Below are 57,671 nucleotides of genomic sequence, written 5' to 3' on the forward strand. Positions count from 1 at the left end.
TTCGGCGGGCATGGTGTGCCAGCCGAGGGTGGCCTGGATCTCGGTGCGCAGGGCGTGGTCGAGTTCGCGCAGGGGTCCTTCCTCGGCGGTGCCGACGGGGAGGACGGTGATGTCGTCGGGGGTGGGGGTGTCGGGGTGGAGTCCGGTGGTTGCCGGGTTGGTGGGCAGGTGGTATTGCCGTTCGCGGCGGCGGGTGGTGAAGCCGGCGCGCTGCCAGTGGGCGGTGAGGTCGGTGTCGGTCTCGTCGACCATGGTGTGCAGGGGGCGGGGCAGTTCGGCCAGCATGGCGGTAGCGAGCTGGTCGAAGGCCTCGGGGTGCCAGGTGTCGATGCTGATGAAGAGGCGTCCGTCGAGCCTGCGCCAGGTTTCGCCGCGACCGACCGGTCGGTCGTCCTGGAGGGCCTGCCAGTGTCCCGGCGCGGCCCGCTCGAGCACCGTCGCGTGATCGCTCGTACCGGGCGTGGACTGCAGTGAATTCATAGGGCTTACCTTTCGGGAATTCCTTGTCGAGGCGCTCCCGGCGAACTGTCGGCAGGGCCGGCTGCCCGGTTCGCTGCCATGGCCGAGAAGACGGGCAGCAGAGCCAGACCCACCACGTCGTGCAGGACGCCGGCCGTGGTGATCAGTTGCCTTATTTCTCGGTGCAGGAGCTGTGAGTCCAGCAACATGAGTTGTGCGCCGCGGGTGGCATCGCTGAGGTCTTCCGAAGTCATGGAGATCCTGCCCGTCGGGTCGCCTCACCGGTGACGGCGAGGGTTCTCGAACGGTAATACGGCACACTTCCCCGGACATCCCCTGAGTTGGTAGTTCACGGCTTCGCCCGATCACGCTGTCAGGCCGGGGGATAGTGGCGCCCCGCCCCGGATTCTTACGGTGAGCCGATAGCGAATTGGCGTGCGGTGCGAGGGAGAGGGCATGCGCTCGAGAATGTTCAAGGCCGTGCGGGACCGTAACGCGCGTCTGTATCTGGGCGGGGTGATCGTCTCGGGCTTCGGCGACGCGGCCATGCTGCTGGCCGCCGGAATCTGGGTGAAGACGCTCACCGGGTCGAACAGCCTCGCCGCACTCGTCGCCTTCTGCATGTGGCTGCCCACGCTGGCAGGACCCGCGATCGGCACACTGGCGGACCGGGTGCGCCGCCGCCCGCTGCTGATCGCCACCAACCTGGCCCTGTCCGCCGTGATGACCGTACTGCTCACTGTGCGCTCGCAGGGCGAAGTGTGGCTGCTCTTCCCTGTGCTGGCCCTGATCGGGGTGGGCATGGTCCTCACGAACGCGGCCGAGACCGCCCTGATGGCCGCCGCTGTGCCGGCTGAGCTGCGCGGTGAGTTCAACGGCCTGGTGCGCACCGCCATCGAATCCATGAAGCTCGTCGCACCGCTCGCAGGTGCAGGCCTGTTCACGCTGTTCGGCGGGCCGACGGTGGCATTGGTGGACGCGGTCACCTTCATCCTGGCCGCTGTCGCCTTCAAGCTGATCCGGGTACGGGAGGCCGCGCCCAGGGCCCGGGCGCGGGGGCCATGGACCGCCGAGACCGCCGAGGGCATCCGCTATCTGTGGCGTCACCCCGTGCTGCGCCCGCTGGTCGTCGCCGCCGGAACGGTCATGGTGCTGGCGGGCCTGAGTACCACGGCCACCTTCGCGATGCTCGACAGCGGTCTGCACCGCTCCGCGGCCTTCGCCGGTGTGCTGACCACGGTCCAGGGGCTCGGATCGATGGTCGGTGGCGTGGGGACGGGTGTGCTGATGCGGCGGATGCCGGCGCGCGCCGTCTCGGCGGCCGGACTCGCCCTGTTCGCCGTCGGCGTGCTGGCGCGGGCGACCCCCTGGCTCCCCGTCGTGCTGGGCGGCACCTTCGCACTGGGCGTGGGCGTGCCCTGGCCGGTCGTCATGGCGATGACGGCCGTCCAGAAGGAGACTCCGACGGAGCTGCTCGGCCGGGTCGCGGCGACGGCGAGCACCTTGATGTACGCGCCCACCGGGCTCGCCCTGCTGCTGGGCACCGGAATGGTGGCCGGCTTCGACTACCGCGTACAGACCGTCGTGGCCGGTATCTGTGGCCTGGCCGTGGCGGCGGCACTCGCCCTGACCGGCCGCAGCACGCCGAGGGCCGTGGCACCGACCGGCGCGCAGCCCGTACCCGCGACGGCCGCGGAGTGAGGCGACCGCTGCGGCCGGAAGTCAACGGCTTTGGTGCGACGGCCAGTTCAGCAAGATTCCTACTGACGAGACAAACGAACTCTGGTAACGTCAGCAGCGCCGTGACAACGACCGAGGAGGTGGGACCCGTGAACGCGACATCAGTGTGGGTGCTCCCCCTTCCCGTTACGGTCGGGCGATTGACGTAGGTATCGCCGGGAGCGCTTCGACACCAGGCACTCCCGAAGGGCAATACCTATGAACACTCTGCATTTCACTTCCCAGTCTGCGTCGAACGGCGTGGTCGAGCGTGACTTCTCAGTGGGCGACATCCCCGGTGTCCTCTGGTCACCGGCTTCCGGCGCCGATCGAGCCCCCCTGGTCCTGCTGGGCCACGGTGGCGGCAACCACAAGAAGCACCCGGCGATGTCCGGCCGGGCCGGCCTCCTCGTGAACGGCTGCGGCTTCCATGTCGCCGTCATCGACGCGCCCGGCCACGGCGACCGGCCGCTCACGGCGTACGACGAGCAGGAGATCGACGCCATGCAGCGGGCGATGGCGACGGGCGAGCCCGTCGGCCCGATCGTCGTCCGTTACAACGACCACCTGGCACAGCTCGCCGTGCCCGAGTGGCAAGCGACCCTGGATGCCCTCCAGAACCTCCCGGAGATCGGCGCGGAAGGGCCGGTCGGCTACTTCGGCCTCAATATGGGCACCGCGATCGGGGTGCCGCTGGTGGCGGTCGAACCCAGGATCACCGCCGCGGTCTTCGGCCAGCACTGGCCCGATTCCCTCGCCGAGAAGGCGAAGCGGATCACCATCCCGATCGAGTACGACATGCAATGGGACGACGAGCACATCCCGCGCCAATCCGCGCTCGCGCTGTTCGACGCCTTCGCCTCGAAGGAGAAGACGCTGCACGCGAACGCGGGTGCACACAAGGAGGTGCCCAGGTTCGAGGCCTACAGCGCGGTCCGGTTCTTCGCCCGGCATCTCGTCGGACCGCGCACCACATCGGCCTGACACGGTGAAACCGGTGCCCGGCCTGCGGGCAGGGCACCGGCATCGCGGCCCCGGCGGTCAGAGCGGGATGTTCCCGTGTCGTCGGGGCAGCGCGTCCACGCGCTTGTCGGCGAGGATCCGCAGGGCGTGCCCGACGCGTCGGCGGGTGTGCGAAGGCGGGATCACCGCGTCGATGTACCCGCGCTCGGCGTCGGCGTAAGGCGTCGCCTCGTACTTCTGCTCCAACTGGGCGCGCCGGGCCAGCAGCTCGGCGCCGTCCAGGCCCGCCAGTTCCTTGCGGTGGAGCACGCTGACCGCACCCGGCGCGCCCATCACCTCGATCTCCGCCGTGGGCCAGGCCAGGTTGATGTCGGCGCCGAGGTGCTTGGAGCCCATGGCGGCATACGCACCGCCGTAGGCCTTGCGCACGATGACCGTGATCTTCGGGACCATCGCTTCCGCGTACGCGTAGACCAGCTTGGCGCCGTGCCGGATGATGCCCTCCCACTCCTGGTCCGTGCCGGGCAGGAAGCCGGGCACGTCCACCAGGGACAGCACCGGCACATTGAAGGAGTCGCAGATACGGATGAACCGTGCGGCCTTCGTGGAGGCGTCGATGTCCAGGCAGCCGGCGAGGTGCAGGGGCTGATTGGCGACGACTCCGACGCTGCGGCCGTCCACGTGGCCGAACCCGACGATGATGTTCGGTGCGAACAGGGCGTGGACCTCGAGGAATTCGCCGTCGTCGAGTACGCGGCTGATCACCTCGTACATGTCGTACGCCTGGTTGGTCGAGTCGGGGATGATCCGCTCGAGCTCCCGGTCGGTCGGCGTGAGCCCATCGGGCCCCACCCCCGCCGGCGGGCTCGGCGGGGGATACGACTTCGGCTCGGACAGGTTGTTGCTCGGCAGATGGTCCAGCAGGCCCCTGACGTAGTCGAACGCGTCCTCCTCGTCCGAAGCCAGATAGTGCGCCACACCCGAGCGCGAGTTGTGCAGGTTCCCGCCGCCGAGTTCCTCCAGGCTGACCTGTTCGCCGGTGACGGTCTTGATGACGTCCGGCCCGGTGATGAACATGTTGCTGGTCTTGTCGACCATGACGATGAAGTCGGTCAGCGCGGGCGAGTACACGCCGCCGCCGGCACACGGGCCCATGATCAGCGAGATTTGCGGCACCACGCCGGAGCAGCGGACATTGCGGAAGAAGATTCCCCCGTACAGCGCCAGGGTGTCGACGCTCTCCTGGATGCGGGCACCGCCACCGTCGTTGATGCCCACGATCGGGCAGCCGATCTTGGCGGCGAGCTCCATCAGCTTGGTGATCTTGGCGCCGTGCGCCTCGCCGAGCGCTCCGCCGAACACGGTGGCGTCCTGGCTGAAGACGGCGACCGTACGCTCGTTGATCGTGCCGGTGCCCACGACGACCCCGTCGCCGTAGGGCCGGCGGGCCGCCATCACGGGGTCGGCGCACCGGTGCCGCACCAGCGCGTCGAGTTCCTCGAAAGAGCCGGGGTCGAGCAGCGCGTCGATGCGTTCACGCGCGGTCATCCGGCCGTTCGCGTGCTGCCGAGCGACCGCGGCCGCGCTTCCCGGCTGCACGGCGCTCTCCATGCGGTGGTGGAGGTCCGCCAGTTTCTCTGCCGCCGTGGGCGGGCCCGTCAACTCCTCGGCGACGTCGACGAGGAGCGCCTCGGTTTCGCTGGCAATGGTCATAGGTGGCGGGGCACGGCGCGAGCGGTCGCCCCTTCTCCCCTTTCAAGTCCGTGGCGGATGGCTCGGCTTCGGGCGGTCACGCACGCACGTCCTGCAGCGGTCGCCGGGTGCCGTCGGCGACGCATGCGGCCGCCTGTACGCGCAGAGCCCGCCGGTCCACCTTCCCGGCGGGGCCGAGGGGAAGGACCGGCAGCACCAGCAGCCGCTCCGGGAACTTGCGCGGCTCCATCCCGGCAGCGGCGAGATGGCCGGTCAGATCGGTCAGCGTCAGCCGCGCCGAGGTGGCCACACAGGCACACATACGCTCGCCGTACTGCGGGTCGGGTACCGGCACACAGGCCACATCGCGTATGGCGGGGTGGGTGATCAGCACCGATTCCACCTCTGCCGGGCTGATGTTGAGGCCTCCCCGGATGACCACGTCCTTGCACCGGCCGACGAGCGCGAGACGGCCCTGCTCGTCGAACACGCCCAGGTCTCCGGTGCGGGTCCAGCCGTCGGTGGTGCGCAACGTGCGATCCAGTTCAGGGGAGTTGAAGTAGCACATCGGCGACATCGGGCCCCGGGAGACCAGCTCGCCGGTCGTGCCGGGCGGCACGGGGACTCCGTCCTGGTCCACCGCCCGGATGTCCACCACCGCGGGGTTGGGGCGGCCGATGGTGCCGTCGAAGCCCGCGAGGCCGTTGTGGCAGCCGACGCCGTCGGCCGAGCCGTAGATCGGCACCACCGCGCAGTCCATGGTCGCGGCGGCGCGACGTGCGGTGTCCGGGTCCAGCGCGGCGCCCCCGATCACGACGGCGCGCAGGCTGCCGAGGTCGGTGTCATGGATGGCCGGCTCGTCCAGCAGCATGCGCAGCATCGTGGGTACGCCGAACAGATGGGTGACCCGGGCCGCCTCGACCATGGCGAGCGTGCCGGCGGCGTCGAAGGCGGGCCGCACGACGAGGGTCGCGCCGAAGGCCGCGAGGGTGACCGGGGTGCCGCTGGAGCCGAAGGCCGAACCCAGCGGCATGAGGAAGAAGTTGCGCATGGTGCCGGGATCGTCGTGCAGGGATCCCATCAGGGCGCCGCGGCCACCGGACAGGGCGTTGTGCGAGTACAGCACCATCTTCGGTTCAGCCTCGGACCCGGAGGTGACCAGCACGCGTACCGGTAGGTCGGGATCGACCGCGCGGTATACGAATGCGCCGGCATCGCAGGCGAGCAGCGTCTCGATCGGGACGCACCCCGCCACCTCGCCGCCGGCGGCGATGACGGCACGCAGGCCCGGCAGGGTGGCCATGTGCTCGCTGATGCGGGCCGCGCAGGGATGCCCGTGGTGTTCGGCGACCGTGATGACGGCGATGGCCCCGGACCGGCGCAGCAGATTCTCCGCCTCGCGTTCGCCGCGTCCCACCGGGAAGGGCAGCACGATGGCACCGAGGGCGGTCACGGCGAGTTCGGCCGCGCAGGCCAGCCGGCCGTTGGGCAGTTGCACCGCCACCACTTCGCCCTCGCCGATCCCCAGGCGGGTGAGGCCGGAGGCCAGCCGCCGGGTCATGTCGTCGAGTTCGTCGTAGCCGACGACGCCGTCGGCGTCGATCACGGCGGGTGCGGTGGGATCGCGCTCGACGTGGCTGAGGAACTGGGAGTACAGGTCTCGGTCCGGGTAGAGGCCCGCGGCGGCCCAGGCGCGGCGCTGCCGTGCGGGGATGTGGTCGATGTGCCGGACGGGGGTTCGGTTCACGGGATCTCCAAAGGTGTCGCTCGACGCGTCCGGGCGGTCGTCGCCGCGTGCGGACGGCGTCCTCGTCCTCAACTTCCGGCGAGGACCGAGGGCGCTTCCGCCGGCGTACGGGAGTTCTCCAGGCCCAGCGCCGCGTGGGCACGGGCTCGCAGCCAGGCACGGTCGGGTTTGCCGGTGCCGGTCACCGGTATGTACGAGCACGGGTCGATCACGGACGGCACATGGTTGTCCGAGAGCGCCTCGGACACGTGGGTGCGCAATGCCTCCGGGTCGACGGCGGTGCCGGGCAGGGCGACGACGGCGGCGTAGATCTGCTCCACCCGGTCGGCAGTCTCCACGCCGCAGACCGCGGCCTGGGCCACGCCGGGACCCTCGTTGAGGACGCGCTCGACGTCCTCCGGGTGGATTCTGATGCCCTTGACCTTCATCACGTCGGACAGCCGTCCGCTCAGGCGGAGGTAGCCGTCCTCGTCGAGGCGGCCCAGGTCGCCGGTGCGGACCCAGCCGTCCTGAATGGTCCGCGCGGTCAGTTCCGGCGCGTGCCAGTAGCCGGAAGTCAGCCACGGAGGGGCGCTCCACACCTCACCGATCCCGCCGTCGGCCACCTCGCCTCCGGTTTCGGGGTCACGGATGGCGAACCGGGCGGGAGCCAGGGGCCGGCCGACCGAGCCGCACCGGCCGATGTCCCGGTGGTCGTCCGGAAACAGCATGCTGATCACGCCGGTCTCGGTCGAGCCGTACACCTGGATGAGAATCGGGCCGAAGACGTCGAAGGCCTCGCGCAGCCGGCGGGGCGCCGCGGGGCTCCCGCCGTAGATGAGCTCGCGCAGGGTGGACAGGTCGGTGGCCGGCCGGTCGGGGTGCGCGGCCAACGCGTACACCTGTGGGGCGCCGAGCATGACCCGGGTGACGCGGTGTTCGGCGACGTCCCGGAGCACACCCTCGGCGTCGAACCCGTCACGGAGCACCACCCGGCCGCCAGTCATGAGCGTGTCGTCCGCACCGAATCCGCTGGAGTGGGTCAACGGTGCGGTGATCAGGAAGGTCGCCTCGGCACTGCGGCTCGCGGCGGACGTGATCATCTCGTTCTTGACCCCGAAACTCCAGCAGACGCCCTTGGGTTCGGCGCTCGACCCGCTGGTCAGAGTGATCACCGCGAGGTCGTCGTCGGTGAGGTCCGCGCACGCTGTGACATCGGTGCCCGAGCCGGTGGTGAGGTCGATGAGGTCCGGGTCGGCGGCGCCGAACACGGCCGCTGTCGGCGGTGCGACCAGACCGGCCAACAGGTCGCGGGCCCGCGGCACATGGGCCGGGTCGACCGCGAGCAGGTCGGCTCCCAGGCCGGAGAGGACAGCACGCTGCGACTCCAGCCCGAGCTCGTCGTCCGGGAGGGCCGCGTTGATGCCGCGGACATGCGCGGCGGTGGCGCCCACCAGGTTGGCGGCCCAGCGCAGGATCAGCGTGGCCGCGGTGTTCGGCTCGGTCAGGATGGCGACCACGGAGCCACGCGTGATGCCCCGCGCGCTCATCGCCGCGCCCGCACGGCGGGTGGCGTCGGCTGCCTCGCCGGCGGTGATGGTGACGCCCTTGCTGACCACCGCGGGAAAGTCTCGGTCGGCGTCGAACCGGGTCAGTAGCTGCTGGACATAGTGCTCATGCGTCGTGCTCATAGGCTGGTGTCTTCTTCGCTCGGGTTCGGTCAGATGCGGCGGGACAAAGGGGAGTTCAGGCGCCGGCTGCCCGGGGTCGCCGGCCGTCGATCGCCACGGGCAGCCGCTCCGGTCCGAAGAACAGCATGTCCGGCCGCCACTCGGTGTCCCCGGCCGAGCGCAGCCCCGGTACCCTGTGCAGCTCCCGGCACAGACCTTCGGCGACCAGCTTCGACAGCGCGGCTCCGAGGCAGTGGTGGATGCCCGCGCCGAAGGCGAGCGAGCCGGCTTCGGGCCGGTCGATGTCGAAGGTCTCCGGCGCGTGGAACGTGTGTGGATCGCGGTTCGCCGCGCCCAGCAGCAGTACCAGCACCGACCCCGCGGGCACCGTGCTCCCGTCCAACTCGACGTCCCGGGTCGTGTACCGACGGGTCACGTGGTATCCGCCGCAGTAGCGGAAGATCTCCGCCACGGTCCGCTCCACGGAGAAGTCACCGCTCTGTACGCGCTTCAGGGCGTCCTGGTCGGACAGGAGGGTGTGCATGGCATTGCCGAGCGTGGCGCTCAGCGCTGCGACACCCGCGCCGAGGATGGGCAGCAGCGCCATCGCCAGTTCGCTGTCGGTCAGCCGGTCCGGGGCGTCGCTCTGCTCGGTCACGTACGCGCTGATCAAATCGTCGCCGGGGTGGGCGCGCTTGGCGGCCACGAGCTGCTCGAGGTACTCGGACAGCGTCAGCGCGGCCTGGTCGGCCTGCCGTTGAACGGCCTGCCGTGTCGCCTCGTCCGCCCTCGGGTCGGGCTGCGGCATCGCTTCGAGCAGCAGCTTCCAGCAGCGCTCCTGCTCGGCCGCCGGCACGCCGAGCAGCCCGCCGAGGGCGGCCAGGCTCAGCGGCACGGAGACCAGTTCCTGGAAGTCGACGGTCTGTGACGTCGTACGGAGCAGACGGTCGAAGGCGGCCTTGGCCTGCTGCTCGACCATCGGGCCCAACTGCCGCAACTGACGGCTCGCGAAGCCGCGGGAGAGCTGGGCGCGCAGCCGGGTGTGCTCGGGCGGGTTGCGGAAGAACAAGGAGGAGAAGAACTGCTCCTGGCTGGCGGACGGTGTCCAGCCGGGCATCTTCTCCTTCATCCAGGCGGCGTCGATGACCTGGAACGTCTGCTTGTCGGTCAGCACTTGGTGGCATTCGGGCTGTCCCGTGACCAGCGTCATCCCCAGGCGCTCGCTGCGGTACACCGGGGTCAGCCGCCTCAACTGCTGGTAGTGGGCGAATGGTTCACCGTGTGTGCCGGGCGCCGTCACCAGGCGCACCAGGTCCTCGGCGTCCACCGGCACCGTCATGGTCTGTCTCCTCGTCAGTTCGGATCCTGTGCCCGGCACGCTAGGTCGGCGCCGACCGGCGGCACATCCCTCACCCGCACAGTCGGCGGGTTCAGCCGATATCGACCAGCACCTTGCCCACGGCCCCGGACTTGACCGCGTCCTGCGCCTCGCCGGTCTGCCGCAGGGGGAACCGTCGCAGCGGCAGCCCGGCCTCCTCGCCGACGCCGAGAGCTCCCGCGGCCACGGCAGCGGCGACATCGGCGACGGCGAGCTCCTTGTCGGCCGCCGGCATGGTCAGCGCCAGGACGAACCGGTAGCTCAGATTGCGCCCGATCAGCTGCGGGACCGGCAGCGTCAACTGGGCGTCCATTTCGGTCCCGTAGGCGGCGACTGTGCCGTTCGGGGCGAGGACGGCGAGGTCGGTGGCTGCGTTGGCCGCCGCCGCCACTTCGACGATCAGGTCCACCCCGCCGGGCGCGGCGGCGCGGATCTGATCGGCCGCTGTGTCCGAGCGGCGGTCGACCGTGTGCAACGCGCCCGCCGCGCGGGCCAGTCGGGCCTTCTCCACGCTGCCGACCGTCGCGATCACGGTGGCCCCGGACCAGTTCCCCAGCTGGATCGCGGCCTGCCCGACCCCACCCGCGCCACCGGCGACGAGTACGGTGCACCCGTCGAGGGCGCCGGGACCGAGCCGGTCGGGGCCGCGCCGGACGGACATCAGGCAGCGGTGCGCGGCCATCGTGCGCAGCCCGAGGCTCGCGCCGACCTCGAACGAGGCGTCCTCGGCCAGCGGGACGGCCTGGTGCGCCGGCAGCACCACATACTCCGCGGCCGTGCCGTGGGCACGCCGCCACCCCGCCTCCCAGATCCACACCCGCTCTCCGGTCCGCGACCGGTCGACGCCGGGGCCGACGGAGTCGATCACCCCGCTGCCGTCGTGGTGTGGGATGACTTCCGGGAACATCAATGCGCCGTTGACATGGCCGAACTGCCGGGATTTCCAGTCCGTCGGATTCACCCCGGATATGAGAACCCTGACCCTGACCTCTCCCGGTCCCGGCTCAGGTACCTCTCGCTCCACGAATTGAAGGACGTCGCAGCCGCCCACCGATGAATAAACAATTGCCTTCATCTCGACGACACTAACCACCGGTGGCCAGGCTGCCAACGGGGTACGGCCCCAGGCTGTCAGAGTGGGGGATGGGGGGCGGTGGACGGCTGCGCAACCATGCCGTCATGAACCCACAGGACTCTTCGAGCCATGCCCACGTACCGGTTCTCGTCGTGGGCGGCGGCATGCCCGGTCTTTCGGCCGCGCTGATGCTTCAGTTTCACGGCGTCGATTTCGTTCTCGTCGACAAGGGGGACGGCCTTTCTCCGCGGCCCAAGGCGCGCGGCGTGCACAAACGCACTACGGAGATATTCCGCCAGTTGGGCATTGAAGACAGCATGGCAGAGACGGCGGACGCCTTCATTTCGAGGAAGCAGGGCGCACTGGGTGTGCGCATCGGCGCCACCGTGATGACGTCTGAGCCGATGGAGGTCGCGCCGCGCGGCTACAAGGGTGACGAGCTCAGCCCGTCGAGGTTCCTGTTCGCTCCGCAGTCCGAAGCCGAGCAGGTACTCCTGAAGATCGCTCGTGAGCAGGGCTGCGATGTGCGCCTCGGTACCGAGCTCACCGCCTTCGCGGCGGACGCCGAAGGCGTGACCGCGACCCTCCAGGGCCCCGACGGCAGCAGCACGCTGCGGGCGGACTACCTGCTCGTCGTCGAGGCCGGCAACGGTCCGGTGCGCGACGCCTTCGGCACCGGCGGGTGGGAACTGCCCGCGTCCGAGCACTACATCAGTACGTACTTCCGTGCCGACCTCGGCGAGAAGGTCGCCGAGCTCTCCTTCAGCCAGTGCCGGCTCCTGGGCGACACCGTCCGCGGAATGATCGCGTCGACGAACTTCGACGACGAGTGGTCGCTGTACATCGAGTACGACCCCACGCGGGAAACCCTGGCGGACTATCCCGTGGAGCGGTGCGCCGACCTCATCCGCACCGCCGTCGGCGCGGGCGACTTCGACGTGGAGGTGCTGAAGCGTGAGGTCTGGGACACGGGCTCGTTCGTCGCCGACCAGTACCGGCAGGGGCGGGTCTTCATCGCGGGCGACGCGGCGCACCGCCAGCCGCCGTGGGGTGGTTACGCCCCGAACGTGGGCGTCGGCGATGTCCACAACCTCGTCTGGAAGCTGGCCGCCGTGCTGGCCGACCAGGCCGGTGACGGACTGCTGGACACTTACCGGGCGGAGCGCCGCCAGCGGGCGATCATCGCGGCGCAGCAGTCCGCGGTGATGAACGACTTCCAGGCTCGCTTCGGCGTCGAAACCCCCGAGAACGCGGCCTCGTTGGCGACTCTGATCGGCATGGAGCCGACGATGACCCGGTTCCGCTACGGCTCGTCCGAGCTCCACGTCGAGACGCTGGCCGGCCAGACCGGAACGCGTGTCCCGCACGTCTGGATCACCACCGTCGGCCGCAAGTACTCCACGCTGGACGTCTGCGGTCCCGGTTTCACCGTGCTGGCCGACGACGACATCGACGCGTGGCAGACCGCCGTGGCCGATGTCCGCACCGCGACCGGCCTGGACATCTCCTTCCTCCACGTCGATCCCACGACGACAGAGACCCCCGACGCCTGGCGCGACGAGGTCGGCCTCCCCGCCGGCGGCGCCCTGCTCGTCCGCCCCGACCAGCACGTCCTGGCCCGCTCCGACGAGGACCTGTCCCCGTCGACGCTCCTGGACATCGTCAAGCGCACGGTTGCGTAAGGAAGGAGGGCCACGCCAATGCACTTCACCGCAGAGACCTCGTCCGACGGTGTCGTTGAACGCGACTTCACCGTGGACGGGGTTCCCGGGGTGCTCTGGTCACCCGCGTCCGGCTCGGGCCCCGCGCCGCTGGTCCTGCTGGGTCACGGTGGCGGCCAGCACAAGCGATCACCGGGAGTCCTGGTCCGGGCCCGCCAGTTGGCGACCGGCCTCGGATACAGCGTCGCCGCCATCGACCTGCCCGGGCACGGTGACCGTCCGCCCACGGCGCGGGACGAACAGCAGTGGGCCGCGCTGGAGCGCGCGAAGGCCGAGGGCGAGTCGATCGCCGGGGTCGTTGTCGAGTACGGCGCCGAACTGGCGGAGCGTGCCGTGCCGGAGTGGCAGGCGACCCTGGACGCCCTCCAGGAACTGCCGGAGATCGGACGGCACCCGGTCGGCTACTCCGGCGCGATGCTGAGCACCGTGACCGGGGTGCATCTGATGGCGGTCGAGCCCCGGATCACCGCCGCCGTGTTCCGCTGCTTCTTCTGCAGCGACTCCATGCTCCAGGCGGCGGGGCGGGTCATCGCCCCGATCCAGTTGCTGCTCCAGTGGCACGACACGGACATTCCGCGCGAGGACGGCCTCGCCCTGTTCGACGCCTTCGGTTCGAAGGAGAAGACCTTGCACGCCAATGCGGGCACACATCACCAGGTGCCCCGGTTCGAGGCCGACAGCGACCTGCAGTTCTTCGCTCGGCATCTCGTTCAGGCGGTTCCTTCGCCGGCCTGACGCATCATGCGAAATCGGCCGCCCGGGCCAGCAGACCCGGGCGGCCGATTTCGCGTGGTCCGTCAGAGAAAGGGGGGTGGTGTCGGTGGCGAATCATCAATTCGGCACCGACACCACCCCCTTCACCGGGGCAGGCTCAGGCTTCGGCTCAGACCGGGGCCTTCGCCCTGTTCTGCCGTGCGACCGTGGCCAGCGCCTCGACGGTCGGCTGCTCGATGACGGACCGCGGCGAGATCGACAGACCGGCCCGCCGCGCCTTCCTGATCACCGACACGGCGAGCATGCTGTCCCCGCCGAGCTCGAAGAAGTTGCTCTCCGCAGTCACCTCGGCGCCGTCGAACAGTTCCGAGAAGAGCGCGCAGAAGAACTCCTCCTCGGCGTTGGCGGGTGCGCGGCCGGCCGGTGCGGCCTCCGTGACGGGGGCCGGCAGCGCCGCACGGTCGAGCTTTCCGCTCGGGGTCAGCGGAAAGGCACTCAGCAGCACGAACGCGGCGGGCACCATGTGCGTCGGCAGGAAGCCCGCCGCGTGCTGCCTGAGATCCCCGGCCGTGGGTGCGGTGCCCGCGGCCGGGATGACGTAGGCGACGATCCGCCGGGCGTCGGGGGTGTCCTCGCGGACCACGGCGACCACCTGGCCGACCGACGGGTGGCCGGCCAGGGCCGACTCCACCTCGCCCAGTTCGATACGGAACCCGCGGAGCTTGATCTGGTCGTCGGCGCGGCCGTGGAAGTCCAGAGCGCCGTCCGTCCGTACGGAGACCAGGTCGCCCGTGCGGTACATCCGGGACCCGTCCGCCGCGAACGGATCCGCGACGAAACGCGAAGCCGTCAGCGCCCTTTGGCCGAGGTAGCCGCGGGCCAGTCCACCGCCCGCCAGATAGAGCTCGCCTCGCACGCCGGGCGCCGTCGCCCGTAGGCGTTCGTCGAGTACGTAGCAGGTCACGCCCTTGATCGGCACGCCGATCGGCACGGTCGTGCCGCCTGTCAGCGGCTGCGTCATGGTGGCGCACACCGTCGCCTCGGTCGGGCCGTAGGCGTTGATGACGCGCGTCGCGTCGGCCCACCGCTCGACCAGCTCGCCGGTACTGGCCTCGCCCGCCAGGACAAGGCAGCGCAGGCCCGGCACCGCGGCGGGCGAAATGCTGGCCGCGGCCACCGGCGGGACGACGACATGGGTGACGCCCCGCTCGGCGATGACCTCTTCGAGCGCCGCGCCCACCAGCGTGACCGGCGGGGGAATCACCAGCGTGGCGCCGCTGCGGAAGGTCGCGGTCAGCTCGGTGATGTACGCGTCGAAGCTCGGAGAGGCGAACTGCAGTACCCGGCTCCGCCCGTCCAACGCCATCCGCTCGACCTTGGCCCCGGCCAGGTCGGCGAGCCCGCGGTGGGTGACGGCGACGCCCTTGGGGCGCCCGGTCGATCCCGATGTGTAGATGACGTACGCGAGGGCGTCGGGCCTCACCGGGACCCCGGTGAGGTCGTCATCGGCGTACATCGCCGTCTTCGCCACCACCGCGGGATCGTCCACGACGATCAGATCGGGTACGCCGGGCAGCCGCCGCCTGGTCGCTTGATCGGTGAGGACCAGCACGGGCGATGCGTCGCCGAGCATGAACTCGACCCGCTCGGGCGGGTATTCCGGGTCGACAGGAAGGAATGCCGCGCCGGTCTTGGCCGTGGCGAGGACGGCGACCACCATCTCGGCCGAGCGCGGGAAGGCCAGGGCGACGATCTTCTCCGGACCTGCCCCACGCTGTGCCAGCAGCCTCGCCAGCCGGTTCGCCCGCCGGTTGACTTCGTCGTAGGAGAGTGCGGCGCCGGCCACGTTCAGTGCTTCGCCCTCGGCGCCGGCTGCGAGCCGCTGCTCAAACAGCCGCGCCAGGGTGGCAACCGGCTGATCGGACACATCCAGCTTCATTGCTTCGTTGACCTCCGGTCATCGCTCGCTTCTTCAGGCCGTCGCGTCGGTGCCGACGTACACGACCTGTCCAGTGACCGCTTCCGCACCCAGCAGCGCGGCTGCCGCATCGGCGACAGCCTGCGCGTAATGGGTGTCTGCATCCTGGAGTTCGTCATCCCGAAGGTCGCCCGACGCATGACCCGAACCGATGCCGGCCTGCGGCCTTCTCGGCGCGATCAGGTTGGCGGTGACGCCGAATGCTTCCAACTCCAGTGCGATCGTCTTCGTGAAACCTTCCAGTCCGGCCCGCAGTGTCGCGGGTTCCGATCCACCGGCGGGCGGGGGCGCAAGGGTGATGATGCGGCCCCAGCCGGACTCCGCCATCGCGTCGGCCAGCAGCCGTGCGGCGGCGAAGACCCCGCGCAGCGGGCGTACGGTCGCCGCCTCCCACTGCTCGTCGGACATGTCGCACAGCGGCTCGTCGGCGGTGGCGCGGACGGCGTTGACCAGCACACTCGGCTCGCCCCAGGCGGCGGTCACATCGGCGACCGCCGACTCGACCGCCCCACGATCCGCGGCGTCGGCTGCGATGGCCATCGCCCGTCCGCCCCGGTCCCTGATCCGGGCGAGGAGCCCCGCACAGGAGCCGGCGGCCGGATCGAGGAGGGCCACATCCATCCGCAGTTCCGCGAGCCGCAGGGCGACCGCGGCTCCTGCCGCCGAGGCGCCGCCGTTCACCAGCGCGATGCGCCCCGCACGCGGGGGCGCCGGGTCAGCGCCCGGCGACATGGTGACCGGCACCATCGGGTGCCGGCATCAGGGAACCCGCGCCACGACGATGGTGCGATTGCGCAGCCCGCTGAGGGGACGGACGTACGGGAAGTAGTAGGACTCCAGCATCTCGAAGCCGGCACCGTACAGCTGGGCCGCCAGATAGTCCTTCGAGAGGTACCAGAAGTCCTCGACCCGCTCGTGCGCCACGAACGGGGTGTTCCGGTCCGGCGGTGCGTCGTTCGAGAACAGCAGGAGAGTTCCCGGCTTCAGGTCCAGTTCCTTGAGCTTCTGCAGGGCGGGCTCGATCCCCGTCACGCTGTCGAAGAGGTGGCCGAGGAATCCGTCGGCGTATATCGCGTGGCAGTCCGCGACTTCTTCGGAGGGGAGCTCGAAGTAGTCGGTGGTGAACGCGTCGACGCCCTTCAGGGTGGCGAGCGCGACGGCTTCCGGACAGACGTCGATGGCGCTGACCTGCCGTCCGTGCTCCACCAGCGCGCCTTCGACGGCAGCGTTGCCGCAGCCGAAGGAGAAGACCTTGCTCCCTTCTCGGGTCAGCGAAAGAAATTTCAGGACGAGGTGCGAGCGGTATTCGGGGACGTAGGTCGAGGGAGTCACCGAATCGTTGAACGCCTCACCGCGCTCCCATATGGAATAGATCGTCTCGTTGGCGGACCGTGGGGTCTCGTAGTAGTCCAGCAGGGGTTTCAGGTTCTGCGTCATGACCATCGCCATTCCGGGTAGGAGGGTGTGCGACAACAGCCGACGGGGTGGTCAGGACCTGGTCGCGGCGATCAGGCCGCGGGGGCGCAGGTCCTTCCAGTTCCTCTCGACGAACTCCAGCGCGGCCGTACGGTCGGTCTCGCCCAGCGCCACCGTCCAGCCGGCCGGCGTCCCGGCGAAGGACGGCCACAGCGAGTGCTGTCCTTCTCCGTTGACCAGCACCAGGTACGCGCCTTCCGCGTCGTCGAACGGATCGGTGCTCACTTCGGCCCGTTCCGGAAGCCCTCGAACGGGTTCCAGCTCTCGGTCCCCTTGGTGGTCTTGAGGTAGTCCGCGTAGTTGGCGCACCACATCACGACGAAGCTCGTCCAGGTGCCGACCCAGTGGTACGTCTTCGGGACACCGGCCGAGACCTCGGCCGAGAAGTAGGCCATGAGCCCCAGCAGAACGACAGTCCCCTTGCGCCACATACCGCGCGAGAAGAAATAGATCGGCCCGAAGAAGAAGGCCCACCAGTTGGTGTTGAAGAAAAGCCTCTGGGCGAACGGCTTTGCCCGGAGGGCCTCCTTGTAGGCGGGGGAAAGCGGTCCGCCGTACGTCTCGAAGAAGGCGAACCGCGCCTGCTTCTTGGCCGAGAGCTTGGGCGAAACAGCTGCTTGCGTGACCATGTGTTGTGGACCTCGGATAGGTAGGGGTGAGATTTCTCTCCGGAATTTGCTCGGAACGTTAGGGCGGGGCGGCCGGACGGCACATCCCCTGTCCAGGTAGGCGCTCGTTGGTCTTCAGTCGAAAAGGGGCCCGGCGGTGCGAGTTCGCTTGATCTCGTAGAAGCCGGGGACCGAGGCCACCAGCACGGTGCCGTCCCACAGCCGGGCCGCCTCCTCGCCCTTGGGGGCGGGCGAGACGACCGGGCCGAAGAAGGCGATCTGCTCGCCGTCCGGGCCCGGGAGCGCGATGACCGGGATGCCGACATCACGGCCGGCCTTCTCGATGCCCTCCCGGTGGGAGGCGCGCAGTACGGCCTCGAACTCGAAGTCCTGCCGGCCGGCGTGGGCGAGCAGCTCGGCGGGGAGGCCGGCGTCCGCGAGGGCGCACGCAAGGGTCTGCGGGGTCGGGCGCTCGCCGTTGTCGTGGACCCGGGTGCCGAGCGCGGCGTAGAGCGGACCGAGCACGCCGGCGCCGTACAGCTGCCAGGCGGCGGTGACCACCCGGATCGGAGGCCAGGTCTTGGCGGCGATCATCTCCCGGTGGGCGTCGGGCTGCCCGTCCGTCTCGTCCTCGTTGAGGATCGCGAGGCTCATGACGTGCCAGCGGATCTCGATGTTCCGGACCTTCGCCACCTCCACCAGCCAGCGGGAGGTGATCCAGGCCCACGGGCACAGCGGATCGAACCAGAAGTCGACGGGCGTGCTGCCGGATTCGGCTACGGACGAGGTCATGGTTTCGGGCATGGATCTCCTCGGCGAAGACTCCGGAGCACGCTCGCCCTCGGAGCGTTGAGGGGCCGGCGCCTCCCCGCACCGCCGACAGGGGGTGCGGAGTGCGGGGAGGCGCTCTCGTCACCGCCGGCCGGGCAGGGCTGTGCGCGGGCCGTGGTGAGCGTCTGAGGGCGGACTTCCGCAGGGCGCGACAATGCGCGACAAAGGCTGCGAAGTCCTTTTCGGTGCGGCGGTATTGACGGGCTCAGCGTAGGGATACGGCCGAGTGCGGCGCATCCCTCGGGCTGGTAGATCCGGGCGGAATCCGGATAGGGGAAATAAGCACTACTTGGCTGGGGGATCGTGTTCCGTACGGGGTCTTCATACGATGGCCGGGGTCGGTGCTGCCTTGGATATGGGGTGCGGCCCGGTCTTTCGGTCGTTGCCGGGCATTTCTTGTGGAGGCTTCTCGTCATGACGCGCACGCTGGTCAGCCCTGAGGATCTGGACACGCTCGATCTCGCCGATCCGGTGCTGCACGCCGAATACGAACTGGGAGACGTCTGGCGGCGGTTGCGGGCCGAGCGCCCCTATTACTGGCATCCGCCCCGCGGCGACCAGCCGGGTTTCTGGGTGTTTTCCCGCCATGCGGACGCGATGGCGGTGTACCGGAAGAAGGAAAGCTTCACCACGGAAGGCGGAAACGCCCTGCCGACGTTGCTGACCGGCGGCGACTCGGCATCCGGTTCGATGCTCGCGGTCACCGACGGGGACAAGCACACCCAGCTGCGCAATATCCTCAACGCGGCTTTCTCACAACGCCGGCTGGCCCTCATCCGGCAGGCGATCCGCAAGACCATCGACGAGCTGATCGTCGCGGCGATGGAGAAGCCGGAGTGCGACTTCGTCCACGACGTGTCGGCGAACGTCCCCCTGGGGGCCATCTGCGGCCTGATGGACGTCCCCGACGAAGACCGGCGCTATCTGCTCGGACTCACCTCGCACGCGTGGAGCTCGGACTACGCCGACGCGCCCGCCGAGGAGAACTGGCGGGCCAAGAGCGAGATCCTGCTGTACTTCGCGGACCTGGCCGAGACCCGCCGCGGCAACGAGGACTCCGACGACGTCGTCACCCTGCTGGCCAACTGCCGTATCAACGGCGAGCGGCTCAAGGACGCCGACCTCATGTCCAACTGCTACGGGCTCATCATCGGCGGCGACGAAACCGGACGGCACGCGATATCCGGCGGTCTCAAGGCGCTCATCGAACACCCCGACCAGTGGCGGGCCCTCAAGGACGGCACCGTCGGACTCGACACCGCCGCCAACGAAGTCCTGAGGTGGACCGTGCCCTCACTGCACGGCGGCCGCACCGCCCTCGCCGACACCGAGATAGGCGACCAGAAGATCGCCAAGGGCGACCTGGTCAGCGTATGGATCTCCTCCGCCAACCGTGACGAGACCGTCTTCGCCGAGCCCGACCGGTTCCGCCTCGACCGCACCCCCAACAAGCACCTGACGTTCGCCTTCGGCTCGCATCTGTGCCTCGGCCATGTGCTGGCCCGGATCGAGATCGAGGAGATCCTCGACTCGCTGCGCACCCTCGTGGCCGACGCCGAGCAGACCGCCCCCGAGAGCTGGATCTACTCCAGCATCCTCAACGGCATGAGCGCACTTCCCGCCCGCCTCATCCCCGAGTCCCGCCCCCGCACGGCCAGTTGACCGAGAGAAGCGACAGAGAGGGCGCCGTAGTGTCCGCCACACCACAGGAGCCGGCGGACGTTCTCGTCGTCGGCTGCGGCCCGACCGGGGCCGTGCTCGCGAACCTGCTGGCCCGCACGGGCCGGCAGGTCGTCGTCATCGAGCGGCACCGCGAAGTGTTCCCGCTGCCGCGCGCCACCAGCTTCGACGGCGAGACGGCCCGGCTGCTCGCGGCCGCCGGAGTCGGCCCGGGACTGCCGGGGATCTCGGATCCGGCGACCGGCTACCAGTGGCGCGGCGGCAGCGGGCAGGTCCTGCTGGACATCGCCTTCGAGCGGCGCGGTCGATACGGCTGGCCGGACGCGAACACCATGCACCAGCCGGCCCTGGAGGAGCTGCTGGCCGCCCGGCTGGCCGACCGGCCGGGTGTGACCGTGCACCGCGGCCTGCGCGTCGTCGACGTCGCACAGACCGACTCCGGCGTCACCGCCACCGCCCGGAGCGCCGACGGCACCACCACCACGTACCACGGCCGCTGGCTGGTCGGCTGCGACGGCGCCAACAGCGAGGTCCGCGGGCATGCCGGGGTGTCGGTCACCGATCTCGGGTTCTCGTACGAGTGGCTGCTGTGCGACGTGTCGCTGCACGAGCCGCGGGAGTTCGTGCCGACCAATGTGCAGCTGTGCGATCCGGACCGGCCCACGACCCTCGTCGGCAGCGGTCCTGGCCGTCGCCGCTGGGAGTTCATGCGGCTGCCGCACGAGGCCTCCGCCGAGCTGTCCGATCCCGCCACGGCGTGGCGGCTGCTGAAGCCGCACGGTGTCACGCCGGACACCGCGACGCTGCTGCGCGCGGGCACCTATCAGTCCCGTGCGATGTGGGCCGACCAGTGGCGGGCGGGCCGCATCCTGCTCGCCGGGGACGCGGCCCACCTCATGCCGCCGTTCGCCGGGCAGGGCATGTGCTCGGGCATACGGGATGTCAGCAATCTGGCGTGGAAGCTGGATCTGGTGCTTGACGGCCGGGCGTCCGAGCGGCTGCTGGACAGCTACACGGTCGAACGGCGCGGCCACACCAAGGCCGCCGTCACAGCCTCGGTCAAGCTGGGCCGGGTCATCTGTGTGACCGACCCGTCCGCAGCGGCCGACCGTGACGGGGCGATGGCCAGGAGCGGAGCCGGCCGCACCGGCGGGGCGCCCGAGGCGGTGCCGCTGACCGCGGGCGTGCTCCAGAGCACCGCCGACGGACGGGGCGGCGGCGAGGTGATGGTCGCGGGACGAGTCGAAGTGAACGGCGTGTCAGGCGAGTTGGACGACCTCGTAGGACGCGGTTTCGTGCTCCTGACGACCGAGGCGCCGCAAGCTCTGGACGTGCCGCTGCGCGCCCTGCTGGCCGGGATCGGCGCGAAGGTCGCGCACCTGGTGCGCGCGGACCAGGGGCCGCTGCCCGGTCGGGTGCGCGACCTGGACGGCGTATACCACGCCTACCTCGCCGCCCGTGCCGCGTCGTCGGTCCTCGTCCGGCCGGACTTCCACGTCTACGGAACGGCGGGCCCCGGCGGCGTCGCCGGGCTGGTCGACGGTCTGCTGGGGCGGCTTCACGCCGGCTGACGGCCCAAGTCCCGTCAGGCTGAGGGATCTCAGCCACCAGGCCCGCGTCCTAGCGTCGAGAGGTCTACGCCGACACCGGACGAACCGTACTCAGATCCCGGGGCGCGGCTCGTTCGTACTGACCTGGAGGACCGACTTGAGCACCACGCCGGAACCGGAGCTCGTCAAGGCCCTGCGCGAATCGGTCAAGGAGACCGCGCGATTCAGACAGAAGGCCGAAGATCTCATCGCGGCGGCCTCGGAGCCGATAGCCGTGGTGTCGGTCGGCTGCCGGTTCGCGGGCGGTGTCGCCGGTCCGGAGGACTTCTGGAACGTGGTGTCGCAGGGGACGGACGTGTACACGCCGTTCCCCGACAACCGGGGCTGGGATCTCGACGGGCTCTACGACCCCGACCCGGAGACCCCGGGCACCACCTATGTCGACCGGGGCGCGTTCCTGCACGACGCCGACCAGTTCGACCCGGGGTTCTTCGGGATCTCGCCGCGCGAGGCCCTGGCGATGGACCCCCAGCAGCGGCAACTCCTCGAGGTCTGCTGGGAGACGCTGGAAGGCGCCAACATCGACCCGAACAGCCTGCGCGGTTCGGACACCGGTGTCTACATGGGCATGGTGCACCAGGACTACGCGCCCGACCTCGCCGGCGCGGAGGACTTCCTGAGCCTTGAGCGGGCCCTCGGCTCGGCCGGCGGTATCGCGTCCGGCCGGATCTCCTACTGCCTCGGCCTCGGCGGCGCGGCCGTCACCGTCGACACGATGTGCTCCTCGTCGCTGGTCGCGGTCCACCTGGCGACGCAGGCGCTGCGCCGCGGAGAGTGCTCCATGGCGCTCGTCGGCGGGGCCACGGTGATGGCCACCCCCGGCGGTTTCGTCGGGTTCGCGCGCCAGCGCGGCCTCGCCTTCGACGGGCGCTGCAAGTCCTTCGCCGCCGCCGCGGACGGCAGCAGCTGGGCCGAGGGCGTGGGAGTCGTCCTGCTGGAGCGGCTGTCGGACGCGCGGCGCAACGGGCATCAAGTGCTCGCGGTGATCCGGGGCTCGGCCATCAACCAGGACGGCGCCTCCAACGGCCTGACCGCCCCGAACGGCCCGGCGCAGCAGCGCGTCATCCGCAGCGCGCTGGCCTCCGCGGGCCTGTCATCGGACGACATCGACGCCGTCGAGGCGCACGGCACCGGCACGACCCTCGGCGACCCGATCGAGGCGCAGGCACTCTTCGCCGCCTACGGGCAGGGCCGGGACACGCGACGCCCGCTGCTGCTGGGCTCGGTCAAGTCGGTGCTGGGGCACACCCAGGCTGCCTCGGGCGTGGCCGCCCTGATCAAGACGGTCCTCTCGCTGCAGCACGGATATCTGCCGGCCACCCTCCATGTGGACAGCCCTACCCCGCAGGTCGACTGGTCCTCCGGAGCGATCGAGCTGCTCACCGAGGGGCGGGAGTGGCCGGACCACGGCCGTCCGCGCCGGTCGGGTATCTCCTCGTTCGGCGCCAGCGGCACCAACGTGCACATGATCGTGGAGGAGGCGCCCGCGGGCGCAGCGACACAGGAGGCGCAGGCTCCGGCCGTGCCGACGGGCACCCCGCTCCCGTTCCTGGTGTCGGCCAAGAGCGCGACCGCGCTGGCCGGCCTGGGCGGGCGTCTCGCCGAGGCCGCCGACGACACGATCGCACTCGGCGACCTGTCCGCCGCGCTGCTGGGCGGCCGCGCTCTGCTGAACCACCGCGCGGTGGTGGTGGCGGGCACACACGAGGAACTGCGGGACGGACTGGCGTACGTCGCCGAGGGCCGCGGGGGTCCGGGTGTCGTCCTGGGCGCCGCCAAGGCCTCGGGCGCGGGTAAGGCGGTCTTCGTGTTCCCCGGGCAGGGCACCCAGTGGATCGGCATGGGCCGCGAACTCCTCGAATCCTCACCGGTGTTCGCTGCCCGGATCACCGAGTGCGAAGCGGCCTTCGAGCCGTGGGTGGACTGGTCCTTGACCGAAGTGCTGTGCGATGGCGGCGCGTTGGACTCGGCCGACATCGTCCAGCCCGTGTGCTTCGCGGTCATGGTCGCCCTGGCCGAGGTGTGGAAGTCGGCCGGCGTCGTCCCCGACGCGGTGCTCGGCCACTCGCAGGGCGAGATCGCGGCCGCGTGTGTCTCGGGCGCGCTGTCCCTCGCCGACGCCGCGCGGGTGGTCACCCTGCGCAGCCAGGCGATCGCCGAGCAGCTGTCGGGACAGGGCGGCATGGCTTCGGTCGCGCTGCCCGAGGGCGAGGTACGCGCATTCATCGAGCCCTGGGGCGAACGGCTCGAGGTCGCCGCGCTGAACGGCCCGACGGCGGTGGTCGTGGCGGGGGAGCGCGCCGCTCTGGACGAGCTGGCCGCGACCGCGGCCGAGCGCGACATCCGGCTGCGCCGCATCGACGTCGACTACGCCTCGCACAGCCGCTACGTGGAGAACATCAAGGGCGACCTGCTCAACGACCTTGACGGGATTGCCTGTTCAGCACCCCAGGTACCGTTCTACTCGACGGTCGAAGGCCGCTGGCTCGGCCAGGACGACCGGCTCGACGCCGGATACTGGTACCGCAACCTGCGCCAGACCGTGCGCTTCAGCTCCGCGGTACGTGAGTTGATCGCGCAGGACCACCGGGTCTTCATCGAGGTCAGCGCGCACCCCGTGCTCACGCCTGCCATCACCGGCCTCGGCGACGAGCTGGACGCCGACGTGCTGGCCGTCGGCTCCACCCGCCGGGACGAGGGCGGCACGGACCGGCTGCTCGCGTCGGTGGCGGAGGTCTTCGTGCGCGGTATCGCCGTGGACTGGAGCGCGCTGGCGCCGGTGTCCGCCGTGCCGACGGCGATCCGGCTGCCCAGCTACCCGTTCGACCACCAGCGGTTCTGGATCACCATGCCGGGCGGCGGGGCGAGCGCCGAGGCACTCGGGCAGACGACCAGCGATCACGGGCTGCTCGGCGCGGTGGTCGACCTGCCGGGGGCCGGCGGTCAGGTGTACACCGCGCGGATCTCGCTGGCGAGCCATCCCTGGCTGGCAGGCCACCGCATCCAGGGCTCCGTGGTGGTGCCCGGTACCGCCTATGTGGACCTGGCCATCCGGGCCGGCGACGCGTTCGGCTTCGAGGTCCTCGACGAGCTGGTGATCGAGTCGCCGCTGCTGCTGCCGGAAGACGCGGCCGTACGGCTCCAGGTCTCGGTCGGCGGCCCGGACGCATCCGGACGCCGCCCGGTCGAGGTGCACGGCAAGCGGGGCGACGAAGGATGGGTCCGGCACGCGTCGGGTCTGCTGTCGGACGCCTGTGCCGACGCCGCGGGCAGCGGGTTCGACTTCGCCGCCTGGCCGCCGCAGGGCGCACAGCGCGAGGACATCGACGACTTCTACGGACGTCTCGCCGAGCGCGGGTACGACTACGGGCCGGCCTTCGCCGGGCTGACCGCCGTGTGGCGGCGCGGTGACGAGATCTTCGCCGAGGCCGTACTCCCCGCCGAGCAGCGCGAACACCTGGACCTGTTCGGCCTGCACCCGGCGCTGTTGGATGCCGCGCTGCATGCGAACGCCTTCCACCGCCGCGACGACGACCGCAATGTCCTGCCGTTCGCCTGGAACGGGGTCAGGCTGCATGCGAGCGGCGCCGGTTCGCTGCGCGTCCGTGTCGCGCCCTGCGGCCCCGACGCGCTGTCCTTCGACGCCGCGGACGAGACCGGCGCCCCGGTGCTGACCATGGAGTCGCTGGTCTCGCTGCCCATCTCGGACCTGACAGCCGAGTCCGGCAGGACCGTCTCGTCGGCGCTCTGGCAGCTCGACTGGATGCGGGTCCCGGCCGCGGCGCCGGACCCGGTGGGGAACTGGGCGGCCGTCGCGACCTCCGGTGACGTGGCGCGGACCGCCCTGGCCGAGGAGCTCGGCGAGCAACTCCCCGAGCTGGCCGTGCTCGACCTCACCGAGGGCACTCCCGAGGACGCCGAGCCGCTGCTCGCCCGGGTGCTGGGCGTGCTGCAGGCCTGGCTGGAGGAGCCGGTCCTCGCACCGGTGCCGCTCGTCGTGGTCACCGACGGCGCGGTCCCCGCGTCAGGGCCGGTCACCGATCCGGCCGCCGCCGCCGTCTGGGGACTGCTGCGCTCGGCCCAGGTGGAGAACCCGGACCAGTTCTTCCTCGTGGACATCGAGCGGGGTGCACCGGGCGCCCACCGGGACCAGTCGATCGCGGCCGCGCTCGCCACCGGCGAACCGCAGACCGCGGTGCGCGCGGACGCGGTCCTCGCCCCACGGCTCGGCCGCGCCAAGACCGTCGAACCGCCGCCGTCCGCCAACGCGTTCGCCCCGGACGGCACGGTGCTGCTCACCGGCGGCACCGGTGTGCTCGGCGCGCTGCTGGCCCGGCACCTGGTGCGCGAACACGGCGTACGCCGCCTCGTCCTGGCCAGCCGGAGCGGACCGTCCGCCGAGGGCGCCGAAGCGCTCGTCGAGGAACTGACCGCCCAGGGCGCGTCGGTGTCCGTGGTCGCGTGCGACATCGCCGACCGCGCCGCGGTGCAGGCGCTGCTCGACGCCGTTCCTGCCGACCACCCGCTGACCGGCGTCGTGCACGCGGCCGGCGTGCTGGACGACAGCGTCATCGCGGGGCTCGATCCGCGCCGGATGGCCAAGGTGTTCGCGCCCAAGGCCGGCGGGCTGCGCATCCTCGACGAACTGACCCGGGCGCGACCGCCCCAGGTGTTCGCGGTGTTCTCCTCGGCGGCAAGCGTCTTCGGCTCGGCGGGTCAGGGCAACTACGCCGCCGCCAACGCGTACGCCGATGCCGTCGTGTCGGCCCGACGCGCCGCGGGACTCCCCGCCGTGTCGCTGGCCTGGGGGCTGTGGAGCCCCGCCACCGGGATGACCGGACAGCTCGCCGATGTCGACAAGACCCGGATGCGCCGCGGCGGCGTACGACCGCTGCCGGCCGACGAGGCACTCGGCATCTTCGACACCGCGATTGGCTCGGGCCACCCCCTGCTCGTACCGATCAAGCTCGATCTCGCCTCCGTACAGGCCGAGTCCGGCGCGGGCGGCACCATCGCGCCGCTGTTCCGGGCGCTGGTCAGGCCGCCGCGTCGGCTCGCACAGGCCGGTGCGCAGGGCGCGCTGGGCGGCCGGCTGGCCGGGCTGTCCGAGGCGGAGCGCACCGAACTGCTGCTCGGAATCGTCCGAGCCGAGGTGGCGACCGTGCTCGGCCGGGTCGGCCAGGACGGCTACGTCGACTCGGCCCGCTTCAGCGACATCGGGTTCGACTCGCTGACCGCGGTGGAGCTGCGCAACCGGCTGACGGCCGCCACCGCGGTGAAACTGCCCGCGACGGTGATCTTCGACTACCCCACGCCCGAGGCGCTGGTACGGCACCTGCTGGCGGAGACGGGCGCGGCCACCGCCACCGTCGCACCGCCGGTGTCCCGGGCCGCCTCGCCGGCCGAAGACGATCCGATCGTCATCGTCGGCATGTCCTGCCGGCTGCCCGGCGGGATCGCCACCCCGGCCGACCTGTGGAACCTGGTCGCCGAGGGCCGGGACGCCATGTCCCCCTTCCCCGACGACCGCGGCTGGGATCTCGACGGGCTCTTCGACCCCGACCCCGACAGCGCAGGCACCGCCTATGTGCGGCAGGGCGGGTTCCTGCAGGACGCCGGGTACTTCGACGCGCCCCTGTTCGGGATCTCCCCCCGCGAAGCGCTCGCCATGGACCCGCAGCAGCGCCTGCTCCTGGAAGCCACCTGGGAAGCGCTGGAAGCCTCCGGAATCGACCCGTCCGCACTGCGGGGCGAGCGGGTCGGCGTCTACACCGGCCTGTCCATCCACGACTACATCGCCTCGCTCACCGATATCCCCGCCGAGCTGGAGGGCTACGCCACCACCGCGACCGCGGGCAGTGTCGCGTCCGGCCGGGTGTCCTACACGTTCGGGCTCGAAGGTCCGTCCATGACCGTGGACACCGCCTGCTCCTCGTCCCTGGTGGCCATCCACCTGGCGGCCCAGGCCCTGCGCCAGGGTGAGTGCGAACTCGCGCTGGCCGGCGGTGCCGCCGTCATGGGTTCCCCGATCGGAGTCACGGGGTTCTCACGCGCCCGAGGGCTCGCCGAGGACGGCAGGGTCAAGGCCTTCGCCGCCGACGCCGACGGCACCGTACTGTCCGAGGGCGTCGGCGTCGTACTCCTTGAGCGACTGTCCGACGCACGCCGGAGCGGACACCGACCGCTCGCGGTCATCCGCGGCTCGGCGATCAACCAGGACGGTGCCTCCAACGGACTCACTGCGCCCAACGGTCCCGCGCAGCAGCGCGTGATCCGTGCCGCGCTCGAAGCCGCGGGGGTCGGCCCGGACGACATCGACGCCGTCGAGGCCCATGGCACCGGGACCAAGCTCGGCGACCCCAGCGAGGCCGAGGCGCTCATCGCCACCTACGGCAGGGACCGCTCCGCCGAACGGCCGCTGCTGCTCGGCTCGGTGAAGTCCAACCTCGGCCACACCCAGGCCGCGGCCGGAGTCATCTCCGTGATCAAGATGGTCGAGGCGATCCGGCACGGCGTCCTCCCGCAGACCCTCTACGTCGACGAGCCCACACCGCACGTCGACTGGTCCGACGGCACCGTGGCCCTGCTCACCGAGGGCCGCGCCTGGCCGGACGCAGGACGGCCCCGCCGGGCGGGCATCTCCTCGTTCGGCATCAGCGGCACCAACGCGCACCTCATCCTCGAACAGGCCCCGGCCGAGGAGCGGGACCCGGCCGCGCCGGACGCCGGACCGGGCACCGACCCGGCCGCCGTGCTGCCCTTCGTCCTCTCCGCGCACACCCCGGCCGCCCTGGCCGGCCAGGCGCGGCGACTGCGCGCGGCGGCGGACGGGCTGCCCCCGGCGGGCGTGGCCAGGTCCCTGACGACCGGCCGCGCGCTGCTCGCCCACCGGGCGGTCGTCGCCGCGGCGGACACGGACGCCCTGCTCGCGGGCCTCGACGCGATCGCCGACGGCGCGAGCGCGCCGGGCGTGAGCAGCGGGTCCCAGGCCGTGGACGCGGCATCGTCGCTCGTGTTCGTGTTCCCCGGACAGGGCGCGCAGCGACTCGGCATGGGACGCGCGCTGCACACCCGGTTCCCCTTGTACGCGAGCGCCTTCGACGAGGTCTGCGCCCGCCTGGACGAGCGGCTGGTGCTCGAGTTCGGCAGCCGGGTGCGGGACGTGGTGTTCGCCGATCCCGGCACGGCCGAGGCCGCACTGCTCGACCAGACCGTGTACACGCAGGCCGCCCTGTTCGCGGTCGAGACCGCCCTGTTCCGGCTCGCCGAGTCCTGGGGGCTGCGTCCCCGGCTGCTGCTCGGCCACTCGGTGGGCGAGATCTCCGCGGCGCACGCGGCGGGCATGCTCGACCTGGACGACGCGGCGGCGCTGGTCGCCGCCCGCGGCCTGCTGATGCAGCGGCTGCCCGCCGGTGGGGCGATGGTCGCGGTCGCCGCGAGCGAGGACGAGGTCCTCCCGTACCTCGATGCCCAGGTCGGTCTCGCCGCGGTGAACGACCCGTCGTCAGTGGTACTGTCCGGCGCGGAGGACGCCGTACTCGCCGCGGCCGAGGCACTGCGCGCACGGGGCCGCAAGGTCCGTCGCCTCGATGTCTCGCACGCATTCCACTCCGCGCTGATGGAGCCGATGCTGGCCGACTTCCGTGCGGCCGTCGCCGACGTGACCTGGCGGCCCGCCCGGATTCCCGTCATCGCGCCCGACGGTGCCGACCTGACCACCGCCGACTACTGGGTCGAGCAGGTCCGCCGGACGGTGCGCTTCGCCGCCGGCACCGCCGCCGCGATCGAGCGCGGCGGACGGCTCTTCGTTGAGCTGGGTCCCGGCGCCGCCCTGTCCGGTGCGGTCCTTGCGACGGCGTCCGCATCCGGCACCGAAGCCGTGTGCACGCCCGTGCTCCGCGACGGCCGCGACGAGCCCCGGACCCTGATCGAAGCCCTTGCCGAACTCTTCGTACGGGGCGTCCCGGTCGACTGGGACGCGCTGCTGCCGTCCTCGGCACCGGCCGTCGACCTGCCGACCTACGCCTTCGACCGGAAGCACTACTGGCTGCAGCGGACCTCCCGGGACACCGACGCGGCCGGTCTCGGCCAGACCGCCGGCGGCCACCCGCTCCTTTCGGCCGTCGTCATGGCCCCGGACACCGGCGGGGTGATCGGCACCGCCCGGCTCTCGGCGGCCACGCACCCCTGGGCGACCGGCCACCGCCTGCACGGCGCCGATGTCCTGCCGGCCGCCGCGCTCGTCGATCTGGCGATCCGTGCCGGCGACGAGGTCTCGTGCGGTGTGCTCGACGAACTGGCCGTCGGGGCACCGCTGGTGGTGCCCGCGGACGACGCCCTACGCGTGGAGATCGTCGTCGGTGCGGCCGATGCCGACGACCGCAGGACCTTCACGATCTACGGCGCCCGGGAGAGTGGCGGCGGCTGGGTCCGGCACGCCACCGGGACCCTGGCCGCGCGAGTGCCGGCCGCACCACGGCCGATGACCGGGCCGTGGCCGCCGACCGGAGCCGAGGCGATCGAGACGGACCCCGACATCGCGGGGCTGCGGGGAGTGTGGCGCCGCGGCGAGGAGACCTTCGTCGAGGCCGGGCTCGCCGACTCCGACGACGCCACCGGGTTCGGCCTTCCGCCGCTCCTCCTGAGCGCCGCCACCAGGGCCGTCATGACACCCGGCATGGCGGACTCGCAGTGGACCGGAGTCGCCCTGCACGCGAGCGAGGCGCGCCGGATCCGGGTCCGGATGACCTCGCTCGGCGCCGACCGCTGGAGCCTGGACGCGACCGACGAGGCCGGTCAGCCGGTGTTCACGGCCCGCTCGTGGTCCGCGGCGCCGGTCCCGCCCGAGCAGGTGGGCACGGCGACGTCCGAAGGGATGTACCGGGAAGTGTGGGCCGAGGCGGCCGCGCAGGAGCGGCCCGCGCCGCCGACGCGGACGGTTCTCGTGGCCACGGCCGCCGATGTCGCCCAGTTCGTGGCGACGGAAACGGAAGGGGCTCCGGCGGTTGCCGTCTTCCAGGCCGAGCGGGGCCGTCCTGTGCAGAGCCTGCTGGCGGACGTCGTCGCCGTACTGCAGGCCTGGCAGAGCGACGCCCCGGACGACGCCCGGCTCGTCGTCCTGACCCGTGGCGCCGTACCGGCCGACACCTCCGACGTGGCCGACGCCCCGTCAGCGGCCGTGTGGGGTCTGGTCCGTGCCGCCCAAGCGGAGCTGTCCGACGGGGCGGTGCGCCTGCTCGACATCGAGCCCGGTGCGGATCTTGTTGCCGCGATCGCCCTGGCCCTCGCGGTCGACGAGCCGCAGCTGGCGGTGCGCGGAACGACCCTCCTGACGCCGCATCTCGCGCCCGCCGCGCCACTTGCCGAGCGGCCCGTGAAGCTGGCCCCCGACGGTACGGTCCTGGTCACCGGCGGCACCGGCTCGCTCGGTGCGCAGGCGGCACTCCATCTGGCCCGCAACCACGGCGTACGCCACCTGCTGCTGGTCAGCCGGCGCGGACCGGCGGCCGACGGCGCGGCCGAACTCGTCGCCGAACTGGCCGGTCTCGGCGCGTCGGCCACGGTCTCGGCGTGCGATGTCGCCGACCGCGACGCGGTGGCCGGGCTGCTGGCCGGCATCCCGGCACAGCATCCGCTGACCGCCGTCGTGCACACCGCCGGCGTACTGGACGACAGCCTGCTCGACGGGCTGACCCCGGACCGCCTGGCCACGGTGCTCGGACCGAAGGCCGACGCCGCACGGCATCTGGACGAACTGACCCGGGACGGCACTCTCGCCGCGTTCGTCGTCTACTCCTCGGCGGCCGGACTGCTCGGCTCGGCGGGCCAGGGCAACTACGCCGCCGCCAACGCCTACCTGGACGCGCTCATGCGGGCACGTCAGGCATCCGGCCACCGCGGAGTCTCGCTGTCCTGGGGCCTGATGGCGCAGGCCGGCGGCATCACCGGAAACCTGGACAGCACCGACCTGGCCAGGATCGGCCGCGGCGGCGTCCGGCCGCTGCACACGCAGGAGGCGCTGGCGCTGTTCGACGCCGCTCTGGACAGCGACGAGGCACATCTGGTGCCGATGAAACTCGATGTCGCCGCCGCCCGCGCCGACGCCTCGGCAGGCGGGCCGGTCCAGCCGCTGCTGCGCAGGCTGGTCGGCGTCCGCCGGCGGGTCGGCGGCACGGCTCCGGCCGGTGAACTGGCCGCCTCGCTCGCCGGGCTGCCCCCGGCCGAGCGCGAGGCTCGCCTGCTGGCGACCGTACGGACATCCGTGGCGCTCGTCCTCGGCTACGCGTCGGGCGACGACATCGATCCCGACGCGCCGTTCCAGGCCGCCGGGATGGACTCCCTCGGTACGGTCCAGATGCGCAACCGGCTCACCGCCGCGACCGGCCGCGCCCTGCCCACCACGGTCGCCTTCGACCACCCGACACCGCGCCAACTGGCCCGCTATCTGAGCGACCGGCTCGCCGGGGTCGACACCGCGGCGGGACCGGCGCCCGTCCTCGCGGCCCGCACACAGGACGACATCGCCGTCATCGGCATGGGGTGCAGGCTGCCGGGCGGGATCCACGGTCCTGCCGCCTTCTGGGACCTTCTGGAGCGCGGCGGCGCGGCACAGTCGGGACTGCCGGCCGACCGCGGCTGGGACCTGTCCGCCATGCCGGTCGACGCGGGCGGCTTCTTGACGGACGCGGCCGACTTCGACGCCGGGTTCTTCGGGATCTCCCCGCGCGAGGCACTCGCCATGGACCCGCAGCAGCGCCTGCTGCTCGAAGTCGTCTGGGAGTCGCTGGAGGACGCGGGCCTGGACCCGGCGGCCCTGCGCGGAACCGACGTCGGTGTGTTCGTCGGTGTCATGGGCCAGGGCTACGGGATGTCCGGTGGCGACGAGCAGACGGACGGGCTACGGGGCAGCGGCGGCGCCGTCTCGGTGGTCTCCGGCCGCGTCTCGTACGTCTACGGCTTCACCGGGCCCGCCGTGTCGGTGGACACCGCGTGCTCCTCGTCGCTGGTGGCGATGCACATGGCCATCCAGGCGCTGAACAGCGGTGAGTGCTCGATCGCCGTGGTCGGCGGCGTCACGGTGATGTCGACTCCGGGCGCGTTCGTCGAGTTCGCGAAGAACGGCGGACTGGCGGTCGACGGCCGCTGCAAGGCCTTCGCCGCGGCTGCCGACGGCACGGGCAATGCCGAGGGCGTCGGTGTCGTACTCCTGGAGCGGCTGACCGACGCCCAGGACAACGGCCACGACGTCAGTGCCGTGGTGCGGGGGTCCGCGGTCAACCAGGACGGCGCGTCCAACGGGCTCACCGCCCCCAACGGCACGGCCCAGCGCCAGGTGATCCAGCGCGCGCTCACGGCGGCCGGCCTTTCACCGGCCGAGGTCGACGCGGTCGAGGCACATGGCACGGGCACCCGGCTCGGCGACCCGATCGAGGCCCAGGCCCTGTTCGAGACGTACGGCCGGCGCGACCCCGCCGATCCGCTGCGCCTCGGCTCGGTCAAGTCGAACATCGGCCACACCCAGGCGGCGTCCGGCGTGGTGAGCGTGATCAAGATGGCGCTCGCGCTGCGGCATCAGAAGCTGCCGGCGACCCTGCACGTGGACGCCCCGACCCCCGAAGTCGACTGGTCCAGCGGCACGATCCGGCTGCTGACCGAGGCCGAGCCGTGGCCGGCGCGGCAGGACCGCGCGCGTCGCGCCGGGGTGTCGGTGTTCGGGGTCAGCGGTACGAATGTGCACCTCATCCTCGAAGAGCCGCCGCGGCCGCCGGCCGTGCTCCCGGACACCTACGACGCCGACGGTTCCCTTCCGTTCGTGCTGTCGGCCCGCACCCAGGCGGCGCTCGCCGGGACGGCGAAGCGGTTGGCCGACTTCGCCGAACAGGACCGGACACCGCTGGCCGAACTGGCCGGCGCCCTGGCCAACGGGCGCACCTCGCACGAGGCACGGGCCGCCGTACTCGCGACGGACCGGGCCGAACTGGTGGGCCGCCTGCGGGCGCTGTCCACCGGGGACACCGAGGAGGGCCTGGTCGTGGGAACCGCCGGGGCCGGATCCGGCGCGGTGTTCCTCTTCCCCGGCCAGGGCGGCCAGTGGATCGGCATGGGCCGCGAACTGCTGGAGCACTCGCCCGAGTTCCGGGCCTGGGTGCGCCGCTGTGAGGCACTCCTCGCCCAGTACGACGTCGACTGGACCCTGGAACAGGCGCTGACCGGCGAGAACGACCTGTCCCGTGTCGATGTGGTGCAGCCCGCCTCCTTTGTGATGAACACCGGTCTGGCCCAGCTGTGGGCGGCCGCCGGCGTGGTGCCCGAGGTCGTGCTCGGCGCCTCGCAGGGCGAGATCGCCGCCGCGTGCGTCGCCGGACTGCTGACGCTCGAGGACGCCTTCCACGCGATCGTCGTACGGTCCCGGCTGGCCGCGGCATTGCCCACCACCGGTGGCATGCTCGTCGTCGGGGTCAGCCGGGCGCGGATGGTCGAGCTGCTGGCCGGGTACGAGGGCAGGATCGAGATCGGTGCCGTCAACGGCCCGGCGACGGTGGCCATTTCGGGCGAGGTCGGCGCGATCGACGAGTTCGCGGCGATGGCGACCGAGGCGGGCATCTGGTTCCGCCGGATGAAGGCGGCCTACGCCTCGCACTCGTTCCTCGTGGACGAGCTCGAGCAGCCGATGCTGACCCAGCTGGACGGGATCGGCGAGCCGCCGGCGCAGGCGCTGGTGCCCGGCTGCCGGTTCTACTCCACGGTCGACGGCCGGTGGATCGGAGCGGACGAACGCCTCGACGCCGCCTACTGGTACCGGAATCTGCGCAGGCCCGTCGAGCTGGACGCCGCGATCCGCGCGGTCATCCCGGACCGGCGTGCGGTGGTCGAGGTGTCGACCCACCCCGGGCTGCTCCCGTCCATTCTCGACATCGTCGAGGACGCCGGCCGGCCGACCGCGGTGGTGGCCACGCTGCGCCGCGGGCAGGGCGGGCCGGAGCGGCTGACGACGGCGTTCGCCGAGGCGTTCGTGGCCGGCCTGCCGGTGGACTGGCCGGAGCTCGTCCCGATCGCCCCGGCGGCCTGGCACCGCGTGTGCCACGACCTTCCCGGCTACCCCTTCGACCGTCGGCGCTACTGGCTGCGGCCCGGTCCCGCGGCCGGGCAGACCTCGGTCGGGCCGACCGCCTCCGAGCACCCGCTGCTCCCCACCCTGGTCGAACTGGCCCAGCCGGACGGCGCGGACGGCGTCCTGGCGCTGAGCCGGCTCTCGGCGCAGGACCTGCCCTGGCTCGCCGACGGCAGCGCGGACGGACCGGTCGAGGTACCGACCGCGGTCTGGGCCGAGTTGGCGATCCGGGTCGGTGACGAGTTGGACTGCGGTGTGCTGGAGGCACTCGAACCGCAGGTGCCGCTGCAGCTTGCTCCCGGCCTTGCGGTGCAGCTCCAGGTCCACGCCGGGGGCTCCGGGGCCGACGGACGCCGCGCGGTCACCGTACGGTCCGCCACGGTCGGAGCCGAGGGCGGTCGTCCGCAGTGGACGTGCCACGCCTCGGGGACCCTGGCACCGACGACGGCCGGCGCTCCGCCCGAGGCCGACCTCGCTTCCTGGCCGCCCCCGGGCGCCGAACCGGTCGGCCTCGCGGACCTGACCACCGACACCGGTCGGGCGCTGCCGCAGGGTCTGACCGCGATCTGGCGGCGGGGCGAGGAGACCTACCTCGACGTCGCCGTGCCGGCCGAACAACACGATCTGGCCCGCGGCTTCGGGATCCACCCCTCGCTGCTGGCGGCCGCGGCCTACGCCACCGGCTTCGGTGCCGGGGGTGCGGCCTGCGCCTGGCGGCAGGTCGCCCTGCACGCCTCCGGTGCGCTGTCGCTGCGCATCCGGCTGCGCCCGGCCCCCGACGGCGTCACGCTGGACGCGGCCGACCAGAGCGGTCTGCCGGTGCTCAGCGCTGGCCTGGTCAGCGCCGAGCCCGTGCCCGCCGCGGTGCTGCGACGGCCCGGTGCGCTGCGGATCGAGTGGACGACGCTCCCGGCGGACCCGACCGAGACCCCGGCGGGGCCGGCTCCGGTCGGCGATGACACCGACGTATTCGATCTCGCCGCCGAACCGGCCGACGCACTGTACGAGGTCGGTGCCGGTGACGATGACGAGGTCGCCGCCGCCTGCTCCCGGGCGCTCGCCGTCGCACAGGCCTGGCTGGACGAGCCGGAGCTGGCCGGTCACAGGATGGTGGTGCGGACCAGCAGGGCGGTCCCGGTCGCAAGTGCCAGCGGTGACCCGGCCGATCTCGATCCGGCCGCGGCGGCCGTATGGGACATGCTCGGCGCGATCCAGGCCGAGTACCCGGACCGGTTCGTGCTGCTCGACACCGAGGCCGATGTCACCGACGAGGCGGTGCGGTCGGCGGTCGGCCGGGCACTCGCCGCCGGCGTCTACAAGGCCGCGGCGCGGGCCGGGCGCCTCCACGTCCCGAGGCTGGCCACGGCCACGGCCACGGCCACGGACGCGGTCGCAGTCTCGGCCCGGACCGTACTCGACCCGGACGGCACCGTTCTGATCGCCGGCGGTACCGGCGAGGCAGGCGCACGGGTGGCCCGGTACCTGGTCGCCGAACACGGTGTGCGGCACCTGCTGCTGATCGGCCGGCGGGGCGCCGAGGCCCCTGGGGCCGCCACGCTGGCCGACGAGCTCACCGGCATGGGCGCCGCGGTCACCGTGGTGGCCTGCGACCTCGCCGACGAGGCCGCGGTGCGGCGGCTGTCGGCCGGGCTCCCGCCGGAGCACCCGCTGACCTGTGTGGTGCACGCGGCCGGCCCGGCGGACAGCACCCCGCTCGCCGAACTGGACGCCGGCCGGCTCACCGAAGTGCTCCGCGGCCGCAGCGAGTCGCTGAAGCACCTCGCCGGCCTCGCGGCGGACTGTCGGCCCGGGCTGTTCCTCGTCGTCACCTCGGCGGCCGGGATCACCGGAGGCGCGGACCAGGCGGCGACCGCCGCGGCCGACGGCCAGATGCGTGCGGTCGTGGCCCGCCTCCGGGCTACGGGACTCGACGCCTGTGCGCCCGTCCTCGTGCCCGCGACGCAGGGAGCGGAGGCGGTGTCGACATCGGCGCTGTCCGAGGCGATCCGCTCCGGCGCAGCGGACGCCGTGCCCGGCCGGCCCGAACTGTGGGCCGGCCGGGAAGCAGGCCGGGCCGTCCCGCCGCTGCTGCGCGGCCTGGTCCGCGCGCGCCGCCGGGTGGCGCGGGACCGGGCCGGAGAGCCGGTCGAGTTCCGGTGGGCGGACCTGCTGCGCGAACAGGACGGCGCAGCCCGCAGGAAGACGATGCTCGATCTGGTGCAGGCCCAGGCGGCCGCGGTACTGGGCCTCGACCCCGGCCAGCCCGTCCCCGCGGACCGCGGCTTCTTCGAGCTGGGCCTGGACTCCCTCATGGCACTCGATCTGTCCCGCCGCATCGCCCATCACAGCGGTACCGCGCTGACCCCCGCGGGCATCTTCGGACACCCGACCCCCGAGGCGCTTACCGAGCACCTGCTCGAGCGCCTGGACAGCGACGCATAGGACCGGTGGCCGGCGCGGCCGTCACGGCTGCGCCGGCCACCGGCCGGAAAGGCCATGCCCATGTATGACACCGACGTCTATCTACGGAAGTTGGGGTACGACACCGGGGACGGGCGTCCGAAGCCCGGCCTGGCGACTCTCACCGCGCTGCACAAACGGCACATGGAGGCGATCCCGTTCAACAGCGTGGGCTCGCTGGCGGTGCCGACGGCCAACGGCGACCAGGTGGATCTGGTCGACTTCGACGAGGACGCGACCTTCGACGCCGTGGTCGCCGCAGGCCACGGCGGCAGCTGCGTCCAGGTGACCCGACTGTTCCTGCGCCTGCTGCGCGACCTCGGCTTCGATGCCGATCTGATCGCGGGCACCACTGCGGAAGGGCTGGAGTCCTACGGCGTCGAGGTCGAGCACATGCTGCTGCTGGCCCGCGTCGACGGCGCCGACTGGCTCGTGGACATCGGTTACGCCGGGCCCTCGTTCCTGGAACCGCTGCGCCTGGACGGCACGGGCCGGGACCAGGTGCAGCACGGCTGCCGCTACCGGCTGGTCGAGGACGGCGACGGGACGCTGGTGCAGCGCCGGCCGCGGCTCGGCCGGTGGAGCACGGTCTACCGGTTCACCACGAAGGTCCGGGACAAGGCCGACTGGGCCCCGGCGAACAAGGCGGTGAACGCGGCGCTGGCCGCGGCCGCCGAGGACGAAGTGCCCGAGCTGTACAGCCGGGCGGTCGCCGACGGCCAGGTCGTGCTGAAGGGCCGGCGGTGGCTGACCGTCCGGGCCGGCATCGAGAAGACCCGGACCCTCACCGACGACGAGTGGCGTGCGGTACGCACCGCCGTGCTGACCGGTGACATTGCCTGAGCACGGACGTCGTGCCCCGGCTGCCCCTCGAAGACCCCACCGAACACGAACAGGACAGGACCTTCATGCGCCGCAAGATAGCCCCTTCAGAACGCATGTACGTCGGCGAGATCAGGACGCAGGCCGTCACGGTCTGCGTGGTCCGCGGCGGCGTCGATCCGGAACTGCTGGACGAGGCCTTCACCGCGGTCCTTGCCGAGCACCTGCCGCTGCGCTGCCGGATCGAGCAGGACGGCGCCGACGCCTACCTGACGCCGCTGGTCCAGGCCGAGCTGCCGCGACTTGAGGTCCGTCCCGACGGGCCCGACGTCCCGGTGCAGGAGTACAACAAGCCGCTGCACCTCGGCGGCCCACTGGTGCGTGCCGTGCTGCTGACCGGCTCCGACGAGGACAAGGTGATCTTCGGCCTCGATCACGCGATCTGCGACGGCCGTACCGCCACCGCGTTCTGCAACCGGGTGTGGCAGCGCTACGGCGACATCCAGGCTGCCGCGGGGAGCTGGGCACCCGAGCCGGTGTCGCAGGAGTTCCCCCCGTCTCTTGACGAGCTGCTGCCGCCGCGCACCGACGCCGAGCTCGACGCGTACGTACAGGAGCGGCTGCGCCGGGCCGAGGGCGCGCCGGTGGCGTCGCTGCCGTATCTCGCGGCCTCCTCGGCTTCGGAGGTGCCGCAGGACCGCATCATGAACACGCGCAGGCTGCGGCTGACCGAGTCCGAGACCGCCGGTCTTGTCGCCCACGCCAAGCAGGCCGGGGTGACGGTCAACGGTCTTGTCGGCGCGGTGCTGTTGACGGCCGTCCGCAACAGCCTGCCCGCGGATCACGCCGACCACCGGCTGTCCGTGTTCTCCGCCGTCGACCTCCGGGGACAGGTGGCGCTCGCCCAGGAGGCCATGGTGCCCGCGGCGTCCTGGTACCGGGATCTCTTCGAAGTGGCCGTCGGCGACGACCTGGTGAAGCTGGGCAAGCGGCTCGGCGAGGGACTGCGCGGCGGGATCGAACGGGGCGACACGGCCCTGGAGATCCAGGCGCTGAGCCGGCTGCTGCGGCACATGGAGGTGTGGCCCACGAGCCTGATGCTCACCAGCACCGGAAGGCTGGCAGGACCGCCGTCCCCCGACGGTCTGGAGATCGTCGACATGACGAAGTTCGGCCTGTCGAGCAAGTGGAACCCGCAGTTGCCGGGCGGCCCGCTGATCGCGCAGCCGACGACCATCTTCGACCGGTTCAGCATCGAGATGCCGTACAGCACACAGTGCTTCACGACGGAGCAGATGGACGGGATTCACGACTACACGCTGGAGGCGCTGCGGGAGTGCGCGGACGTGCCCCCGCTGCCGTAGTGGGCCTGGGTGACCAGGTCCACGGCGACCTCAAGGACGGCCCTGCGCCGCTTCTCGGGGTCGCTTTCGGCGCTCTGCGGGGCGATCAGGCCCGCCTGCAGGGTGAACAGGGCGCTCACACAACGGACGTGGTCGACCAGGGACCCCGAGGGCGCGAGGAGAATGTCGTGCAGCCGGCGCGTCTGGTCTCTGACGATGTCACCGATGCCCAGCTCCCGCACCGTCACCTGGTTCTCCTGTATGAAGCGGTGCAGCGGCTCCGCGTCGGCGAGAGCCTGGCTGTAGCGTCGGATCAGCTCCCGCTTGGTGTCCAAGGTGTGCGGCTGCCGTACTCCCCACTCGATCAGGTCCTCGATCGGTCCGGTCAGGTCCCTGAACAGGCTGACCACGATCTCCTCCTTGCTCTTGAAGTGGTAATAGAGCGCTGCCTTGGTGACGCCGAGACGCTCGGCCATCTCACGCAGCGAGGTTTTCTCGTAGCCCTGCTCGGCGATGAGTTCGAGCGCGATGTCCTGGATTCGCTGGCGGGTGCTGCCCATGGCTCTGTCCCTTCTCGGGGCCCACTGTGTGACCGTGCGTTGTCGGGAGCAATTTAAGCGGCTGTGTGCCGACTGTTGGGAAACTCCGGTGCATTACTAGCAACATGGCGGATGGCCGGGGCTCCGCGGCCGAGTAATCTCACCGAAGTCGCTGCGCGATCGAGGGAGCGTCTCCGATTTGCGCATTCCGGCGGGAAGGTGGGCAGTGGGTTGCGTATTCTTGGGATTTCGGGCTCGCTCCGAAAGGATTCGCTGAACAGGAGGCTTCTGGACGCGCTGCGGCCATTGACCCCCGAGGGCATGCAGATAGATGTCTTCGAACGGCTCGGTGATCTGCCGCTGTACAACCAGGACCTGGATGTCCGAGACGGTGTTCCGGAGCCGGTGGATTTTCTGCGCAGGGCGATCAGTGAGGCGGACGGACTGCTTCTTGTTTCGCCCGAGTACAACGGGTCCATTCCCGGCGTGGTGAAGAACGCGATCGACTGGGCTTCGCGTCCGGTCATCGATTCGGCGCTGTCCGGGAAGTGCGTGGTGACCATGACGGCCACCCCCGGACGCGGTCTCGGCCGCACCGGGCTGGCCGATCTCGGCCGGGTACTGCATGACTGCCACGCGCATGTGATCAGCGGACCGTTGATGGTCCTGACCGAGGCCGCCGACCAGCTCGGCGACATCGAGGACGAGCAGAGCGCCACGGCCACGTCCACGCTCCTCGACCCGGTCGGCCGTGCCATCGCCACGGCGCAGCTCGGCGCCCTCGCCGAAGCGATCAAGGGCGGTGCCGGCGAGCACGCGGCCGCCCCGCTGCGCTCCTACTTCGCCGCAGTCCGTCAGTAGAGATCAGGAGTCACACCATGGCGAACGCAATAGCGGAAACGGTAACGAGTACGCGGAACGCGGCCGAGCAGGCCCCGGCGAAGCCGTCGGCGCAGGTGGTGCGCTGGCTGGTCACCGGGCTCGGCGCGCTGGTCGTCCTCTCGCTCGTCGGCGGTGCGCTGGTGGGCCTCATGGCCGGCCGGTCCTTCACGTCGAAGGACGCGGTCGCGCAGTGCGCGAAGGCGATCCGGGTCTATGACCTACTGGTGGTGTCGCCGCTGGCGATCGCCCTCGGTGCGGCACTGGTCGTTGGCGTGCCCATGGCGCGGATACTACGCGCGAGCAAGTCCCGCCCCGCCACCAGCCGGTTCCGAAAGGTCATGCGCGTCCTCACGGGCGTGAAGCTCGGCTTTGTGACGGCGGCACTGTTCTGGTCGGTCAGCGGCCTGGTGGTGCCGGGTACATCGATCGCGATCGCGCACTGGAGCAACGGCTACTCGGCCGACACGCTCCGCAAGGACTTCTACGGATTCAAGCTCCCGAGCGTCGAGTACTGGTCGATCTTCGGGTCCATCGGTCTGGCGCTGCTCCTGATCGCCGTGGCCATGGTCGCCGGTCAGCGCTTCGTCCCCGCCGAGGGGCGGCCCACCGGCCGGCAGGCGCTGGTCGTCGCCGCGGCCCTGACCGTGGCGTTCGCCGGCTTCTCCACGTGGCACGCGACGCAGACGTACGACGACCTGCGTGGCACCAAGGTGACGGCCGAGCAGGGCCAGGACTAGACGACATCCGCACCGAACCCGAAAGGAGGTGGCCGCGCCGATGGCGAACTACATGAGCCTGTTCGCGTTCGTGATGCCATCGTTCGTAATTCTGCTCGTCGCCGAATGGATATCCTGGCGGCGCAACAAGAAATGGGAGGGCAAACGCGGTTTCCGCGGCCGTGATACGGCCAACAGTCTGGCGATCAGCCTGCTGAGCCAGTTCACCGGGCCGCTGGAGCGGGCGGTGCTCCCGTTCTCTTTCGTGGTGATCGCCGCCGAGCTGGCGCCGGTACATCTGCCCGGGAACACATGGTGGACCTGGGTGGTGGGCATGGTGGTCACGGACTGCTGCTACTACTGGGCCCATCGCGCCGACCACCGGATCAGATGGATGTGGGCCGCGCACAGCGTGCACCACTCCAGTGAGTACTTCAATCTGTCCACCGCGGTCCGGTCGCCGGCGATGATGCCGCAGGCGATCTTCCTGCGCACCGCGGCCTTCATTCCTGCCGCGCTGGTCGGCATCCCGGCCTGGATGATCATTTTCTGCCAGACCATCGGCCTGATCTATCAGTGGCCGCTGCACACCGAGCGGATCGGCTTTCTGCCCAAGCCGGTCGAGTTCCTTTTCAACACCCCGTCCCACCACCGGGTGCACCACGGGTCCAACAATCCCTATCTGGACAAGAACTACGGCGCCATCCTGATCATTTGGGACCGGATGTTCGGCAGCTATGCACCCGAACTGGAACTGCCCACCTACGGGATGACGAAGAACATCGAGACGCACAACCCGTTCAGGACCAATTACCACGAGGTCTGGGCGATGCTCAAGGACGTGCGCAGGGCCCGCACCTGGAAGGCCCGGCTGATCACGCTGTTCGGCCCGCCCGGTGCTACCGCGGGAATCGTCGAATCCCCCGTCAAGACGGAAGAACCGACGCCTGTGTAGTCAGGCCCCGAACAGCGCGGTGGCGGCCGGAGCGGACGCCTGCTTCGGCCGCCACCGCCCTTGTTCAGCGCGGACAGGACCGTTCCTGATTGCGGCCCCTTCACACCAGAAAAGGATTTCGGCGGCGTGGACAGTGATCTGATCAAGGCTCTTGCGGACTCCCTGCGGGAACACGCTGCCGGCGACGCCGACAGGATCGCGTTCGAGGACGACCGACGGGCCGTCGGCTACGGCGAGCTCGAACTGCGTACCCGCCGTATCGCGGGGCACCTGGCCGCTCTGGGGGTGGCGCGCGGCGCGCGGGTGGCGATCCATCTACGCAACAGCGTGGCCACGGTGGAGAGTTACCTCGCCGTCGCGCGCGCGGCATGCGTGGGCGTGCCGGTCAATCCCGCGTCCACCCGCGCCGAGCTGGACTACCTGCTCGCCGACAGCGGTGCCTCCGTGGTGATCACCGACCCGGCGGGCGCGGCCCAACTGGCCGATCTCCCCGCCCTGTCCACGGGCGTCGTCGTGCTGGTGACCGGACCCGTGCCGGAGTCCATCGGTGCGGTGCAGCACCTGGACTTCGAGGAACTCGCCAGCACCGAGCCGGAGTTGCCCGCCAGGGACGATCTGGGTCTGCACGAGGTGGCGTGGATCTTCTACACCTCCGGCACGACAGGAAAGCCCAAGGGCGTCCTGTCCACCCAGTACAACTGCCTCTACTCCGTGGCCATGTGCTACGTACCGATACCGGGTCTGACGGCGGCGGACCGCGTGGTGTGGCCGTTGCCGCTGTTCCACAGTCTGTCCCATATCGCCTGTGTGCTCGCGGTCACGACCGTGGGTGCGACCGCACGCCTCCTCGACGGCGGTTCGGCCGACGACGTCCTGACGGCGCTGCGGGAGACCCGTGCGACGTTTGTGGCGGGCGTGCCCACCATCTACCAGAACCTGATCGGCGCGGCGCGCGACCAGCAGGTCCGGCTGCCTGACCTCAGGGTCGGCCTGGTCGGCGGCGCGGTGGCAGGACCCGAGCTGTGCCGGACGTTCCGGGACACCTTCGGGGTGCCCCTGGTCGACGCGTACGGCAGTACGGAGACCTGCGGGGCGATCACCATGAACCCTCCGGACGGGACCCGCGTCGACGGGTCGTGCGGGCTGCCCGCTCCCGGCGTGCGGGTGCGGATCGTCGACCCGGACACCGGGGCGGACGTGCCGGCCGGGGACGAGGGCGAGGTGTGGGTCAGCGGTCCGAACGTCATGGTCGGCTACCACAACCTGCCCGAACTGACCGCCTCGGTGCTGCGCGACGGCTGGTACCGCACCGGCGACCTGGCGCGGCGCGACGAGGCCGGCTACTTCACGGTGTGCGGACGGATCAGCGAGCTCATCATCCGCGGCGGGGAGAACTTCCACCCCGAGGAGATCGAGGCGGCGATCCGCGCCTCCGCCGGCGTCCGTGACGTCGCCGTCGTCGGCGCCCCCGACGACCTGCTGGGCGAAGTGCCGGCGGCCTACGTGGTCGAGGACCGCACCCCGGGGCTGGACGTACCCGCTCTGATCCGCCACTGCCGTACGGTGCTCTCCGCCGCGAAGGTTCCCGAGACGGTGCACCAGGTCGCCGAGATTCCCCGTACCGCCTCAGGGAAGGTCCAGCGTCGGCTGCTCGGCGGGCTGCCGGCGCTGCAGCGCTACGCGGCCGACGGCCACCACCAGGCGGTGCTGGAAACCGTATGGGTTCCCGCCGAGCTGGTCCGGGCGGTCGGACCGGGGCCGCGGAGCTGGGCGCTCGTCGGCCCCGACGCGGCCGTCCTGGCCGCCATGTGGCCGGGCGACGCGGGCGTGGTCCGCGCATACGAGGACCTTGCCGCGGTGGGGGAGACGGAGGCGGTGATCCTGCTGCCGCTCGACGACCAGGCGTCCGGTACGGACGACTCCCGCCGGAACCGCGCGCGACGGCTCGCCGACGGGCTGACCGACTGGCTCGCCCGCGCGGACACGGCCGCTGCCCGGCTGCTGGTCGTCACCCGGCGCGGTGTGTCGACCGGCAGCGGCGACGAACCGGCCGATCTTGCGCAGTCCCTGGTCAGGGCCGTGGCCGTGGCGCTGCAGGACGCCAGTCCCGACCGGGTCGGCGTCCTCGACCTGGCTGCCGGCACGGAGCTGGACGGCGAGGCGCTGCGGACGGCTCTCACGGCCGCCGAACCCCAGGCGGCGCTGCGGGCAGGCGGCTTCGTCGTGCCCCGCCTGGCCCGCCGACCGCTGGCCGACACCCCGGCGGCGACGGCCGACGGCGCCGTCCTCGTCATCGGCGCCGACACCGAGCGCGGCGTCGCGGTGGCCGACCACCTCAGGGCCGTACACCCCGTGACGGACGTGGTCGCGCTGTCCACCGCGGACGCGCTCCGCCCCCGTACGCTGCGCGGTGCGCTCGCCGCGACGCCGCCGGCCGCCGTGATCGTCACGCAGGGTGCTCCCGACGTGGTCGCGCAGGTCGGCACCGCGCTCGACGCGGAGCGGTCGGCGGCGCTGCTGGTGATCGCGGATCCGCCGGCCGACACCGAAGCGGCGATCCTGGGCGCGGAGCTCGCCTCGGCGGTTGCCGAGCGGCGCCGCAACGGTTTGCCGACCGCCCTGCTGACCTGGGATCACGGCTCCGGCCGGGACGGCCTGTCAGCCCTTGACGCGCTCCTCGCCGCCCCGGATGTCTCGCCGCTCGTGGCCCTGCGCCCGGCCCGTCCTGAGCCCGGCGCGCCGGTGCCGCCGCTGCTGCGGAACCTGTTCGCCGAGCGCGTCCCGCAGGCCCGCCCCGACGAGGCCGTCGCGGCGGCGCTACGCGAGGAGCTCGGCCGGCTGACCGAGCACGCCCAGCTGGCGCGCCTGCGGCACCTGGTCTGTGCGCAGGCCGTCGCCGTCGCCGGGCTCCCCGAGTCGGAGCCCCTTCCCGCCGACCGCGCCTTCCGCGACCTCGGCTTCACCTCGTCCGCCGTGGTGGAGCTGCGCAACCGGCTTGTCCTGGGTACCGGACTGCGCCTGCCGGTGTCGATCAGCTTCGACCACCCGACGCCGCGGGCGCTCGCGGCCCATCTGCACGCCGAACTGACCCGCGGCGCCCGGACCGTGGCCGAGGCGGTGCCTCACGACGGTGCCGACCCGGAGGAGCCGATCGCGATCATCGGAATGGCCTGCCGCCTCCCCGGCGGTACCGCCGGTCCCGACGACCTGTGGCGGCTGGTCCTCGACGGACGCGAGGTGCTCTCGCCCTTCCCCGAGGACCGCGGCTGGAACCTCGACGTGCTCTTCGACGCCGATCCCGGCCGGCCCGGCACGTCCTACCTGGACCGCGGCGGCTTCCTCGACGGCGCGGGCGACTTCGACGCGGGCTTCTTCGGGATCTCCCCGCGCGAGGCCACGGCAATGGATCCGCAGCAGCGTCAACTGCTGGAGACCTCCTGGGAGGCGATGGAGCACGCCGGGCTCGACGTGGCCGCACTGCGCGGCAGCGACGTCGGCGTCTACTTCGGCCTGATGGACCAGGGCTACGGCGGCTCCGGGCAGCCGTCCCCGGAACTCGCGGGATTCACCACCACCGGCACCGCGTCCAGCGTGGCCTCGGGACGGGTCTCCTACTCGTTCGGGTTCCAGGGACCGGCGGTCACCGTGGACACCGCGTGCTCCTCGTCGCTGGTGGCGATGCACCTGGCCGGACAGGCGCTGCGGGGCGGCGAGTGCACGGTCGCACTCGCCGGTGGTGCCACCGTCATGGCAACGCCCCGGTCGTTCGTCGAGTTCTCCCGGCAGCAGGCGCTCGCGGCCGACGGCCGGTGCAAGTCGTACGGGGCATCGGCGGACGGGACCAGCTGGGCGGAAGGCGCCGCTGTGCTGGTCCTGACCCGGCTCAGCGACGCCCGGCGGGCCGGACAGCGGGTGCTGGCCGTGCTCCGCGGCTCCGCCACCAACCAGGACGGCGCCTCCAACGGGCTGACCGCGCCCAGCGGTCAGGCACAGCAGCGCGTCATCGGCCGGGCGCTGGCCGCGGCCGGACTCACGGCCGCGGACGTCGACGTCGTCGAGGGCCACGGCACGGGGACCGTACTGGGCGACCCGATCGAGATCGAGGCGCTACTGGCGACCTACGGTGCCGGCCGACGGCCCGAACAGCCGCTGTGGCTGGGATCGTTGAAGTCGAACCTCGGCCACACCCAGGCGGCGTCCGGCGTGGCCGGAGTCATCAAGATGGTGCAGGCCCTGCGACACGGCACGCTGCCGCGGACCCTGCACGCGGACGAACCGACCGACCGGGTCGACTGGTCCGTCGGCGCGGTCGAACTCCTGACGGCGAACCGGCCCTGGCCGGACCACGGTCGCCCGCGTCGAGCCGGCGTGTCGAGCTTTGGCCTGAGCGGGACCAACGCGCACGTCATCCTGGAACAGGCACCCGAGGACCTCCGGGACGCAGCGGGGGAGCGGGGTGCCGCACCGACCGTCGTCCCCGTCGTCGTGTCGGCCGCGAGCCCCGAGGCGCTGCGTGCGCAGGCCGCCAGGACCGCGGACCTGCTGGCCGGTGCCGAGGAGTCCCGCTGGGTCGACATCGCCGCGGCCCTGATCGCGCGGCGCACCGTGCTGCGCGAGCGAGCGGTGGTGCTCGCCGCCTCCCGCGAGGAAGCGCTGGCCGGGCTCACCGCCCTGGCCGAGGGGACCGATGACGGCCCGCTGGTGGTCCGCGGCGGCACCGAGCGCCCGGACGCGGCGCGGGGCGTGGTCCTGGTCTTCCCCGGCCAGGGCGCGCAGTGGCGGGGGATGGGACGCGAACTGCTGGACACCTGGCCGGTGTTCGCGCGGCGGATCGAGGAGTGCGCCCGGCATCTGGCCGACCACGTCGACTGGTCGCTGCTCGATGTGCTGCGCGGCGAGGTCGACGACGCACTGCTCCAGCGCGTCGACGTGGTGCAGCCGGCCAGCTTCGCGGTGATGGTCGGCCTGGCCACGGTGTGGGAGGCGCTGGGCGTGTCACCGCAGGCGGTCGTGGGCCACTCGCAGGGAGAGGTGGCCGCGGCGTACGTCGCGGGCGCGCTGTCGCTGGAAGACGCCGTCCGGGTGGTCGCCGTGCGCAGCCGGGCGATCGCCGCCACGCTGGCCGGCCGCGGCGGCATGGCGTCGGTCTCGCTGCCGGCTGACGAGGCCGTGGCGCGGCTCGCGGCATGGTCGGGGCGGGTCGAGGTCGCCGCCGTCAACGGTCCGTCCTCGGTGGTCGTCTCGGGCACCGGCGACGCCCTGGACGAGGCGCTCGCCGTACTGGAACGCGAGGGGGTACGGACCCGCCGGGTGGCGGTCGACTACGCCTCCCACACCAGGCAGGTGGAATCGGTCCGCGCGGCGCTGGAGGAGGGGCTGTCCGACCTGGACGTACGGACACCCACCGTGCCGTTCCACTCGACGGTCACGGCGGAGCGGCTCGCCGACGTGCACGTACTCGACGGGGACTACTGGTACCGCAACCTCCGCCAGCAGGTGCGCTTCAGCGAGACCGTCGCCGGCCTCGTGGACGAGGGGTTCGATGTCTTCGTCGAGTCCGGTTCCCACCCGGTGCTGGCCCAGCCGATCGCCCAGATCGCCGAGGCGGCGGGCGCGGACGTCCTGCTGACGGGGACCCTGCGACGCGGTGACGGCGGCCCGCGTCGGCTGCTGACGTCCGCGGCCGAACTGTTCGTGCGGGGCGTGCCGGTGGATTGGTCCGCGGTGCTGCCGGCCGGCGGCGCCGAGCCGGCGGAGCTGCCGCCCTACCCGTTCGAGCGCCAGCACTACTGGCTGCCGTCCACCACCGACGCCCCGGCGGCGGGGCCCGCGGAGACCGGCCATCCGCTGCTCGGGCAGGTGGTGCACATGCCGGACTCCGGCATCGTCGCGACCGCGCGCTGGACCACGCAGGCCCTGCGCGGACTGCTGGACGACCCGGCCGAGGGCCGGGTGCTCGACGAAGTCCTGATCGAGGTCGCGGTGCGCGCCGGCGACGAGACCGGCACCCCGGTCGTCGACGAACTGACCGTGGACGAGTCGCTGACGCTGCCCGCGCAGGGCGCACTCGATGTGCGCGTCGTCGTGGGCAAGGCCCTGGCCGACGGGCTGCGGCCGATCGACGTCCACTCCCGCGCCGAGGTCGCGGCGCCCGACGCCCCTTGGGTGCGGCACGCACACGGACGGCTGGCGCACGCGGCGCGGGCGCGGCACACCGGGGACCCGGCCGACGCCGCCATCGACGCCGATGTCACTTTCACCGTCGCCGTCGACGACGGCGACATCCCGGATGCGCGCCGCTTCGGCCTCCACCCCCTGCTCCTGGCCCGGGCCGTCCGCGCCGCCGTGCCCGACGGACACCGTCCCCGGCGCTGGCAGGACGTCGGGCTGCTCGCCACCGGTGCGTCCGCCGTACACGTGACGGCGGCGTCCACCCGGGACGGTGTCCGTCGGGCACACAGGCTGGTCCTTGCCGATCCGGCCGGACAGCCGGTGCTGCGGGCGGAACGGATCGAGGTACGCCCGGCGCCCGCCGCCACGCGCGCACCCGCCGGCATACCGGAAGGGCTCTTCCGCACCGAGTGGCTTCCCGGCCCGGTGCCGCACAGCGGGCCCACGGACTCCTTCCAGGAGGTCCGTACGGCGCAGGAAGTCGAGCGCGCGGATGCCGAGCTGATGGTCTTCGAGCCGGCCACCGACACGGGTGACCCGCGGACCGCGGTCAACGCCACGCTCGCCGTCCTGCAGGCGTTCCTCGCCGGAACCCGGCACGACTCCGCGCGCCTGGTCGTCGTAACGGGGGACACCGCCGAGCCGGCCTCGGCCGCCGTCTGGGGCCTGGTGCGCTCGGCCCAGTCCGAGCAGCCCGGCCGGATCGTCCTGGTCGACGCGGCCGGTGCGGGCGGGGCCGGACCGCGGGCCGCCGACCTCGTGGCCGGCCTGGCCGACGAGCCGCAACTGCGACTGCGCGACGGCGGTGTGCAGGTGCCGCGGCTGACCCGCGTCGCCGCCGACGCCTGGCCGGTCGAGAACCCGGTACGCCTCCTCGACCCGGCGGGCACCGTGCTGATCACGGGCGGCACCGGGACGCTGGGCGCACTGACCGCGCGGCACCTGGTGACACGGCACGGCATACGGCACCTGCTGCTGGCAGGCCGTCGCGGCCAGGACGCCGACGGCGCCCGCGCGTTGCGCGACGAACTGCGCGCGCTCGGCGCGGACGTCCGGTTCGCCGCTGCCGACGTGGCCGACCGCGACCAGGTCGCCGCGCTGCTGGCGCTGATACCGCGGGAACACCCGCTGACCGCCGTGGTGCACTGCGCCGGTGTGCTCGACGACGGCGTGATCACCGAGCTGTCCGACGACCGTGTCGACACCGTCCTGCGGCCGAAGACGGACGCCGCACGGCACCTCGACGAACTCACCCGCGACCTGCCGGGTGTGGCGTTCGTGCTGTTCTCCTCGGCCGCGGGCGTGCTGGGCAATCCCGGACAGGGCAACTACGCCGCCGCCAACGCCGCGTTGGACGCGCTCGCCGTTCAGCGCCGCGCAGCCGGCCTGCACGCCGTGTCCCTCGCCTGGGGCTACTGGGAGTCGGTCAGCGGCCTTACGGGGCACCTCGGCTCGGCCGACCTGCGGCGCAACCACGATCTCGGCATGGCCGGGCTGTCGGACGCGCACGGTCTCGCCCTGCTCGACGCCGCTCTCGCCGACGGCACCGAAGCCGCGCTGGTGGCGGCGGACTTCGACTTCGCCGTGCTGCGCGGCGCCGCCACCGCGCTGCCCGCCCCACTGCGCGGGCTGGTCCCGGCGGTGCGCGCGACCGCGACCGCGACCGCGGCCACCGGGCCGGCGTCCGGATCGTTTGCCGAGCGCATCGCCGCGCTGCCCGACCAGGCGGCACGATCCGAGGCGCTCCTCGCGCTGGTCCGGCAGCACGCCGCGGCGATCCTCGGACACCGGGACGCCACCGACGTACGAGCGGATCGCGCGTTCAAGGACGCCGGATTCGACTCGCTGACAGCGCTGGAACTGCGCAACAGGCTGGCCGCCGCGACCAGTTGCCGGCTGGCCTCGTCGGTCGTCTTCGACTACCCCACGCCGACGGTCCTGGCCGGCCATCTGCGCGACAAGCTGCTGGGCGAGACCCCCACCGACGCCCCCGCCGAGACGGTCGCCGCCACGGGCCTCGCCACCGACGAGCCGATCGCGATCGTCTCGATGGCCTGCCGGTTCCCGGGCGGAGTGCACAGCCCCGAAGACCTGTGGCGGGTGCTCGTCGACGAGACCGACGTGGTCTCCGCATTCCCCGACGACCGGGGCTGGGACGTCGAGGGCGTTTTCCACCCCGACCCCGACCACCCCGGCACCACGTACGTACGACACGGCGCATTCCTGGAGGACGCCGCGGGCTTCGACTCGGACTTCTTCGGCATCTCCCCGAACGAGGCCCTGGCGATGGACCCCCAGCAGCGGCTGCTCCTCGAGACCTCCTGGGAGACCCTGGAGCGGGCCGGCATCGACCCCAGGTCGCTGGCGGGCCAGGACGTGGGCGTGTTCGTCGGGGTGAACAGCCACGACTGGCTCGTCCGTACCCACGACGCGGCCGATGTGGAGGGCTTCCGCCTCACCGGAACCTCCGGCAGCGTCCTCACCGGCCGGATCGCCTACCACCTGGGTCTGCAGGGGCCGGCCATCACGGTCGACACGGCCTGCTCGTCCTCGCTGGTGGCGGTGCACCTCGCCGCGCAGTCGCTGCGGGCCGGCGAGTGCACGATGGCGCTCGTCGGCGGTGTCATGGTCATGGGCACGGTGGAGACCTTCGTCGAGTTCTCCCGGCAGCGCGGGCTCGCGCCGGACGGCCGCTGCAAGGCGTTCGCCGACGCGGCGGACGGTACCGGATGGTCCGAGGGCGTCGGGCTGCTGCTCGTCGAGCCGCTGTCCGCAGCCCGGCGCAACGGGCATCAGGTGCTCGCCGTGATCAGCGGCTCGGCGGTCAACCAGGACGGTGCGTCGAACGGTCTCACCGCCCCGAACGGCCCCGCCCAGCAGCAGGTGATCCGCAAGGCGCTCACCGCCGCCGGGGTGCGTCCGGCAGAGGTCGACGTCGTCGAGGCGCACGGTACGGGCACCACGCTCGGCGACCCGATCGAGGCGCACGCCCTGCTCGAGGTCTACGGCCGGGGCCGGCCCGAGGACCGGCCGTTGTGGCTGGGCTCCGTCAAGTCGAACATCGGGCACACCCAGGCGCCCGCGGGAGTCGCCGGCATCATCAAGATGGTGCAGGCCATACGGCACGGCCGGCTGCCGCGGACGCTGCACGTCGACCGTCCCTCGACCCATGTGGACTGGTCTGCGGGTGCGGTACGGCTGCTGACCGAGGCCAGGGACTGGCCGCGGAACGCACATCCCCGACGGGCCGGTGTGTCCTCGTTCGGCATCGGCGGCACCAACGCCCACCTCGTACTCGAACAGGCCTCGGACGGGCCGGAACCCGTCACGCGTCCGGACACGCCCTGGACCGCGGTCCCGTTCTCGGCCCGGACTCCGCAGGCGCTGCGCGACCAGGCGGGCCGGCTGGCCGACTTCCTCGGCGCTCGCGAGGACCTCTCCGTCACCGACACCGCACTGGCCCTGGCCGCCGGCCGCGCGCATCTGGACCGGCGCGGCGTCCTCGTCGTACGCGACCGCTCCCAGCTCATCGAGGACCTGGAGGCGGTACGGCGTGGCGCCGGGCCGGCCGTGACCGGCCGTCCGGTCACCGGAAAGCTCGCCTTCCTCTTCACCGGCCAGGGCAGTCAGTGGGCCGGCATGGGCCGCGAACTGGCCGCGTTCTACCCGGTGTTCGCGGCCGCGTTCACCGACGCCTGCCGGGCCGTGGAGAAGCACCTGCGGGACGCGCCCGTGCAGTCGCTGACGGAGGTGGTGTTTGCCGAGCCGGACACCGTGGCAGCGAAGCTGCTCGACCAGACCCGGTACACCCAGGCCGGCCTGTTCGCGCTGGAGACCGCGCTGTTCCGGCTGCTGGAGTCATGGGGGATCAAGCCCGATCTGATGGCCGGGCACTCCATCGGGGAGCTCGCCGCCGCCCACGCCGCAGGCCTCCTCGACCTGGACACGGCGGGCGAACTGGTCGCCGCACGCGGCGGTTTGATGCAGGCCCTGCCGGACGGTGGCGCCATGCTCGCGGTCGAGGCCGGCGAGGCCGAGGTCATGGAGTTCGTCGCCGCGTCGGCGGGCGCGGTCGGCCTGGCGGCGGTGAACAGCCCCGACTCGGTGGTGCTGTCCGGCGACGAGGCGGCCGTGCTCGCGGCCGAGGCGGAATTCCGCGGCCGCGGCCGCAGGACCCGCCGACTGCAGGTCAGCCATGCCTTCCACTCGGCGCGGATGGAACCGATGCTGGCCGGGTTCCGCGCGGTGGCCGAGCGGCAGGAGTACCGGCACGCGCGCGTACCGCTCGTCTCGACGTTGACCGGCCGGGTCGACACGGACGGGCACATGGGCACCGCCGACTACTGGGTCGACCAGATCCGCGGCACGGTGCGATTCGCCGACGCCGTCCATGAGTTGCTCGAGCAGGGCGCCACGACCTTCCTCGAAGTGGGCCCGGGCGGGGTGCTCACCGCGATGGCCGCGCAGACGCCGGGCATCCCGGCCGACGGCTGCGTGGCCGGCCTGCGCAAGTCCGGGGCCGAGCAGGCCGATGTGCTCACCGCCGTCGCGGAGCTGTATGTGCGGGGCATCGAGGTGGACTGGCCGTCGGTCCTGTGGCACGGGGACACCGACGACGCCGAGCTGCTCGCCGCCGGGTTTCCCACCTACCCCTTCCAGCGCCGGCGGTACTGGGTCGACGGGGGCGGCGCCGTGGAACGCCCGGTGCCCGTTCCGGTCGCCGAGCCGCCGGCAGGGGAGCGCGACCTACTGGAAGCGGTCCTGGACAGCGTGCGGCTGGTGCTCGGATACCGCGAGGACGACGCGGACATGGTGGACGACGAACGATCGTTCAAGGACCTGGGCTTCGACTCGCTGGCCGGAGTCCGGCTCGCCAGCCGCCTGCAGGACGCCACCGGCATCGAGGTGCCGACCAGCGCCGTGTTCAACTACCCCACACCGAAGGCGCTGGCCGAGTGCCTGTCCCGCGAGCTCTCCGGGGTCCGCGCGCCGCAGGCCGTCACCAGCGCGCCCGCCGAGTCCGACGAGCCGATCGCGATCGTCGGTACGAGCGTCCGGCTGCCCGGCGGTGTGGACAGCCCCGAGGGACTGTGGCGGCTGGTCGCCGAGGAACGGGACGCGATCACCGGGTTCCCGACCGACCGCGGCTGGGACATCGACCGGCTCTACCATCCGGACCCGGCACACCCCGGCACCAGCTACACCCGCTCCGGCGGATTCCTGCACGACGCCGCGCAGTTCGACGCCGCACTGTTCGGTATTTCCCCGCGCGAGGCGCTGGCCATGGATCCGCAGCAGCGACTCCTCCTGGAGACCTCGTGGGAGGCGCTGGAGCGCGTCGGCGTCGATCCGCTGTCCCTGCGCGGCCAGGACGTCGGCGTCTTCACGGGGATCGTCCACCACGACTACGTCACCAGGCTGAACCGGGTCCCCGACGAGGCACAGGGCTACGTCATGACCGGCACCTCGCCGAGCGTCGCCTCCGGCCGGGTCTCCTACGTGTTCGGCTTCGAGGGCCCGGCGATCTCGATCGACACGGCCTGCTCGTCGTCGCTGGTCGCGATGCACCTGGCCGCACAGGCGCTGCGCCGCGGCGAGTGCTCGATGGCGCTCGCCGGCGGCGCGACCGTGATGGCCAGCCCGACGGCGTTCGTCGAGTTCTCCCGCCAGCGCGGGCTCTCCGCCGACGGCAGGTGCAAGGCGTTCTCAGACACCGCCGACGGCACGGGATGGTCCGAAGGCGTGGGCGTGGTCGTACTGGAACGGCTGTCGGAGGCGGTCGCGAAGGGCCACCCCGTGCTGGCCGTGATCCGCGGTTCAGCGGTCACCCAGGACGGCGCCTCGAACGGTCTCACCGCCCCGAACGGGCTCGCGCAGCAGCGGGTCATCCGGCAGGCGCTGGCCTCGGCCGGTCTGCGGCCCGGCGAGGTGGACGCCGTGGAGGCGCACGGAACCGGAACGTCCCTCGGCGACCCGATCGAGGCCCAGAGCCTGATCGCGGTCTACGGCACCGACCGTGACCCCGGACAGCCGCTGTGGCTCGGGTCGCTCAAGTCGAACATCGGGCACACGCAGGCCGCGGCCGGTGTCGCCGGTGTCGTCAAGATGGTCGAGGCGCTGCGCCGCGCCGAACTGCCCGCGACCCTGCACGTCGAAGCACCCACCTCGCAGGTGGACTGGGACTCCGGCACGGTGCGGCTGCTGACCGAGGCCCGTGAGTGGCCCCGGACCGCACATCCGCGGCGGGCCGCCGTCTCCGCGTTCGGCGCCAGCGGCACGAACGCGCACCTGATTTTGGAACAGGCCCCGGCGCCCGACACGCAGCTGATGCCGGGGCAGGCTCCCGGGCCTGACGCGCACGTGGCTCCGTGGCAGCCCCCCGTGGCCGACGCACACCTGGCTCCGGGGCAGGCCCCCGCGGCCGACGACGCCCCGCCGTCGTTCGCCCCCACCGGCGATGCTCCGGCCGTGCCGTTGGTGCTCTCGGCCCGGACGCGCCGGTCGCTCGCCGCGCAGGCGGCCCGGCTGCTGGACCGCGTCACCGAGGACGGCACGCTGCCTGCTGTCGCCTCCCGGCTGGCCACCGGCCGGGCCCTGCTGGCCGAACGGGCCGTCCTGGTCGCCGACTCGGCCGCGGCGGCGCAGGCCGGTCTCGCCGCGCTCGCGAAGGGAGACGTCGCGCCGCAGCTGTTCACCGGCACTGCGGCCCGTCCGGGCGGTCCCGGCAAGGTCGTGATGGTGTTCCCCGGACAGGGCACTCACTGGGCCGGCATGGGCGCCGCAATGCTGGACGCCTCGGCGGTGTTCCGCGAGCGCATCGCCGCGTGCGCACAGGTGCTGGGCGAGTGGGTGGACTGGTCGCTGATGGACGTGCTCAGCGGCACGGGCGATCCCGCCCTGCTGGAGCGCGTGGACGTGATCCAGCCGGCCGGCTTCGCCGTGATGGTGGGTCTCGCGGCGGTGTGGGAGTCCCTGGGCGTACGACCGGACGCCGTCCTTGGACACTCCCAGGGAGAGATCGCCGCCGCGTGCGTCGCCGGTGCGCTGTCCCTGGCGGATGCCGCCCGGATCGTGGCGCTGCGCAGCCAGGAGATCGCGCGGACGCTGTCCGGCCGGGGCGGCATGGTCTCCGTACGGCTCGGGGAGCACGAGGCACGGGAGCTGATCGCGCCCTGGGCCGACCGGCTCGAGGTGGCTGTCGTGAACGGCAGCTCCGCGGTGGTGGTGGCTGGCGACAGCGAGCCGCTGCGGGAGGCCGTGGCGGCGCTCCACGCGCAAGGCATCACCGTACGGGAGGTGCCCGTCGACTACGCCTCGCACACGCGCCACGTCGAGGACATCGAAGGCACACTCACCGAAGTACTGCGGGGCATCACGGCGCATGCTCCGGCGGTGCCGTTCTACTCGACGGTGACCGGTGACTGGGTTGTCGATCGGGGCGTGCTCGACGGCGGTTACTGGTACCGGAACCTGCGGGAACAGGTCGGTTTCGGTCCCGCCGTGACGGAACTGCTCGACCAGGGGTACGGCGCTTTCGTGGAGGTGAGCGCGCACCCGGTCCTGGTGCAGTCGATCACAGACCTCGTCGACGAGCAGCGGACGCAGGGCGCGGGCCCGACGCGACCGCCGGTGGCAGGGACGCTGCGCCGAGGCGACGGCGGGATGTCCTGCCTGCTCGGCTCGGCCGCTCAGTTGTTCACCGCCGGCGTGCCGGTCGACTGGACCGCGGCCCTGCCCGCCGACACCGGACCGGCTCCCGAGCTGCCCACCTACGCGTTCGAGCGGCAGCACTTCTGGCTGACCGAACCCGAGCAGGAGAAGCAGCAAGTCGCCGGGCCGGACTCGGAGTTCTGGTCCGCGATCGAGCAGGCGGACACCACCGCGCTGGGAAGGATCCTCGATCTGCCCGGCGACGGCATCCCAGAGTTCGCCGCGGTGCTGCCGGTACTCGGTGCTTGGCGCAGACGCTCCAACGAGCGCTCCGAAGTGAAGGGGCTGCGCTACACCGTCGGCTGGAAGCCGGTCGAGCAGGACCTGGCGGGCGTGCCCGGCGGCCGCTGGCTGGCCGTGGTCCCGGCCGACGGCGCGGCCGACGAGCTGATCGAGGCCGTACGAGGACGCGGACTCGACGTGGTCACGCTGGCGGTGCGGCAGCAGTCCGCCGCCGCGGAAGTCGACGACCTGCTCGCGCTCGCCCTGGCCGAGCACGAGAGCTTCACCGGCGTGCTGTCCCTGCTCGCCCTGGACGGGGACCGGGACGCGGCCGATCCGACCGCCGTGACGACATCCACTCTGGACCTGCTGCAGGCGCTGGCCACAACCGGGGACACCGGCCCGCTCTGGTGCCTGACCCGTGGTGCGGTGAACATCGGGATACGGGACCGGGTTTCCGCGCCCGCCCATGCGGCACTGTGGGGCCTGGGCCGGGCGGCCGCACTGGAACGCCCGGACGGCTGGGGCGGGTTGATCGACCTGCCGGCCGACACGGACAGCCGCGCGGTCGGCCGGCTGCTCGCCGCGCTCGCCGGCGGCACCGGCGAGGACCAGCTGGCGATCCGGCGGTCCGGCACCTACGTACGACGCCTTCGGCGCGCCGCGGCCCCGGACCTGTCCCACGGGCGGCAGTGGCGCACGCGCGGGACGGTCCTGGTGACCGGGGGAGCGGAAGGTCTCGGCCTGCGGACTGCCCGTCGGCTCGCCGAAGCCGGCGCGGACCGACTGGTCGTCACGGTCTCTGAGGCCAGCCGGGCCGAGGAGGTGACAGCCCTGCGCGCGGAGCTCGACGAGCTGGGCACCGACATCGTGCTCGACTCCTGCCCCGAGCACGACCGGGAGGCGATCCTGCGGCTGGTCAGGGCGGACCCCGACCGCCCGCTGACCGCGATCGTGCACGCGGCCGACCTCGCGCAGACCAGCAGGCTGGACGAGACCGGCCGCGCGGAGGTCGCCACGGTGTACGACGCCAAGGTGGCGACGGCGCTCTGGCTGGCGGAGCAGTTCGCCGACGCGCCGCTGGAGGCGTTCGTCATCTACACCTCCATCGCCGGTATCTGGGGAGGCGCGGGCCAGGGCCTTTCGGGCGCCGCGAACGCGGTCCTCGACGCGCTGGCGGACCGGCTGCGTGGAGCGGGCTGCCCGGCGATCTCGATCGCCTGGGGCGCGTTGACCGAGGCCGGCGTCGGGATGGACGAGGTGGCACTGGTGCAGTTGCGGCGCCTTGGCCTGTTGCCGATGACGCCCGCGTCGGCCATGACGGTGCTGGAACAAGCGGTGCTGGCCGAGGAGAAGTCCACGACGGCCGCCGGCATGGACTGGAGCACCTTCCTGCCGACCTTCACCTCGGTGCGCCCGAGCCCGTTCCTGTCGGACCTG

Annotated in this window: 25 protein-coding genes and 1 pseudogene (1 of these 26 running past the window's edge); 13 read left to right on the forward strand and 13 right to left on the reverse strand. The window is 72.1% G+C overall.

Annotated elements, in window-relative coordinates; all coding sequences use genetic code 11:
- Positions 1-480, reverse strand: a pseudogene (locus ACWD5Q_RS24200) (GNAT family N-acetyltransferase); the annotation flags it as partial.
- Positions 481-915: 435 nt separating this feature from the next.
- Here ACWD5Q_RS24200 and ACWD5Q_RS24205 point away from each other — a divergent pair.
- Both ACWD5Q_RS24205 and ACWD5Q_RS24210 read left to right on the forward strand, forming a co-directional pair.
- Positions 916-2,160 carry an MFS transporter gene (locus tag ACWD5Q_RS24205; RefSeq protein ID WP_451429118.1) on the forward strand — a complete coding sequence of 415 codons (1,245 nt, stop codon included), beginning with the start codon at positions 916-918 and terminating at the stop codon, positions 2,158-2,160.
- A gap of 237 nt (positions 2,161-2,397) precedes the next feature.
- Entirely contained in the window at positions 2,398-3,162 is a 765-nt protein-coding gene (locus tag ACWD5Q_RS24210) for an alpha/beta hydrolase family protein (protein ID WP_451429119.1), read from the forward strand.
- A 57-nt stretch (positions 3,163-3,219) separates the two neighbouring features.
- On the opposite strand, the gene ACWD5Q_RS24215 is transcribed toward ACWD5Q_RS24210, so the two are convergent.
- The 5 genes from ACWD5Q_RS24215 to ACWD5Q_RS24235 all read right to left on the reverse strand — a co-directional run bounded on the left by ACWD5Q_RS24215 (position 3,220) and on the right by ACWD5Q_RS24235 (position 10,682).
- On the reverse strand, positions 3,220-4,752 hold the full coding sequence (locus ACWD5Q_RS24215; protein WP_451429153.1) for an acyl-CoA carboxylase subunit beta: 1,533 nt from the start codon (positions 4,750-4,752) through the stop codon (positions 3,220-3,222).
- Between the two features lie 178 nt (positions 4,753-4,930).
- Positions 4,931-6,580 carry a class I adenylate-forming enzyme family protein gene (locus ACWD5Q_RS24220; RefSeq protein WP_451429120.1) on the reverse strand — a complete coding sequence of 550 codons (1,650 nt, stop codon included), beginning with the start codon at positions 6,578-6,580 and terminating at the stop codon, positions 4,931-4,933.
- Positions 6,581-6,648: 68 nt separating this feature from the next.
- A complete protein-coding gene (locus ACWD5Q_RS24225; RefSeq protein ID WP_451429121.1) occupies positions 6,649-8,250 on the reverse strand; it encodes a class I adenylate-forming enzyme family protein in 1,602 nt (533 codons plus the stop codon).
- A gap of 55 nt (positions 8,251-8,305) precedes the next feature.
- A complete protein-coding gene (locus ACWD5Q_RS24230) occupies positions 8,306-9,568 on the reverse strand; it encodes a cytochrome P450 (RefSeq protein ID WP_451429122.1) in 1,263 nt (420 codons plus the stop codon).
- A 91-nt stretch (positions 9,569-9,659) separates the two neighbouring features.
- A complete protein-coding gene (locus tag ACWD5Q_RS24235) occupies positions 9,660-10,682 on the reverse strand; it encodes an NADPH:quinone reductase (protein WP_451429123.1) in 1,023 nt (340 codons plus the stop codon).
- 104 nt (positions 10,683-10,786) lie between these two features.
- On the opposite strand from ACWD5Q_RS24235, the gene ACWD5Q_RS24240 reads away from it, so the two are divergent.
- Both ACWD5Q_RS24240 and ACWD5Q_RS24245 read left to right on the forward strand, forming a co-directional pair.
- The gene (locus ACWD5Q_RS24240; protein ID WP_451429124.1) at positions 10,787-12,364 is read left to right on the forward strand and encodes an FAD-dependent monooxygenase; all 1,578 of its coding nucleotides are present in this window, start codon (positions 10,787-10,789) and stop codon (positions 12,362-12,364) included.
- Between the two features lie 18 nt (positions 12,365-12,382).
- On the forward strand, positions 12,383-13,138 hold the full coding sequence (locus tag ACWD5Q_RS24245; RefSeq protein ID WP_451429125.1) for a dienelactone hydrolase family protein: 756 nt from the start codon (positions 12,383-12,385) through the stop codon (positions 13,136-13,138).
- A 148-nt stretch (positions 13,139-13,286) separates the two neighbouring features.
- Here ACWD5Q_RS24245 and ACWD5Q_RS24250 read toward each other — a convergent pair whose 3' ends face one another.
- The 6 genes from ACWD5Q_RS24250 to ACWD5Q_RS24275 all read right to left on the reverse strand — a co-directional run bounded on the left by ACWD5Q_RS24250 (position 13,287) and on the right by ACWD5Q_RS24275 (position 17,971).
- Positions 13,287-15,044 carry a non-ribosomal peptide synthetase gene (locus ACWD5Q_RS24250; RefSeq protein WP_451429126.1) on the reverse strand — a complete coding sequence of 586 codons (1,758 nt, stop codon included), beginning with the start codon at positions 15,042-15,044 and terminating at the stop codon, positions 13,287-13,289.
- 45 nt (positions 15,045-15,089) lie between these two features.
- Positions 15,090-15,827 (reverse strand): SDR family NAD(P)-dependent oxidoreductase, encoded by a 738-nt coding sequence (locus ACWD5Q_RS24255; RefSeq protein WP_451429127.1) that lies wholly within the window; start codon positions 15,825-15,827, stop codon positions 15,090-15,092.
- Positions 15,828-15,854: 27 nt separating this feature from the next.
- Positions 15,855-16,532 carry a class I SAM-dependent methyltransferase gene (locus ACWD5Q_RS24260; protein WP_451429128.1) on the reverse strand — a complete coding sequence of 226 codons (678 nt, stop codon included), beginning with the start codon at positions 16,530-16,532 and terminating at the stop codon, positions 15,855-15,857.
- A 51-nt stretch (positions 16,533-16,583) separates the two neighbouring features.
- Positions 16,584-16,796, reverse strand: coding sequence for an MbtH family protein (locus tag ACWD5Q_RS24265; protein WP_451429129.1), 213 nt, complete (start codon positions 16,794-16,796; stop codon positions 16,584-16,586).
- Positions 16,793-17,200, reverse strand: coding sequence for a DUF2628 domain-containing protein (locus ACWD5Q_RS24270; RefSeq protein WP_451429130.1), 408 nt, complete (start codon positions 17,198-17,200; stop codon positions 16,793-16,795). Before ACWD5Q_RS24270 ends, ACWD5Q_RS24265 begins: the two co-directional genes overlap by 4 nt.
- 114 nt (positions 17,201-17,314) lie before the next feature.
- Positions 17,315-17,971, reverse strand: coding sequence for a mycothiol-dependent nitroreductase Rv2466c family protein (locus ACWD5Q_RS24275; protein ID WP_451429154.1), 657 nt, complete (start codon positions 17,969-17,971; stop codon positions 17,315-17,317).
- Positions 17,972-18,424: 453 nt separating this feature from the next.
- On the opposite strand from ACWD5Q_RS24275, the gene ACWD5Q_RS24280 reads away from it, so the two are divergent.
- The 5 genes from ACWD5Q_RS24280 to ACWD5Q_RS24300 all read left to right on the forward strand — a co-directional run bounded on the left by ACWD5Q_RS24280 (position 18,425) and on the right by ACWD5Q_RS24300 (position 39,057).
- Positions 18,425-19,672: a cytochrome P450 gene (locus tag ACWD5Q_RS24280; RefSeq protein ID WP_451429131.1), complete on the forward strand. Its 1,248-nt coding sequence runs from the start codon at positions 18,425-18,427 to the stop codon at positions 19,670-19,672.
- Between the two features lie 29 nt (positions 19,673-19,701).
- A complete protein-coding gene (gene mhpA / locus ACWD5Q_RS24285; RefSeq protein WP_451429132.1) occupies positions 19,702-21,261 on the forward strand; it encodes a bifunctional 3-(3-hydroxy-phenyl)propionate/3-hydroxycinnamic acid hydroxylase MhpA in 1,560 nt (519 codons plus the stop codon).
- Positions 21,262-21,397: 136 nt separating this feature from the next.
- Complete coding sequence (locus ACWD5Q_RS24290) at positions 21,398-36,853, forward strand: SDR family NAD(P)-dependent oxidoreductase (RefSeq protein ID WP_451429133.1); 15,456 nt, start codon at positions 21,398-21,400, stop codon at positions 36,851-36,853.
- 54 nt (positions 36,854-36,907) lie between these two features.
- Positions 36,908-37,714 carry an arylamine N-acetyltransferase family protein gene (locus ACWD5Q_RS24295; RefSeq protein ID WP_451429134.1) on the forward strand — a complete coding sequence of 269 codons (807 nt, stop codon included), beginning with the start codon at positions 36,908-36,910 and terminating at the stop codon, positions 37,712-37,714.
- Positions 37,715-37,779: 65 nt separating this feature from the next.
- The gene (locus ACWD5Q_RS24300) at positions 37,780-39,057 is read left to right on the forward strand and encodes a phthiocerol/phthiodiolone dimycocerosyl transferase family protein (RefSeq protein WP_451429135.1); all 1,278 of its coding nucleotides are present in this window, start codon (positions 37,780-37,782) and stop codon (positions 39,055-39,057) included.
- Here the strand turns inward: ACWD5Q_RS24300 and ACWD5Q_RS24305 are convergent.
- Positions 39,006-39,596, reverse strand: a complete 591-nt coding sequence (locus tag ACWD5Q_RS24305) for a TetR/AcrR family transcriptional regulator (RefSeq protein ID WP_451429136.1) — start codon at positions 39,594-39,596, stop codon at positions 39,006-39,008. The two genes, ACWD5Q_RS24300 and ACWD5Q_RS24305, sit on opposite strands and share 52 nt — an antisense overlap.
- A gap of 111 nt (positions 39,597-39,707) precedes the next feature.
- Between ACWD5Q_RS24305 and ACWD5Q_RS24310 the strand changes: the two genes are divergently transcribed.
- The 4 genes from ACWD5Q_RS24310 to ACWD5Q_RS24325 all read left to right on the forward strand — a co-directional run.
- The gene (locus ACWD5Q_RS24310) at positions 39,708-40,436 is read left to right on the forward strand and encodes an NADPH-dependent FMN reductase (RefSeq protein ID WP_451429137.1); all 729 of its coding nucleotides are present in this window, start codon (positions 39,708-39,710) and stop codon (positions 40,434-40,436) included.
- A 17-nt stretch (positions 40,437-40,453) separates the two neighbouring features.
- Entirely contained in the window at positions 40,454-41,194 is a 741-nt protein-coding gene (locus ACWD5Q_RS24315; protein ID WP_451429138.1) for a hypothetical protein, read from the forward strand.
- Positions 41,195-41,234: 40 nt separating this feature from the next.
- Positions 41,235-42,128 (forward strand): sterol desaturase family protein, encoded by an 894-nt coding sequence (locus ACWD5Q_RS24320; RefSeq protein WP_451429139.1) that lies wholly within the window; start codon positions 41,235-41,237, stop codon positions 42,126-42,128.
- A 126-nt stretch (positions 42,129-42,254) separates the two neighbouring features.
- Positions 42,255-57,671: the 5' portion of a type I polyketide synthase gene (locus ACWD5Q_RS24325; protein WP_451429140.1), read on the forward strand. It continues 579 nt past the right edge of the window; only the first 15,417 of its 15,996 coding nucleotides appear in the window; its start codon is at positions 42,255-42,257; its stop codon lies beyond the right edge, outside the window.

The sequence above is a fragment of the Streptomyces sp. NPDC002513 genome (assembly GCF_053595355.1).

Excerpts from the sequence above, each read along its gene's own strand:
- ACWD5Q_RS24205 (WP_451429118.1), top strand. The coding sequence starts at position 916 with ATGCGCTCGAGAATGTTCAAGGCCGTGCGGGACCGTAACGCGCGTCTG.
- ACWD5Q_RS24210 (WP_451429119.1), top strand. The coding sequence starts at position 2,398 with ATGAACACTCTGCATTTCACTTCCCAGTCTGCGTCGAACGGCGTGGTC.
- ACWD5Q_RS24215 (WP_451429153.1), bottom strand. The coding sequence starts at position 4,752 with ATGGAGAGCGCCGTGCAGCCGGGAAGCGCGGCCGCGGTCGCTCGGCAG.
- ACWD5Q_RS24225 (WP_451429121.1), bottom strand. The coding sequence starts at position 8,250 with ATGAGCACGACGCATGAGCACTATGTCCAGCAGCTACTGACCCGGTTC.
- ACWD5Q_RS24230 (WP_451429122.1), bottom strand. The coding sequence starts at position 9,568 with ATGACGGTGCCGGTGGACGCCGAGGACCTGGTGCGCCTGGTGACGGCG.
- ACWD5Q_RS24235 (WP_451429123.1), bottom strand. The coding sequence starts at position 10,682 with ATGAAGGCAATTGTTTATTCATCGGTGGGCGGCTGCGACGTCCTTCAA.
- ACWD5Q_RS24240 (WP_451429124.1), top strand. The coding sequence starts at position 10,787 with ATGAACCCACAGGACTCTTCGAGCCATGCCCACGTACCGGTTCTCGTC.
- ACWD5Q_RS24245 (WP_451429125.1), top strand. The coding sequence starts at position 12,383 with ATGCACTTCACCGCAGAGACCTCGTCCGACGGTGTCGTTGAACGCGAC.
- ACWD5Q_RS24255 (WP_451429127.1), bottom strand. The coding sequence starts at position 15,827 with ATGTCGCCGGGCGCTGACCCGGCGCCCCCGCGTGCGGGGCGCATCGCG.
- ACWD5Q_RS24260 (WP_451429128.1), bottom strand. The coding sequence starts at position 16,532 with ATGACGCAGAACCTGAAACCCCTGCTGGACTACTACGAGACCCCACGG.
- ACWD5Q_RS24270 (WP_451429130.1), bottom strand. The coding sequence starts at position 17,200 with ATGGTCACGCAAGCAGCTGTTTCGCCCAAGCTCTCGGCCAAGAAGCAG.
- ACWD5Q_RS24275 (WP_451429154.1), bottom strand. The coding sequence starts at position 17,971 with ATGACCTCGTCCGTAGCCGAATCCGGCAGCACGCCCGTCGACTTCTGG.
- ACWD5Q_RS24280 (WP_451429131.1), top strand. The coding sequence starts at position 18,425 with ATGACGCGCACGCTGGTCAGCCCTGAGGATCTGGACACGCTCGATCTC.
- ACWD5Q_RS24295 (WP_451429134.1), top strand. The coding sequence starts at position 36,908 with ATGCCCATGTATGACACCGACGTCTATCTACGGAAGTTGGGGTACGAC.
- ACWD5Q_RS24300 (WP_451429135.1), top strand. The coding sequence starts at position 37,780 with ATGCGCCGCAAGATAGCCCCTTCAGAACGCATGTACGTCGGCGAGATC.
- ACWD5Q_RS24305 (WP_451429136.1), bottom strand. The coding sequence starts at position 39,596 with ATGGGCAGCACCCGCCAGCGAATCCAGGACATCGCGCTCGAACTCATC.
- ACWD5Q_RS24310 (WP_451429137.1), top strand. The coding sequence starts at position 39,708 with ATGGCCGGGGCTCCGCGGCCGAGTAATCTCACCGAAGTCGCTGCGCGA.
- ACWD5Q_RS24315 (WP_451429138.1), top strand. The coding sequence starts at position 40,454 with ATGGCGAACGCAATAGCGGAAACGGTAACGAGTACGCGGAACGCGGCC.
- ACWD5Q_RS24320 (WP_451429139.1), top strand. The coding sequence starts at position 41,235 with ATGGCGAACTACATGAGCCTGTTCGCGTTCGTGATGCCATCGTTCGTA.